This window comes from Stutzerimonas urumqiensis (genome assembly GCF_003640395.1).
In the GTDB taxonomy this organism is placed as follows: Bacteria; Pseudomonadota; Gammaproteobacteria; order Pseudomonadales; family Pseudomonadaceae; genus Stutzerimonas; species Stutzerimonas urumqiensis.
Window position 1 is genome coordinate 221,267 of the sequence record NZ_RBZQ01000001.1, and the last position, 55,610, is coordinate 276,876.

The following is a 55,610-nucleotide window of genomic DNA, read 5'->3' on the forward strand; positions in this document are numbered from 1 at the left end:
CGTCGTAACGCAGGATGCCGTCGGTGAACCAGACGAGGCGGGCGTGCTTCGGTGAATCGGCCAGCACCTCGGCGAGCGCGGCACGGCGAGGCAGCTCGACGAGTTCCGGCGGCGCCTCGTCGAACCAGCTGACCAGCCCTTCGTAGTAGCGCTCGCCATCGATCACCACGACCCGCCACAGCAAGCTGTTGAACGGCGTCGGCGTGGTGAACACCGTTTGCGCGTCGATGCCGCTCGCCTCCAGCGCCGCATCGACGCGCCGGTCGACCATCAGCTTGCCCGCCACGGTGAACGCCAGGTACGCGCCGGCCAGGCCGAGGGCGATCGCCGGCCAGCGCGCCACCCGGCCCTGCAGGCCGAACAGCAGCCCGGCGATCACCGCGATCAGCAGCGGGACGGTGAACCCCGGATCGATGATGAACACGCTCGACCAGGCGGTCGGCGTGACGGGCAAGGGCCAGAACAACTGGGTGCCGTAGCTGGTGAAGGCATCGAGCAGCGGATGTGTGATCAGCACCAGCCAGAGCGTCAGCAGCAGGCGCCCGCCGCCATAGCCGGCCTCGGGACGCCACCATCGGACAAGCCCCGTCAGCAGCAACGCGAGCCCCGACAGCACGAACAGCGAGTGGCTGAAGCCGCGGTGATAGGTCATGTCGGCGATGGCATCGCCGTAGTCGATGATCACGTCGAGGTCGGGCAGGGTGCCGAGCGCCGCGCCATAGACCAGCGCCTTGCGCCCCTGCCAGCGGCCGAGCAGCGCCGCCTGGACGCTGGCACCGAGTACGGCCTGGGTGATCGAATCCATGCAGCAGGCTCCCTTCGTGACGGTGGCAAACGATAGCCGGTCGACCCGCCGCCAGGCCAAGTCTCAATTGTGTGCAGGTATTCCCGCTGGCCGGCAGCGGGCTCGAGAGGCACCATAGACGTCATGTTGATCATCTCGAATGCCGTGCAGCTTCCCGAGGCGGAGCTGCAATGGACCGCCATTCGCGCGCAGGGCGCCGGTGGCCAGAACGTGAACAAGGTGTCCAGCGCGATCCACCTGCGCTTCGACATTGCCGCCTCGTCGTTGCCGCCGTTCTACAAGGAGCGGTTGCTCGCCCTGCGCGACGCGCGCATCACCGCCGAGGGCGTGGTGGTGATCAAGGCGCAGCGTTATCGCACCCAGGAGCAGAACCTGGCCGACGCGCAGGAGCGGCTGATCGAGCTGATCCGCTCGGCGGTGCGGGTGGAAAAGTCCCGTCGCCCGACGCGCCCGACCCGCGGCTCCCAGGAGCGCCGGCTGCAAGGCAAGACCAAGCGCGGCGCGATCAAGGCCGGCCGCGGGCGGGTCGACTTCTAGCTCGCCGCTACGATTGCCCCGAGCCGTACACCGGCTCGGCGGTGTGGTGCTCGGTTTCCGGGGTGTCCGGCATCAGTTCCAGCACGGTATGGCTGGTCCGCAGCATCGGCGTGAAATGGCCATGCGGCTCGCTGATCAGGTCGCTGACGCGGCGCGAGCGATACCAGGCATAGAGCGCCAGCAGGCCCAGACTTACCGCGAAGAAAAGCGGGAGTGCCTTCGGGCCCATCAGCGTCATCAGGCCGCCCGCCGTGACCGGACCGAAGGCGGCGCCAAAGCCGTTGGCCAGCAGCAGGCCGCTGGAGCCGGCGAGGATCTCGTCCGGATGAAGCTGATCGACCATCAGCGCCACCGAAATCGAGTAGATCGAGAAGGCCAGGCCGCCCCACAGGAACATCCCGGCCAGCAACAGCGGGCCGGCGGTGAGGAAGGTCAGCCCCGCGGAAAGCAGCGCCGCCAGCGCCACCACCCAGAGCAGGATCAGCCGCCGGTCATGGGTATCGGAAAAGCGCCCGATCGGCCATTGCAGCACCGCGCCGCCGAGAATGGTCACGCTCATCATCAGGCCCACGCCGGAGGCGTCGAAGCCGCTTTCGCTCGCGTAGACCGGCGCCAGCCCCCAGAAGCCGGCCAGCGCCAGGCCCGACAGCCCGGCCGCCATCAGCGGCAGAGGCGCCACGCGCGCCAGTTGCAGCAGATCGGTATGCGGCGTCTCCGGCTGTGCCGGCTGTGCCTGACGGGTGAGGGTGATCGGCATCAGCGCGCTGCAAATGAAGATGCCGGCCAGCCCGAAGAGCGTGAACACCATCGGGCTGTCGATCGCCAGCAGTTGCTGCGCCAGCGCCAGCGCGCCGAGGTTGACCACCATGTAGATGGCGAACACCTGACCGCGCTTGTCGCCCGAGACCTGCGCGTTCAGCCAGCTCTCGATGACCATGTACAGCGTGACCAGCGCGATGCCGTAGACCACCCGCAGCGCGATCCACACCCAGGGGTTCACGATCATCACGTGCAGCAGCACGGCGATGGCCGCCAGCGCGGCATAGAAGGCGAAGGTGCGGATGTGGCCGACGCGGCGGATCAGCGGCGGCGCCAGCCAGGTACCGATCAGGTAGCCGCCGAAGTAGCCGGACATCATGATGCCGATCAGCCCGGTCGAATACCCTTCGGCGACCCCGCGCAGCGTCAGCAGGGTCGTCAGCAGGCCATGACCGAGCAGCAGCAGGGCGACGCCGGCAAGCAGCGAGGCGATCGGGGCGATGAGTGAAGTCATGCGGTTATCCCTAAGCGAATGGCGTGTGGGCGACCGGCCCGGCGGGCATGGCGGTCAGCTTTGCGATGTTGGGCAGCGATCGGCGCCGAGGATTCCCCCACGAGGCGCAGGGGCGATCGGTCCGTGGTGCCGCAACGTTGCGTTCAGGCGCTCGATCGCCTGATCGATGACGTCCAGGTCGATCGCCTCGACGACCTGTCCATCGCGCGGAATCACCGCCTTGGCATGCCGCAGCAGCACGGCTTCGGCGTCGGCGTCCGGTCCGGTGAACAGCAGGTTCTTGCAGGCCTGCAAGAGGCTCAGCAGCACCGGCACGTCCGCATGACCATAACGGCGGATCGGTTCGAGCACCGCATGCAGCATGGCATCGAGGGTCATTTCGCGCAGGAACAGCCGCGGCCGGCCGGATTCATCGCAGGCGACGTCATGGTCGGGTAGGCGCAGGCGCTCGGCGAACAGCACGGTCAGCATGTCGATCGCCTTGATGGCCGTGCCCGGATCGTTGACCGCCGGGCTGAGCGCGCGGATCGCGATCTCGCTGATCTGCTTGAAGCCGAAGAAATGGTGCCGGTCGGCGTATTCCTCGACGTAGAAATCGAAGCAGTCCAGCAACGCATCCATCAGCCGCTCGTCCTGCGGGTCGCGATCCAGCCGAAACAGGGGGTGACCCGGCATCACGAAGAAGCCGTTATGGATCTGCACCGACATGCGCAGGTCGTTGCGCGCCAGGATGTCCAGCGCGGCAGCCTGATTGAGCGCCTTGAAGTAACCGGCCTTGCGCGAGCGGGCGACCGTCCAGTCGGTGTCGTCGGGCCAGCCGGGACGCGTGTCGAGCGCCTCCCAGCGCGCGCGCTGCTCCGCCAGCTGGGCCAGGGTCTGCTTGTAGAGGCGGTTGAGGTTGAAGTCGACCTGGATCGACAGCGAGATGGTGCGGATGAAATAGATGAACAGGCACAGGCAGACCACGCCGAGCACCAGCGCGAGGTAGATGCCAAGGCTCGGGACGTTGATCTGGTCGCCTTCCTGGATGGTCGCGACCAGCAACAGCGAATCGATGATGGTGCCGAGGTAGAAACCCAGCACCACCTGATGACTGCGCCGGCTGATCAGCCCCGGCAGCACGCGCGGCGAGAGTGCGTTGGCCGCGGTGCTGAGCACGACCATCACCATCGAGAAGCTGAAGACCATCAGCGAAATCACACCGCCGACCAGGGTGCCGAGGATCAGCCGTGCGTTCGCGGCGTTCTTGACGATGCCAAGCTCCAGATCCTGCTTGTATGGCTGCAGCCAGGTCATCTCCAGGACGATGGAAACGACGCACAACGCGACCAGGCCCAGCGCCACCAGCGTCGGGTACAGGGCGATGCTGTCGGTGGCCCGACGGTACAGGCGAAACAGGCGGTTGGTGAGCGTCGACATGCGTGATCCACGGGTGGGCCCGGCGGGCTGCCGTCCCTGCCCATTCGGCATTGTGCTCACGGGTTGGTTCGTTCGTGGGCGGTCGGGGCGAGGGTGGCGATCAGCGCCTTCACCGTGCCCGGCAAGGCGGCGAACTCGCGGACCAGGATGCTGCGCTCGCGCACGGCCCAGGGTTCGTCCAGCTCGACGATGGCCAGTCGCATGGTGCGCGAGTGGCGGCTTGCCGCCGATTCGGGAATCACCCCGATGCCGACGCCGGCCTCGATCATCCGGCACACCGCCTCGAAGCTCGAGACCTGGATGCGCAGCGAGAGCTGGCGCCCGAGCCGCTCGACCTGATCGCGCAGAAAGCTCAGCAGGGTGCTGCCTTCGTGCAGGCCGATGTGCTGGTAATCGAGCGTCTGGCTCAGCGTGACCTGCGCCTCGGCCGCCAGCGGGTGGCCGACCGGCAGCGCCAGCACTAGCCGGTCGGTGCTGAAGTGAAGGATTTCCATCCCCCGCGCTTCGACCGGCCCGGCGATGATGCCCAGGTCGGTCGACCCGTCGAGCACGCCGCGCACGATGTCGCGCGACAGGCGCTCCTGCAGATCGACCGTCACCCCCGGCCGTGCGGCGAGAAAGCCGGCGAGCTTTTCCGGCAGGAACTCGGTCACCGCCGTGGTGTTGGCGAAGATGCGGATGTGCCCGGCCGAGTCGGTGCCATAGGCGGCGAACTCGCTCTTGAGGTAGTCGACCTGCCGCATGATCAGCCGCGCATGCTGCAACAGGCGCTGGCCGGCGGGCGTCAGCTCGACGCCACGGCTGTCGCGGTACAGCAGGCGCGCGTCGAGCTGCGACTCGAGCGCCTTGATCCGCGCGCTGGCCGCCGCGGGCGACAGATGGCCGCGGCGCGCGCCCTGGGTCAGGCTCGGTGACTCGGCGATGTGGATGAAGAGGCGCAGGTCGGCGAGGTCGAAGTGCATGGCGGGTAGTCCTGAAACGGTCTGTGACACAGCTTGCCACGGGGCGTACGCGACATCGCTCATCAGCGTCCGGGGCGTTCGGCGTTAGGCAATGCCGAACGCCGGTGTCGAGAAAAGCAAATTCACAGAATGCGGCCGGGGTTGCAAGCTGCGTCGCAATGACACAGGGAGATGATTGCGAGATGACCGATACCGCCGCCTGGCTCGGACGCACCGAGGACACGCACGAAGAGTTGAGCCGCAACCTGATCAAGCGCATCGCGGCGACATTCGGCGAACCCGAGCCGGGCACCGGCCAGGCGCTGCCGCCGCTGTGGCAGTGGTGCTTCTTCCAGGACGCGGTCCCGGAAGCGGGCCTGGGTGGCGACGGGCACCCGGCGCGCGGTGGCTTCCTGCCGCCGGCGGACAACCGCAACCGCATGTGGGCCGGTGGCCGGCTGGAATTCATCGAACCGCTGCGGGTGGGCGAGGAAGCGACCCGCACCTCAACCATCCTGAAGATCGAGGAAAAGGCGGGCCGTACCGGCTCGCTGCTGTTCGTCACCGTCCGGCATGACTATGCGCAGAACGGGCGCCTGGCCATTCGCGAGGAGCAGGACATCGTCTACCGCGAGCCGAGCCCGCCGAAGACCAGCAGCGGCGAGCCGATGGTCGCCGGCGACTGGCGCGAGGCGGTGATGCCGACGCCGACGCTGCTGTTCCGCTATTCCGCGGTGACGTTCAACGGCCACCGCATTCACTACGACTGGCCCTACGTGACCGAGACCGAGGGCTACTCCGGGCTGGTCGTGCATGGCCCGCTGATCGCCACGCTGAGCCTGCGCGCCTTTTGCCGCGCCAATCCCGACGCGCGCCTGCGCCGCTTCGCCTACCGCGGCCTGCGTCCCTTGATCGCACCGCACCCGTTCGAAGTCGGCGGGCGCATCGTCGCGCCGGGCAAGGCCGAGGTCTGGGCCGGCGACCACAACGGCCTGGCCCAGAAGGGCGAGGTGGAGTTCGAGTAAGGCGGATGCCAGCCCCTCACCTCTGACTTCTTTCCGAGGTGCAGAGTGAGGGACAAACGGACATCCGTAGGAGCGAGCTTGCTCGCGAACCGAGTTCACGCTTCGCGAGCAAGCTCGCTCCTACCCTGAAATTTGAGGAACCCTGATGAATCCGTACCTGAACGACGAATACAACGCCATCCGTGAAGGTGTGCGAGCGCTCTGCGCCGAGTTTCCGGCCGAGTACTGGCGCAAGATCGACGAGGAAAAGGGCTTCCCGGAAGCCTTCGTCAGCGCCCTGACCGAAGCGGGCTGGCTGTCGGCGATGATCCCGGAAGCCTACGGCGGCTCGGGCCTGGGCCTGGCCGAGGCCTCGATCATCCTCGAAGAGGTCAACCACTGCGGCGGCAACTCCGGCACCGTGCACGGGCAGATGTACAACATGTTCACGCTGCTGCGAAACGGCAGCGAGGAACAGAAGCACTTCTACCTGCCCAAGCTCGCCAGCGGCGAACTGCGCCTGCAATCGATGGGCGTGACCGAGCCCACCACCGGCACCGATACCACCAAGATCAAAACCACCGCCGTGCGCCAGGGCGACAAGTACGTCATCAACGGGCAGAAGGTGTGGATCTCGCGCATCCAGCATTCGGACCTGATGATCCTGCTGGCGCGCACCACGCCGCTGGCCGAGGTGAAGCGTAAATCCGAGGGCATGTCGATCTTCCTGGTCGACCTGCGCGAAGCGATCGGCAACGGCCTGACCGTGCAGCCCATCGCCAACATGGTCAACCACGAGACCAACGAGCTGTTCTTCGACAACCTGGAAATCCCGGCCAGCAGCCTGATCGGCGAGGAGGGCAAGGGTTTCCGCTACATCCTCGACGGGCTCAATGCCGAGCGCACCCTGATCGCTGCCGAGTGCATCGGCGATGGTCGCTGGTTCATCGAGAAGGCCGCCGCCTATGCCCGCGACCGCGTGGTGTTCGGCCGGCCGATCGGGCAGAACCAGGGCGTGCAGTTCCCCATCGCCGAGGCGCACATCGAGATCGAGGCGGCCGACCTGATGCGCTGGCGCGCCTGCGAGGAATACGACGCCGGGCGCAACGCGGGCGCGGCGGCGAACATGGCCAAGTACCTCGCCGCCAAGGCCAGCTGGGAAGCGGCCAACGCCTGCCTGCAGACCCACGGCGGCTTCGGCTTCGCCAACGAATATGACGTCGAGCGCAAGTTCCGCGAGACCCGGCTGTACCAGGTCGCGCCCATCTCCACCAACCTGATCCTGTCGTACGTGGCCGAGCACCTGCTCGAGCTGCCGCGCAGCTTCTGATGGCGCCAGGAACCGGCGTATGGATGCCCCGTAGGAGCGAGCTTGCTCGCGAATGGCCCACAACGACGGCTTCGCGAGCAAGCTCGCTCCTACGGGCCGGTCGACAGACCGTAGGGTGGAAGACGACCGCAGGTCTCTTCCACGCGTGTCTCACGGGCGACGCCACCGGTGGGGAACGCCTGACCCGTCCACCGACGGGTGCCGCGATGCAGCGGAGCAGGCACGGACAATCGCGTGGAAAAGGCTTCGCCGTTTTCCACGCTACGAGTTTGGTGACGCCGGGATTCGGTGCGTGGATGTGTAGGAGCGAGCTTGCTCGCGATTGGCCTGCAACCACGGCTTCGCGGGCAAGCTCGCGCCTACGGGTCCATGACCAGAAGGAGATGAATGCCATGCAGATCGACCACCTGGATCACCTGGTCCTCACGGTCGCCGATATCGAGGCGACGATGGACTTCTACACCCGCGTGCTCGGCATGCAGGCGGTCAGCTTCGGCGAAGGGCGCAAGGCGCTCGGCTTCGGCAGCCAGAAGATCAACCTGCACCCGGCCGGTCGCGAGTTCGAGCCCAAGGCCCAACGCCCGACGCCGGGCTCGGCTGACCTGTGCTTCATCGTCGCCACGCCGCTGGTCGAGGTCGTCGCACACCTCGAGCGCCACGGCGTGGCCGTCGTCGACGGGCCGGTACAGCGCACCGGCGCCACCGGCCCGATCCGCTCGGTCTACGTCCGCGACCCCGATCTGAACCTCATCGAGTTATCGAATCCGCTGGAGATGCCTGCATGAGCCAACATACCCGCGCGCTTACCGAATTCCTCGCCGGGCTGCGTTACGAGCAGATTCCCGAGGCGGTACTGGCGCGCACCGAAGACCTGTTCCTCGACTGGCTCGGCTCGGCGCTGGCCAGTGCCGGCGCGCACCCGATCCCGTTGTTCGAGCGTTACGCGAAGGCGATGGGCCCGGCCGATGGCCCGGCCCGCATCCTGGTCAATCGGACGGGTAGCTCGGCCTACTTCGCCGCGCTGGTGAACGGCGCGAGCTCCCACCTCGTCGAGCAGGACGACCTGCACAACAGCTCGGTGCTGCACCCGGCGACGGTGGTGTTTCCCGCCGCGCTCGCCGCTGCGCAGGACCTGGGCAAATCCGGCCGCGAGCTGCTGCTGGCCTCGGTCGCCGGTTACGAGGCGGGGATTCGCATCGGCGAATTCCTCGGCCGGTCGCATTACCGCATCTTCCACACCACCGCGACCGTCGGCACCCTGGCCGCGGCGGTCGCGGTGGGCAAGCTGATGGACTTCGACCAGCAGCGGTTCACCCACCTGCTCGGCAGCGCCGGCACCCAGGCCGCCGGACTCTGGGAGTTCCTGCGCGACGCCGCCGACTCCAAGCAACTGCACACCGCCAAGGCGGCCGCCGATGGCCTGCTCGCCGCGTACCTGACCCGCGACGGCCTGACCGGCGCGCAGGACATCCTCGAAGGCGAGCAGGGCATGGCGGCCGGCATGTCGCGCGATGCCGATCCGAAGAAGCTCTCCGACCGGCTCGGCAGCCGCTGGGCGCTGGCGGAAACCTCGTTCAAGTACCACGCCTCCTGCCGTCACACGCACCCGGCCGCCGATGCCCTGCTCGAGCTGATGCAGCGCGAAGGGCTGAGCGCGGCGGATATCAGCGCCGTCAATGCACGGGTCCATCAGGGCGCGATCGACGTGCTCGGCCGGGTGAAGGTGCCGCAGACGGTGCACCAGGCGAAGTTCAGCATGGGCACGGTGCTGGGGCTGATCGCCGTACACGGCAAGGCAGGGCTGCCGGAGTTCCACTCGCTGGCGCTCACCGACCCGCAGGTGGCGGCCTTCCGCGACAAGGTCGGCATGGTGCTCGACCCGGAGGTCGACGGCGCTTATCCGGCTCGCTGGCTGGGGCGTGTCACGGTCGAGACCGTCGATGGCCGCACCCTGCATGCCGCCATCGACGACCCCAAGGGCGACCCCGGCAACACCCTCAGCCGCGCCGAACTGGAAGACAAGTTCCGCCGCCTGGTGCAGTTCTCCGGCGCCCGCAGCGACGACGAGGCCGGCGAGCTGATCGCCAAGGTCTGGCGGCTGAGGGAAACCGACGACCTGACTGGTTTGCAGTGACCTGTAGGGTGGGCTCGACGCCTTGGCCTGAACCGTAGGGTGGAAAACGACCACAGGTCTTTTCCACCGACCGGGCAGGGCGACACCGAAGCAGACGCGCGGAAAAGGCTTTGCCGTTTTCCACCGAGGGACCAGACACAACCCGTAGGAGCGAGCTTGCTCGCGAAAGGACGCCGAAGCATCCGCGACCAAGGTCGCTCCTACACGTAACGGCAGGAATGACATGACCGACACAGCAACCAACCCCCGCCCTCTCGACGGCATCACCGTGGTCAGCCTCGAGCACGCCATCGCCGCGCCGTTCTGCACGCGGCAACTGGCCGATCTCGGCGCGCGGGTGATCAAGATCGAGCGGCCGGGCGTCGGCGACTTCGCCCGCGGCTACGACGAGCGCGTCGACGGCCTGGCCTCCCACTTCGTCTGGACCAACCGTTCGAAGGAAAGCGTCGCGCTGGACCTCAAGGCGCCCGAGGCCGGCGAGGTGCTCGACGCGTTGCTGGCCCGCGCCGACGTGCTGGTGCAGAACCTCGCGCCCGGCGCCGCGGCGCGCATGGGGCTGTCGTTCGAGGCGCTGCACGCGCGCTTTTCGCGATTGATCGTCTGCGACATCTCCGGCTACGGCGAGGGCGGCCCGTACGAACAGAAGAAGGCCTACGACCTCCTGATCCAGAGCGAGGGCGGCTTCCTGTCCGTCACCGGCGGGCCGGGCGAGGACGAGATGGCCAAGGCCGGGTGCTCGATCGCCGACATCGCAGCCGGCATGTACGCCTACACCGGCGTGCTCTCGGCGCTGATGCTGCGCGACAAGACCGGCGAAGGCAGCCGGGTCGACGTGTCCATGCTCGAAAGCCTCGTCGAGTGGATGGGCTATCCCTTGTACTACGCTTACGAGGGCGCACCGCCGCCGCCGCGCGCCGGTGCCGCGCACGCCACCATCTACCCGTACGGGCCGTTCCCGACGGGCGATGGCGGGACCGTCATGCTGGGATTGCAGAACGAGCGGGAATGGGGGCTGTTTTGCGAAAAGGTGCTGTTGCAGCCGGAGCTGGCCACGGACGATCGGTTTTCCGCAAACTTCAAGCGCTCGGAGAACCGTGCCGAGCTGCGCGCGATCATCGTCGAGACCTTCGCCAACCTCACCGCCGACCAGGTGATCGAACGCCTGGAGCGGGCCTCGATCGCCAACGCACACGTCAACGACATGGCCGGCGTCTGGGCACACCCGCAACTGAAGGCGCGTCAGCGCTGGAGCGAGGTAGACAGCCCGTCCGGCAGGTTGCCGGCGCTGTTGCCGCCCGGCCGCAACGCCGCCTTCAGCCCGCGCATGGATCCGATCCCGGCCCTTGGCGAGCACACCGAGCGCGTGCTGGCCGAGCTCGGTTACGCGAGCGACGCCATCCAGCGCATCACCGGCCGTGCCGGCTGAACCGGACCAGGAGCCTTTCATGACCGACCCGATCGTCCGTTCCGCGCTGTTCGTACCGGCCAGCCGGCCCGAGCGCATCCCCAAGGCATTGGCCAGCGGCGCCGACGTCGTCATCGTCGACCTCGAGGACGCCGTGCAGGAAAGCCTCAAGGAGCAGGCCCGCGCCGACCTCGAGGCGTTTCTCCTGGCCAATCCCGACGCCCGCCTGCTCGTCCGGGTGAACGCCGCCGGCCACCCTGGCCACGCGGCCGACCTTGCGCTCTGCCAGCAGCACGCGGGTGTCGTCGGCGTGTTGCTGCCCAAGGTCGAAAGCGCCGGCCAGGTGAACCGCGCCGCCGCCTGCGGCAAGCCGATCTGGCCGATCGTCGAAAGCGCCAAGGGGCTCGTCGAGCTGGCGGGCATCGCCCGTGCCGAAGGGGTCGAGCGCCTGTCGTTCGGCGCGCTGGACCTGGGGCTCGACCTCGGTCTGGCCAGCGGTACCCCCGCGGCCGGGCGGATGCTCGATCAGGCCCGCTACGCCGTCCTGCTGCATTCGCGGATGGCTGAACTCGCGCCACCGCTCGACAGCGTGTTTCCCGACATCCAGGACCGCGAGGGCCTGGCCCGTACCGCCGCCGATGCCGCCGACATGGGCTTCGGCGGCCTGCTTTGCATCCACCCCAGCCAGGTGGCCATCGTGCACGAGGCCTTGCGCCCGGGCGCCGATGACCTGGCCTGGGCACACCGCGTCCTGACCGCGAGCGCTTCCGGAGACGGCGTGTTCGTGGTTGACGGACAGATGATCGACGCACCGGTAATCGGTCGCGCGCGGCGTCTGTTGCAACGGGCGGGGCAGGCGTTTTCCTGATCGACAGGCGCGCCCCGACCCTATTCCAACGTACCCACTGACAATAACAATCGAGGTACCAGCATGTTGAAGCACACCATCAAGGCGCTCGTCTGCGCCGTCTCCATCGGTCTTGCGGGCGTCGCCCAGGCCGCCGAGTCCGCGTCGACCGACCCCATCGTCATCAAGTTCTCGCACGTCGTGGCGGACAACACGCCCAAGGGGCAGGGCGCGCTGATGTTCAAGAAGCTCGTCGAGGAGCGCCTGCCGGGCAAGGTCAAGGTCGAGGTCTATCCCAACTCGTCGCTGTTCGGCGACGGCAAGGAGATGGAGGCGCTGCTGATCGGCGACGTACAGATGCTCGCGCCGTCGCTGGCGAAGTTCGAGCACTACGCCAAGCCGGTGCAGATCTTCGACCTGCCGTTCCTGTTCGACAACATCGAGGCGGTCGACCGCTTCCAGGCGAGCCCGGAAGGTCGCGCGCTGCTGACCAGCATGGAAGACAAGAACATCACCGGCCTGGCCTATTGGCACAACGGCATGAAGCAGCTCTCGGCCAACGAACCGCTGCGCGAACCGAGCGACGCGCGGGGGCTGAAGTTCCGCGTGCAGGCCTCCAACGTGCTGGAAGAGCAGTTCAAGGCGCTGCGTGCCAACCCGCGCAAGATGAGCTTCGCCGAGGTGTACCAGGGCTTGCAGACCGGCGTGGTCAACGGCACCGAGAACACCTGGTCGAACTACTACAGCCAGAAGGTGCATGAGGTTCAGCCGTACTTCACCCACTCCGATCACGGCGTGATCGACTACATGCTCATCACCAACACCGAGTTCTGGAAAGGCTTGCCGGATGACGTGCGCACCGAGCTGGAGAAAATCATCGACGAAGTGACCGTCGCGGTGAACAAGCAGGCCGACGACCTCAACCGCGAAGCCCGTGCCGCCATCGAAAAGGCGGGCACCAGCGAAATCATCGAGCTGACCCCCGAGCAGCGGCAGAAATGGCGCGAGGCGATGAAGCCGGTGTGGGACAAGTTCGAGGACGAGATCGGCGCCGACCTCATCAAGGCCGCCGAGGCCTCCAACACCCCGTAATACCGATGCCCCAACAGGCGCTGCCGGCCCCATGGCCCGCAGCGCCTTTTTTTTGCGCGCTTGGCCGTCACGGCGAAACCGGATAGGCGCGGGTGTCGCATCGTTGCGATGGCGTAGGGCGGGTCCGTCGTAGGGCGGGTTCAGGAACGAAGCGAACAACCCGCCAACCCATGCCGCGGCCATGCATGCGTCAGGTGGCGCATTGCTTCGCGAATGCACCCTTCGAGACTAAAAGCCAGCAAGCCGCACGCTAGTAAGACTGGCCGATACGTCGCGATGGGCTAGGCTTGACACGCTCCCTGCCGACGAGATCCCTCCCATGCCCAGCGCCGATTTTCTGCTCACTGCCCTCATCGTCGTGCTGATTCCAGGCACCGGGGTGCTCTACACGCTTTCGGTCGGGCTGTTGCTGGGCCAGCGGGCGAGTCTGGCCGCGGCGCTCGGGTGTACGGCCGGGATCGTGCCGGCGCTCGGTGCGAGCCTGCTGGGGCTGGCGCTGGTATTGCACATGAGTGCGCTGGCCTTTCAGGTCGTGAAGTTCGCCGGCGTGGCCTATCTGCTCTATCTGGCATGGTCGATGTGGCGTAGCCAGGGCACCCTGACGGGACCGCAGGCCGAGCAAGGCAGCCTCTGGCGCGTTGCCACGCGCGGCTTTCTGATCAATATCCTCAACCCCAAGCTGTCGATCTTCTTCCTGGCCTTTCTGCCGCAATTCATCGAGCCCGCCGGCGGGAGCGCCATTGGGCAGATGCTGTTGCTGGGCGCTGTGTTCATGGCCATGACGCTGGTCGTGTTCCTGCTCTATGGCCTGCTGGCAGGGAGCCTGCGCCAGCGCGTCGTTGAATCGCCTCGGATCATGGGCTGGCTGCAACGCAGCTTCGCCGTCGTCTTCGCCGCGCTCGGCGCACGGTTGGCATTGGCCGAACGTTGACGGAGGGGCGATGAAGCCGCGAATCAGCGTGATCACCCTGGCGGTCGATGACCTGCCGCGTGCGGTGCGCTTCTACCGCGACGGCCTTGGCCTGTCGTCGGAAGGCATCGTCGGCGAAGAATTCGAGCACGGGGCCGTGGCGTTCTTCGATCTGCAGGCCGGTTTGAAATTGGCGCTCTGGCCGCGTACCAGTCTGGCCCATGACACTGGCCTGGCGCTCGGCCCGTCGAGTGCTGCGACGCCGATGAGCCTTGGCCATAACGTGGCGAGCCGTGAGGAGGTCGACACCGTGATGCAGCAGGCGGTCAGCGCCGGGGTGCAACGGATCAAGGCCGCCGGCGATACCTTCTGGGGCGGTTATTCCGGCTACTTCCAGGACCCGGACGGCCATCTGTGGGAAATCGTCTGGAACCCAGCATTGCTGCCGCCGGACTAGGCCCGCGCCGACATTCCGCCGTCGCCCAGACGCATCCGCTCAGCGATGAGTCGGCAACGTGGCTGACCGGGTGCTCATGGCAGGCGAGTGGCCGCGCGATTCAGGCGGTGGCGTCCATCCACGCCGGCCGTGGATAGCGGCGAGCGGCCTTGCCTGCCTTGAGGATCGCCCCTGGAATCTCATGGCCGACGAGTTCAGGCAGGCTGGCGGCGCAGGCGAGCAGGCGATCCAGATCGACACCGGTGTCCAGGCCCATGCGCTGGAACATGTGCACCAGGTCCTCGGTGCAGATGTTGCCGCTGGCGCCCGGCGCGTAGGGGCAACCGCCGAGGCCGCCGAGCGAGGCATCGAAGCGGTCGATGCCGGCGTTCAGCGCGGCCAGTGCGTTGGCCAGCCCCATGCCGCGGGTGTTGTGGAAGTGCGCGGTGAACACCACCTGCGGATGGCGTTCGAGCACCTCGCGGCAGAGGCGCTCGACCTGCGCCGGGTCGGCCATGCCGGTGGTGTCGCAGAGCGTCACGCCCTGCACGCCGATGTCGAGCAGCCGCTGCACCAGTTCATGCACGCGCGGCTCCGGCACCTCGCCTTCGAAGGGGCAACCGAAAGCGGTCGACAGCGAGGCATTGACGAACACCTCGCTGCCGCGGGTGACTTCGAGGATCGCCTTGAACTGCTCGAGCGACTGTTCGGGCGTCATGCGCAGGTTGGCCAGGCCGTGGGTGTCGCTGGCCGACATCACCAGGTTGATCTCGTCGACCTCGCAGGCCAGCGCCCGCTCGCAGCCCTTCACGTTCGGCACCAGCACGGTGTAGTCGACCCCCGGTACGCGGTGGATGCCGCGCATCACCGCTTCGGCGTCGCGCAGGTTGGGGATGGCCTTGGGCGAGGTGAAGGAGGTGACCTCGATCTTCGCCAGCCCGGTCTCGGCGAGGCGGTCGATCAGGGCGATCTTGTCTTCGGTGGGGACGAAGGCCGGTTCGATCTGGAAGCCGTCGCGGGTGGCGACATCCTGGATGTAGAGGCGTTTGGTCATGATGTCTCCAGATTGGGCGCGGCAGGGCTTGGGCTATTCGCGAGCAAGCTCGCTCCTACGGCGTCGAGGTGTTGCTTTCGTAGGGTGGACGACGCCTCTCCCGTCCACCGAGCGGGCGCGCGCCAGTGAGCTGATTCAGACGATGCCGCGCTCGCGCAGCCCGCGGACTTGCTCGTCGGTCAGGCCAAGCCCGGCGAGCACGTCCTCGGTGTGCTGGCCGAGCTGCGGGCCGCCTTCGCCGAGACGTCCCGGCGTGCGGCTGAGCTTGGGCAACACGCCCGGTACCTTCAGCGGGCCGGCGGCGGTCTGTACCGTCTCGATCATCCGTCGCGCCAGGTAGTGCGGGTCCTGCACGATGTCGGCGGCGGTGTACGGATAGCCGGCCGGCACGCGCACCTCGTTGAGCGCGGCGAGCACCTCGGCGCGGCTGCGGCGCGACGACCATTCGGCGATCGCGGCGTCGATCAGCTCGGCGTGCTGGCTGCGCCCGTCGTTGTGGGCCAGGCGCGGGTCGTCGGCCAGGTCCTGACGGCCGATCAGCGTCATCAGGCGCTTGTAGATGCTGTCGCCATTGCCGGCGATGAGCACGTAGGTACCGTCGTTGCAGGGATAGGAATTGGACGGCGTGATGCCGGGCAGGGCGCTGCCGGCCGGCTCGCGGACGTAGCCGAAGGCGTCGTATTCGGGGATCAGGCTTTCCATCATGCCGAACACCGATTCGTAGAGCGCGACGTCGATCATCTGCCCCTGGCCGCTGCGTTGGCGCTCCTGCAAGGCGAGCAGGATGCCGATGACGCCGTACAGCGAGGAGAGCGAGTCGCCGATGCTGATGCCGACCCGCACCGGTGGCTGGCCCGGATGGCCGGAGAGGTGCCGCAGCCCGCCCATCGCCTCGCCGATCACGCCGAAGCCGGGGCGATCACGGTAGGGGCCGGTCTGCCCGTAGCCGGAGATGCGCAGCATGATGAGCCGGGGATTGAGCGCCGACAGGTCGTCCCAGCCCATGCCCCATTCCTCGAGCGTGCCGGGGCGGAAGTTCTCGATCAGGATGTCGGCCTCGGCGATCAGCCGCCGCGCCACGTCCTGGCCCTCGGCCTGCTTGAGGTCGAGCGTCAGCGAGCGCTTGTTGCGCGATTGCACGTGCCACCAGAGCGAGGTGCCGTCCTTGATCTTGCGCCACGTCCGCAACGGGTCGCCGGTCTTCGGTGGCTCGATCTTGATCACCTCCGCGCCGAATTCACCCAGCAGCTTGCTGGCGAACGGGCCGGCGATCAGTTGACCCATTTCCACGACTTTCAGCCCCTGCAGCGGCAGGTCGCGCTGTGCTGGCTCCGTCATCCTCGTCGACCCCCGGTCATCTCTAGTGCGGCGCAGGATGGCGCAGGGCGGGGCGGTGGACAATTGTCGGATGGCTAAGCTTGCCTTCGCATTACGCGAAGCCGAGACTGCGCGCATCGCCATTGTCGTCGGAGCCTGCCGTGCGCCGGGTCGATTTCGTCACGCTCAAACTCTTCATCGCGATCGCCGACGAGCGCAGCCTGACCCGCGCGGCCGATCGCGAGCACCTGGCGCTGGCCGCGGTGAGCAAGCGCATCAGCGACCTGGAAAGCCAGCTCGGCATCACCTTGCTCTACCGCCAGTCCAAGGGCGTCGAACTGACGCCGGCCGGTCATGCGCTGCTTCACCACGCCCGCAACCTGATGGATAACCTCGGCCGGATGCAGGCCGATCTGTCCGAATTCAGCGAGGGGGTGAAGGGCCATGTCCGCCTGCACGCCAATACCTCGGCGGTGATCGAGTTCCTGCCCGAGGACCTCAGCGCCTTTTGCCGTCAGCACCCGGAGGTGAAGATCGACCTGGAGGAGCGCGTCAGCACCGAGACCCTGCGGGCGGTGCGGGAGGGGTTGACCGATATCGGCGTGTTCGCCGGGCACGTGCCCGCCGAGGAGCTGACCGTCTACCCCTATCGCCAGGACCAGCTCTGCCTCGTCACGCCGCGCGCCCATCCGTTGGCCGGCCATGCGCGGATCGCGTTGAAGGAGGCGGTCGGCTACGACTTCATCGGCTTGCAGCAGGACGCCTCGCTGCACGCACTGCTGCAGCACACCGCCCACCAGCTGGGCGCGGTACTGCGGCTGCGTATCCAGGTCCGCAGCTTCGAGGCGGTATGCCGGATGATCCACACCGGCATGGGCGTCGGCATGTTGCCCGAGAGGGTGGTGCGCAATTACCTGCCGGCCCTCGACGTGGCGGTGATCCCGCTCACCGATGCCTGGGCGCGACGCGAACTGAAGGTCGCGGTCCGCAGCCTGGACGGGCTGTCGATCACCGCGCGGCAGATGCTCGAGCACCTGATTGGCGGGCGGGCCGAGTGAGGGATGCCTTCGCCGTTCGCGAACCCGGTCTTCCCCGAATGTCAATTTAGCCCCTGCCGGCCCTGCGCTAGATTCGGTTCGCCACATGGCCCGAACAACTACAAGACAGGAGCTACATCATGGCGCGTTTCCCCTTTCGCCGGGCAGTCCGCCTGCTCGCCGGCGGTGCTCTGCTCGGTCTGCTCTCGGCGCAGGCGTTCGCCGATCCGATCCTCATCAAGTTCTCCCACATCACCGCTGACAACACGCCCAAGGGGCAGGGCGCGCTGATGTTCAAGAAGCTGGTGGAGGAGCGCCTGCCGGGCCAGGTCGAGGTGCAGGTCTACGCCAACTCATCGCTCTATGGCGACGGCAAGGAGATGGAAGCACTGCTGCTCAACGAGGTGCAGATGCTGGCGCCGGCGCCGTCCAAGCTGGAGCAGTACACCAAGCAGTTGCAGCTGTTCGACATGATGTTCCTGTTCGACGACATGGCCGCTGCCCAGCGCTTCCAGCAATCCGAGCAGGGCAGGTCGATGCTGCGTTCGATGGAGGACAAGGGCATCACCGGACTGGCCTACTGGCTCAACGGCATGCGCCAGTTCACCGCCAACACGCCATTGCGCGAGCCGAGCGACGCGCGCGGGCTGAAGTTCCGCGTGCAGCCCTCGGATCTGCAGGCCGAGCAGTACAGTGCGCTGCGCGCCGTGCCTCGCAAGATGGCCTTCGCCGAGATCTACCAGGGCCTGCAGACCGGCGTGGTCAATGCGCAGGACAACCCCTGGTCGAACATCTACACGCAGAAGTTCTTCGAAGTGCAGCCGTATATGACCGAGTCGAACCACGCCATCGGCAACTATGTGCTCATCACCAATACGCAGTTCTGGAACAGCCTGCCAGGGGACGTGCGCGCCGAGCTCGAGACCATCATCGACGAGGTCACGACCGAGGTGAACCGCCAGGCCGACGCGCTGAACGAGAAGGCCAAGCAGGCCATCCTCGCCACCGGCAAGACCGAGCTCATCACCCTGACGCCCGCGCAGCGCGACGCCTGGCGCAAGGCCGTGGCGCCGGCCTGGAAGGCGTTCGAAGCCGACATAGGCCCGGAGCTGATCGAGGCCGCCCAGGCCGCCAACCAGCCGCAGTGAGTGGCGCATGACGAAGCGGGGCCCGGCGGATGCCGGGCCTTTCACATGCGTATCCGACAACCGCCTGCCAGCCCGTGGACTATGCTGAAAACTGGCCGAAGGACCCCGGCCACAGGCGCCGTCCGTTAGAACTATGGTCGTATGGTTCGTCCAACACGCGAGGCTAAAACTGGGGGTCAGAAACAATAATGATCGAGAGGTGAAGAGCCCATGACTGCTGCATCCCTGTATCCCGTACGTCCCGAAGTGGCCGCCCAGACGCTCACTGACGAAGCGACCTACAAAGCGATGTACCAGCAATCGGTGGTCAACCCGGATGGGTTCTGGCGCGAGCAGGCGCAACGGCTGGACTGGATCAAGCCCTTCACCAAGGTCAAGCAGACGTCCTTCGACGATCACCACGTCGACATCAAGTGGTTCGCCGACGGCACCCTCAACGTGTCTTACAACTGCCTGGACCGTCACCTCGAGGAGCGCGGCGACCAGGTGGCGATCATCTGGGAGGGCGACGACCCTTCCGAACACCGCCACATCACCTACCGCGAACTGCACGAGGAAGTCAGCAAGTTCGCTAACGCCTTGCGCGGCCAGGATGTGCACCGCGGCGATGTGGTCACCATCTACATGCCGATGATCCCGGAGGCGGCGGTCGCGATGCTGGCCTGCGCCCGGATCGGCGCGATCCATTCGGTGGTCTTCGGCGGCTTCTCGCCCGAGGCGCTGGCCGGTCGCATCATCGATGGCCGGTCGAAGGTCGTGATCACCGCCGACGAGGGCCTGCGCGGCGGCAAGCGGGTGCCGCTCAAGGCGAACGTCGACGACGCCCTGACCAACCCGGCGACCAACTGCGTGCAGAAGATCATCGTGGTCAAGCGCACCGGCGGTGACATCCGGTGGCATCCGCATCGCGACATCTGGTACGACGATCTGATGAAGGTGGCCGCCAGCGTCTGTGCGCCGAAGGAAATGGGCGCCGAGGAGCCGCTGTTCATCCTTTATACGTCCGGCTCCACGGGCAAACCCAAGGGCGTGCTGCATACCTGCGGCGGTTACCTGCTGTATGCGGCGCTGACGCATGAGCGCGTGTTCGACTACAAGCCGGGCGAAATCTACTGGTGCACGGCCGACGTCGGCTGGGTGACGGGCCACAGCTACATCGTCTACGGCCCGCTGGCCAACGGCGCGACCACGCTGATGTTCGAAGGCATCCCCAATTACCCGGACGTGACGCGTGTCGCCAAGGTCATCGACAAGCACAAGGTCAACATCCTCTACACCGCACCGACCGCCATCCGCGCCATGATGGCGCAGGGCAAGGCGGCGGTCGAAGGCGCCGACGGCTCCAGCCTGCGACTGCTCGGCTCGGTGGGCGAGCCGATCAACCCTGAGGCCTGGCACTGGTATTACGAGTGCGTCGGACAGAAGCGCTGCCCGATCGTCGACACCTGGTGGCAGACCGAGACCGGCGGCGTACTGATCAGTCCGCTGCCGGGCGCCACGGCGCTCAAGCCCGGCTCGGCGACGCGTCCGTTCTTCGGCGTGGTCCCGGCGCTTGTCGACAACCTGGGCAACCTGCTGGACGGGGCGACCGAGGGCAACCTCGTCATCCTCGATTCCTGGCCGGGCCAGATGCGCACCATCTACGGCGACCACGACCGCTTCGTCGACACCTACTTCAAGACGTTCAAGGGCATGTACTTCACCGGCGACGGCGCACGCCGCGACGAGGACGGCTACTACTGGATCACCGGCCGCGTCGACGACGTCCTGAACGTCTCCGGCCACCGGATGGGTACCGCCGAGATCGAAAGCGCGATGGTCGCCCACGCCAAGGTCGCCGAAGCGGCCGTGGTCGGCGTGCCGCATGACATCAAGGGCCAGGGCATCTACGTCTACGTGACGCTGGTCGCCGGGCACGAGCCCAGCGAACAGCTGCGTCAGGAACTCAAGCAGTGGGTGCGTCGCGAAATCGGCCCGATTGCGGTGCCGGACGTCATCCAGTGGGCGCCGGGGCTGCCGAAGACCCGTTCGGGCAAGATCATGCGGCGCATCCTGCGCAAGATCGCGACCGGCGAGTATGACGCCCTTGGCGATATCTCGACCCTCGCCGACCCAGGCGTGGTGCAGCAACTGGTCGAGACGCACAAGACCATGCAGGTGGCCTGACGCCAGAACGAAGAACCCCGGCTCGCAAGGCCGGGGTTCTTCGTTTTCGCCGCCGCGCTAGGCCAGCCGCGGGCTGTTGTCGTTGGCGGGCTGAGCGCTCGCGACCCCAGCGACCGTCACCTCCGGGAAGCGACCGCCCAGGAATTCGATGCTTTGCGTCGGGAAGGCGAAGTCCACCTCCATGTCCGCCATGCGCTGCAACAGCGCCAGGTTGATCTCCTGCTGGACGTCCATGTAGGTGTTGTAGTCCGACGTCAGCATGATGTAGACGACTTCGAAGGTGAGCTGGAAGTCGTCGAACGCGACGAAGTGCGCCCGGTCGAAGCGTGTCTGGTCCAGCCCCTCGATGATCTCCCGCACGACGCCACCGATCTGCCGCACCTTGTCCGGCGGTGTGTCTTTGGTTATCCCGAACTTGAACACGATGCGGCGAGTGTCCATGCGTTTGTAGTTGTGCAGGAACTGCCTGAGCATGTCGGTATTCGAGCAGACGATCTGCTCACCGCTGAGCGCGCGAATCCGCGTGGTCTTCAGGCCGATGTGTTCGATGTTGCCTGCCACGTCGCCGAAGACCACGAAATCGCCGATCTCGAACGGCTTGTCCACGCCGATCGACAGCGAGGCGAAGACGTCGCTCAGCAGGGTCTGCACGGCCAGCGCGATGGCGATACCGCCGACCCCGAGGCTCGCGACCATGGCGGTGATGTCAACCCCGAGGTTGGCGAGAATGGACAGCAGCATCATCGTCCAGATGACGATGCGCAGCATGATGCCGATGATGGTGGTCGTGACCGGGTTACGCGCCTTGCCGTCGCGCGTCAGGCTTTCCATCCACAGCCGCACGCCGCCGTCGAGCCACAGCGCGATCTGGATCGCCAGCGCGATGAACCAGCCGTGGGACAGCATGGCGGCCCAGCGATCCGGCAGCTCGGCGGCCTTCAGCCCGATCAGCAGCGAAAAGGCGAACAGCAGGAAGCGGCTGGTGCGGCGGAGCATCTCGGTGGCGAAGCCGAGGATGCGCGCATGCGAGCCCTCGGCCTTGGCAGCGACCTTGTCCAGGCGCCGGGCGATCAGGCTCAGCAGGGTGCGCAGCACCCAGTAACAGACGAAGGTGACCGCCAGGATCACGGCAATATCGATCCAGAGTTCCTGGTCCAGCAGGGTTTCCCAGTTCAGATCCCAATTCATCTAACAGCGTCTCCAGCGGCTCGCGGGTGGCTATTTTTCGTGGCCCGTCAGCCACAGAAGTTCCACAAGAGTTCCGCAGGCGGGAAACGCGGGGGCAGGGGTGGGGGCGAAGGATGGCCGGGTCAGCGATGATCGAGCAGGGGCGCGAGCTGCTCGTAGCCGCCGGCATTCACCACATTGCGGTAGCCGAGTTTCTGGAGCAGGTCCTGTGCGGTCGAGGACCGTCGACCGGTTCGGCAATAGAGCACGATCGGCGTCTGCTTGTCGGGCGCGAGCTGGCCGATTCGCTCGTCGAGCGCATCGGTCGCAATACGCACCGCACCCGGAAGCGCGCCGGCGGAGAATTCCTCGGCGGTCCGTACGTCGATCAGCACCGCCCCAGGCTGTTGCAGCGCTGCCAGCGCCGCGGGCTGATCGATGTCCCCGGCCTGCGCGTGCATCCACAGGAGCAGCAGGGGCAGCAGGATGAGTCTTCTCATGCGCATCGCCTCCGTTCGGGTCAGCTGAACAGGCGCGTGAGGTTCGGGAGAATCAGCACCACAGCCGTGGCGAGCAGGATGATGGTGGCCTGCCGGATTTTCTTCTGTCTGAACATGGAGATTGGCCTTTTCTTATTCTTGGCACGGCAGCGCGAAGGTGTATTCATCCGCGCACTGATGTAGTGACCGCTGGCGTCGGGACGGGCGCGTGGCACTCGTCGGATGTCGGTTACCGTCCGCCAGACGGTTGCTTACCGGTAATTCGCAGCAATCGTCGTACCACAACGGCAAGAAGCCACCGAGACAGTCGGACGAACGTGTGCAGTTCCTGCCCGGGACGCAGGTCTAACCGAGCATCCCACCTACGCGGAGGTGATCCATGAACATGAGCAGATGGGCGGCCGGGCTGATGGCCGCAGGCCTGGCCGGTTCGCTGGCCGCGCAGGAGGCCGCCACGCTTGAGCAGGCGCGCGAGCGAATCGGTAGCGAGATGGTCGAGAACAGAGAGCGGATCGGGCGCGAGATCAATGCGATACGGGATTCCGATACCACCGCCGGCAACCGGGGCGGCGGCGAATCCGCTCTCGGCGACCCGGTGCTCGCAGGCGACGGCTCTGGAACGGGCGTCGGCGTGCGCAATCCGCATTTCGATAACTCGCCAACCGGTATCACCGCGCCGAACGAGGTCAGCACGCCAGACGATCTGCCGCGACCGGTCACCACGCCCCGGCCCGTCCCGCCCGACGGAGCCGCTGAACGGCAGGCGCCAGTCGAAGGTGACCGGCGCGGGTCGCAAACGGGTGGAAATGGAACACCAGCAGGTAACGGCATTCGCGGTGCGATGCCATCCCCCGCCCGTTGATCTCGGATCGCCGAATCGCAGGCAATAAAAAACCCGGCCTTGGCCGGGTTTCATATCTGGCGGTGAGGGTGGGATTCGAACCCACGATACGGTTTCCCGTATACACACTTTCCAGGCGTGCTCCTTCAACCGCTCGGACACCTCACCGGAATCTCGACGGCTTGGCCGTTCGAGGCGCGCTAATGTAGCCGAAGCGAATGGCCAAGGCAAAACGTTTTTTCCAGCGATCATGGCGTTACCGTCGGTCGGCCGAAGTTAACGTTTTCTCCGTTTCGGTCGCTGGAACGTTTGGTATTAATCCCTGTCGTAACGTAATGTGGCTGGAAAGGAGGCCGGTGCGCTGCATGAAGTTCAAGAAGAAAGCTCCCAGGCCATCACCGACTACCCGCGTTCTGACACGGCGTCGCATCGACGTCGCGCAGTTGGAACTGGGCATGTACGTGTGCGAAGTCGACCGACCCTGGCGCGAAACCAGCTTTCTGTTCCAGGGCTTTCCGCTGCTGCGCCCGGAAGACGTTCAGGTCGTGCGCGAGCGCTGTGCGTTCGTCTATGTCGACGAGACCCGGCGCGTGCGCCTTGGCGATTCGATGGTGGCGGTGCCGGTTAACCTCGTCCGCCCGCAGCGGCGCGAACGTGTACCGCACGCCCTGTCGGTTGAGATCGAAGCGGCAGAGCAGGCCTTCGAGAGCACTGCGCTACTGATCGAGGACGTATTGACGGACGTCCAGCAGGGGCGCCCGATCGATACTCGCGCCTGTCGCGAAGCGGTCGAGCGCAACCTCGACAGCCTGCTGCACAACGAAAGCGCCTTGCTCTGGCTCACCCGGCTCAAGTCCCAGGATGTCTACACCAGCCTCCATTGCCTGTCCGTGTCGATCATGGCGATGGGCTTCGCGAACTACCTGGGCCTTTCCGATGCAGACATCGAGACGCTCGGTATGGCCGGTCTGCTGCACGACGTAGGCAAGATCAAGATCGACCCCGAGATCCTCAACAAGCCTGGCCGGCTGACGGCCGAAGAGTTCGAGCACATCAAACTTCATCCGGTGTTCGGCTATGAAGCGCTGCGCCGGCAGAGCGACATCCCTCGCGCCGCGGTCCAGGCGGCTCACAGCCACCATGAGCGGCTCGATGGCGGCGGCTACCCGCGAGGCCTGGCGGGCGACCAGATTCCGTTCATGACCCGTGTGATCACCATCGTCGATGCGTTCGATGCCATCACCAGCCATCGCAGCTATGACGAGGCACGGCCGGTGCAGGATGCCTTCGCCATCCTGCGCGAGGGCGGCGGCCAGTTCGACGAGAAGCTGGTGCTGCAATTCATCCGCTGGTTGGGCGTCTTCCCGGTCGGCACCCTGGTCGAGCTGCATACCGGTGAGGTCGGCCTGGTGATGGAGAAGCATCCGACCCTGCATCTGCGACCCAAGGTCCTCGTGCTTCGCGACGCCGACAAGCGGCCGTGCGCGCCGCGCTACCTCGATCTATCCCGAATCTGCACCGATGGTCTGGGCCAGGCGTATCGCATCGCCACCGGCCTGCCGGACGGCTCGCACGGGCTGTACATCGCCAGTGCCGAGATCCAGGCGCTGCTCCATCCTGAAGTGCTCGCGCTGCTCGATATCGAGGACGCCGAGACGTCGCAGCCCGCTCCCGAGGGGATGCCGCGCCTCGGCTGACCGGTCGGTCGGTCACGGCGCTTTACCTTGCCGCACGGCTGTGGGTAACGTTCGCGCACCTCAGAACAAGGAATGCGCCATGACCGATCTCGTTACCTACCGCTTCGACGACGGCGTCGCCACGCTCACGCTCTGCAACGGCAAGGTGAATGCCCTGTCCCCCGCTGTCATCGAGGCGTTGAATGCGGCGCTCGACCGCGCCGAACAGGATCGGGCGATCGTCGTGCTGACGGGCCAGCCTGGCATCCTTTCAGGCGGCTACGACCTCAAGGTGATGACCTCGAGTCCCGAGAACGCGATGGCGCTGGTCGCCTCCGGCTCCCGTCTCTCGCGCCGGATGCTGGCGCATCCCTTCCCGATCGTTGCGGCGTGCGGTGGGCATGCGGTGGCGAAGGGCGCCTTCCTGCTGCTGTCGTCCGATTACCGCATCGGCGTCGAAGGGCCGTTCAGCATCGGCCTCAACGAAGTGCAGATCGGCATGACGATGCACCACGCCGGTATCGAACTGGCCCGCGATCGGCTGACCAAGCCGGCCTTCCAGCGGTCGGTGATCAACGGCGAGATGTTCGCGCCGCAGGCGGCGTTGCAGGCGGGCTTTCTCGATCAGGTGGTCGCGCCCGAGCAGCTCGAGGCGACGGTGGCGGCGGTCGTCCAGCAGCTGAAGAAGCTGAACATGACGGCGCACCGCAACACCAAGCTCAAGGCGAGAAAGGCCCTGCTCGAGACGCTGGACCAGGCCATCGACCTGGACCTCAAGCACTTCGGCTGAGGCGCGACCGGACAGTCGGTTTTTTTTGCCGGGCGCGGTTCAATCGCGGTTCGTCGCGTTTACACTGCTCCGGCGACGCCCCGCCCCGGTGGGGCGTTTTCTTTCCTTCTTTCCGCTCGCAGGAGAGCCCATGCCAACGCCCCCTCTTCCGGTTAATCGCGCCGATTTCGACCAGGTCATCGTCCCCACTTTCGCCCCGGCGGCGTTCGTGCCGGTGCGAGGCGAGGGGTCGCGAGTGTGGGACCAGAGCGGGCGCGAGCTGATCGACCTGACGGGCGGCATCGCGGTCAACGTGCTCGGGCATGCGCATCCGGCGCTGGTCGCCGCGCTCACCGAGCAGGCCGGCCAGCTCTGGCACATCTCCAATGTCTTCACCAACGAGCCGGCCCTGCGCCTGGCGCGCAAGCTGGTCGAGGCGACCTTCGCCGAGCGCGCCTTCTTCTGCAACTCCGGCGCGGAAGCCAACGAGGCGGCGTTCAAGCTGGCTCGCCGGTTCGGTCATGAGACCGGCGGTGCGCAGAAGCATGAAATCGTTGCGGCGCTCAACAGCTTCCACGGTCGGACCCTGTTCACCGTCACGGTCGGCGGCCAGCCCAAGTACTCGGACGGCTTCGGGCCGAAGATCGAAGGCATCCGCCATGTGCCGTACAACGACCTTGAGGCGCTGAAGGCCGCGGTGTCGGATCGGACCTGCGCCGTGGTGCTGGAACCGATCCAGGGCGAGAGCGGCATCCTGCCGGCCGATCAGTCGTATCTGGAAGGTGCGCGCGAGTTGTGCGACGCGCACAGCGCCCTGCTGATATTCGACGAGGTGCAGACGGGCGTGGGTCGCACCGGCGACCTGTTCGCCTACATGCACACCGGCGTCATCCCCGACATTCTGACCACCGCCAAGAGCCTGGGCGGCGGCTTCCCGATCGGTGCGATGCTGACCACCGAGCGGATCGCCCGCCATTTCGGCGTCGGCACGCACGGCACCACCTTTGGCGGCAACCCGCTGGCCTGCGCCGTCGCCGGGGCGGTGATCGACATCGTCAACACGCCCGAGGTGCTGGACGGCGTACGCCAGCGGCATCAGTGGTTCCGCGAGCGGCTAGAACGCATCGGCGAGCGTTACGGCATCTTCAGCCTGATCCGCGGCCGCGGCCTGCTGATCGGCTGTGTGCTGTCCGACGCCTGGAAGGGCCGTGCCAAGGATGTGTTCGATGCGGCTGAGCGCGAGGCGCTGATGGTGCTGCAGGCTGGCCCGGACGTCGTCCGCCTAGCGCCGAGCCTGGTGATCGAGCGGGCCGATATCGACGAGGGGCTCGATCGGCTCGAGCGGGCCATCGCCACGCTGGTCGGTGCCTGAGGTCGGTCCTTTTCAACCGGGCCGGTCGCCGGCCCAACGCGGAGAACAGGTATGAGCGATAGCCTGCAATTGATTCTGGAAGACGTGGATGGCACCCAGCTGGAGACCTCCTGCACGCGCTTTGCCGTGGTCTGGCAGGGCAAGGAGGTCTGGATCCAGCAGGTTGGCAATAACCAGCTGATGATCGGCGTCGACGTGGAGGAAGGCGATACCGAATACGCCAACCTGCTGCTGCGCCCGCTGGCGACCAACCTCGTCAGCCTGGAACTCGAAATGGAACCGGTGGAAGCCGAAGACGGCCATGTGCATGGGCCGGATTGTTGTCACGATCACTGAAGAGTCGACAGGATGCTGGCACTGGGTAAATGGCTGGAGCTGACGCTTGCCGGCCGAGAACCGATGGAGAAAATCCAGCTCACCGCCAAGGGGGTGAAGCTGCACTGGCTGGCCGAGGGCGCGATGTTGATCACGCCGCCGGCCAAGCAGGACACGGGGGCCGACGTCGTGCTGTCGGCCGGCGTGCATGGCAACGAGGTCATCCCGATCCTGCTGCTCGACCGCCTGATCCGCCGGATCGCGCGCGGCGAGCTGATTCCGGGCGTGCGCGTGCTGTGCCTGCTGGGCAATCCCGGCGCGGTGCGCAAGGGCGTGCGGGCGCTGGAAACGGACCTGAATCGGCTGTTCCTCGGCGCGCATGCCGACGCTGGCGGTGACGAAGCCTTCCGGGCGGCGGAGCTGGAGCGGCTGGTCGAGACCTTCTACGCCGATGCGGCACGCACGCGCCGTCATTACGACCTGCATTCACCGATGCGCGCGTCGCGGCATGCGCAGTTCGCGGTGCGTCCCGCACAGGATGCGGCCGTGAGCGACGAAGCCCTGGCACGGCTTGCCGACACGGCCATCGAGGGGTTGGTGTTGCAGGAGCGACCGACCCGCACGTTCAGCGCTCACACCGCGATGCAATTCGAGGCCGACAGCTTCACCCTTGAACTGACCGATGCACCCTCGCTGGGGCGCGTCGAAGCAGGCCTTGCGCGGGTGATTGCCGGACAGGCCCCGGAAGCGGGCACCCGTCCCAAGCTCTATCGCGTCGTGCAGGAAATCCTGCGACGCAGCGAAGGCTTCTACCTGCGTCTGCCGGCGGATATCGAGAACTTCGCCCCGGTCGCACGCGGATCGCTGTTGGCCGAGGAGGCTGGCGGCGGTCGGCAGATCGTCGAGGAGGAGGGTGCGCACATCCTCTTCCCGATGGCGCAGGTCGCGATCGGCCAGCGTGCCGGCCTGATCCTCGTGGAGTGCGAATCGCAGCCGGCTTAAACGCCGGCCGGCGGTGTCCGTAGCGAGTCGTTGCCGGTAACCGTTGCGGTGCCGGTGGCGGCTTGCGCGTTGGCCTGCATGGCGGCGCGGTCCCGCTCGGAGGTTTCGAACGGCATGTGGCTGGATTTGTGTTCGGCCTGGCCGGCCTGCTCGTTCACTTCGGTCAGCACGCGCTTGGCTTCGCAGCGACCGGTCATGCCGCGCGCCAGCGCCATCCCGCCCAGGGCCAGTTGCATCACACCGCCAACACCGCCACGGCGCAGGCCTTTGCCGAGCAACATCAGGCCGCCCGCCACCGAGGCGGCGCGCTCCCAGCCGTGGACGTTCTGTGGCATGGACTTGTCAGGTGAAAAGGGATTCATGGCGGTAGCCTCGCACTGGGGATTCTCCATTGACTGACTACCGCCCGGTCGCGGCGTTCCGGCCGCAGGTCGGCTCGCCTCAGTCGGCCATGGCGAACACCTTGAGCAGGAAGGCGTACTCCAGCGCGGCATCCTTGAGCGCCTGGTAGCGACCGCTCATGCCGCCGTGTCCGGCGCCCAGTTCGGTCTTGAGCAGCAGCAGGTTGTCGTCGGTGCGGGTTGCGCGCAGGCGTGCGACCCACTTGGCCGCTTCCCAGTACTGCACGCGGCTGTCGTTGTAGCCAGCGACGGCGAGAATCGGCGGGTAGGCCTGCGCCGTCACGTTCTCGTACGGGGCGTAGCCGCGAATGCGCGCGTGCACCTGCGGATCGTTCGGGTCGCCCCATTCGTCGTACTCGGTCACCGTCAAGGGCAGGTCGGGGTTGAGCATGGTGTTCAGCGTGTCGACGAAGGGCACGTCGGCGATGGCCGCGCCGAACAGCTCGGGCCGCATGTTCAGCACCGCACCGATCAGCAGCCCGCCGGCGCTGCCGCCGCTGATGGCGAGGCGCTCTGGTCGGGTGTAGCCCTCGGCGACCAGGTGCTCGGCGCAGGCGATGAAGTCGGTGAAGGTGTTGCGCTTGTGCGCCAGCTTGCCGGCGCGGTACCAGGCTTCGCCGAGATCGCCGCCGCCGCGCACGTGGGCGATGGCGAACACGAAGCCGCGATCGAGCAGCGAGAGCCGGCCATGGGAGAACCAGGGGTCGAGGCTGTGGCCGTAGGCGCCGTAGCCGTACAGGTAGAGCGGCGCAGGCTGGCCGAGGGTTTCCCGCCGCGCCACCAGGCTGATCGGCACCCGGGTGCCGTCCGGTGCCGTCGCCCAGCGCCGTTCGCTCACGTAGGCGTCGGGGTCGAACGGCCCTTCGACGGGCGTCTCCTTGAGCACCTGCTGCGCGCCGCTAGCCAGTTCGAGCTGGCGAATCTGGGCCGGGCGATTGAGCGCCTCGTAGCGAACGCGAATGGTCGGGCTATCGAATTCCAGCGTGTCGCTGACGTGCAGGCTGTAGGCCGCATCGGGCAGCGCCAGGCGGTAGCGGTCCGCCTGCGCCGGGCGCACCTCGATCACCGGCAGACCGTTCTCGCGCAGGCTCAGTATCAGGGCGTCGCGGTTGAGGCTCGCGTCCTCGAGCGTGACCTGCGGATCGTGCGGCACCAGCGGTTGCCAGTGTTCGCGGGTCGGCTGTCGCTCGCTGGCGCGGTAGAGCGCGTAGTTGATGCCGTCCTGGTTGGTGCGGATGAACCAGCAGGGCTCGCCATTCCAGACGCCGTGATCGGGGAAGTATTCGTGGTCCTCCTGCCGCGGCGCGAGGCAGACCGGCGCTGCGGTCGGCACATCGGCCGGCAGCACCCAGGCTTCGCTGGTGGTCTTGCTGTGCGACAGGATGATCAGCTGTCGCTCGGAGCTGCTGCGGTAGCAGCTGACGAAATAACGGCCATCCGGGTCGTGATAGACCTCGCTGGCTCCGGCCTCGCCGAGGCGATGACGGAGGATGCGGTGCGGGCGGTGGGTATCGTCCAGCTCGCCGAAGAACAGCGTCTGGTGGTCGTTGGCCCAGGTCATGCTGCCGTCGCACTGCTCAAACGGCAGCTCGGTGACTTCGCCGGTGGCCAGCTCCTTGACGAACAGGCGGTAGATTTCGTCGCCCTCGGTGTCGAGGCTGTAGGCCAGCCGGGCATGGTCCTGGCTGATGCTCAGGGTGCCGATCGACAGGAAGCCGCCGCCGGCCAGCACGTTCGGGTCAAGCAGCAGTTGCTCGGCCTGTTCATCCAGCGTCAGCGAGCCGTCGGCCGGCCGTGGGCAGCGGTAATGCCGCGGGTATTCGTCGCCGGCGGTGGTGCGGCGGTAGTACAGCCAAGGCCCCCAGGGCGATGGCAGCGACAGGTCGGTTTCGCGGATGCGACCCTTGATCTCCTGGAACAGCCGCTCACGCAGTTCGGCCTGCGGCGTCATCTGCGCGTCGAGGAAGGCGTTTTCCGCCTTCAGGTAATCCAGCACCTCGTCGGTGTCGCGGTTTTCCAGCCAGCGGTAGGGATCGTCGCCATTGTCGATTCGGGCGATGGGAGCGTCTTGCATGCGGGACTCCTGGAAGATGAAGCGGCGCCGGCACAGAGGGCGTTCGGCGCGTCGCGTGCCGGCAGTGTAACCGCCGGCCTGTCGTTGCGGATTCGCTCAGCGCTCGTACTGGCGACTCTCGACGGCCAGCTCGAGCGCCTTGCGCATGTCCAGCCGCGCGGAGCGGCCGACGTCGCGGTCATCCAGCCGGTAATCGCGCTCGGACGGCAGGATCGGCGCGGTCAGGTCGTCGGCTTCGACGGGCTCGAAATCCGAATCCCGCCCGATGGTCATGGCGCTGCGCCGGAGCAGTTCGCGCATCTGCTCGGGTTCGAGCGCCGGGTTGATGGCGGTCATCGCCGCCACCACGCCAGCGACCATCGGCGTGGCGTAGGAGGTGCCGCAGTGCACCTCGCCGGGCTTGCCGTCCGGCGTCCAGGCGCGGGTGCAGGCGGCGGCGGTGATGTCCACACGCATGTCCAGGTTCGAGGAACGGCGTCGCTCGGCATAGTCGGGGTGCTCGACCGGCAGGTCGCGGCGCTCGCTGCGCTGATGGCCGCCGACCACCAGCAGCTGCTCGGTGACGAAGGAGGAGGGCAGGCGGTAGTCGTCGGCGCTGGAGAAGGTCGAGCCGTTGCCGGCCGAGTTCACCACCACGACGTCCGGGTGCTCGCGGCGCAGCCAGAGAAAGAACTCCTCCAGCAGCTCTTCGTAGCCGCTCATGGCGATGCCGGAGCGGATCAGCGAATCGACTTCCTCGCCTTGAACGTCACGCGTGCCGACGCGGTGGATGCCCCAGCTCCAGTTCAGGACCCGCACGCCATCCTCGACGAGGTTGACCGAGGCGGCGACGTTGGCGGTGATGCCGGCATCGGAGTTGCGGTCGACGATCACCTCGTAGCCGGCGCCGACCGGCTCCAGGGCGGCGAGAAAGCCGCTGACGCCACGCTCGTCGCGCTGGGCGGCGAGGATGCCGGCGACGATCGAGCCATGTCCGTCGGCCTCGCGCGAGTCGCGCGCATACAGGCACACGTGGCCGTCCTCGGTGGCGCAGGCGCCGCGGTAACGCTGGAAGTCGCGCAGGTCGACGTCGACGTTGCGCTCGATCACGCCGACCCGCACCGGTTCGGTCTCGACCGGATCGCCCTTCGCCGGGATGCGGTTGCGGAAAAAGGCCACCGCATCGACGAAACGGTTGGCTGCCCACTCGCTGGCACGCGGCTCGCGTGGCGACGACTCGGCTTCGCCTTCCGGCCCGGATTCTTCGATCACCACCGCATCGACCTGCAGCTCGTTGCCCAACCGCAGCACCAGCGCATCGCGCTCGATCAGGTCGTCGGCCGGCAGGCGCAGCTGATAGGTGTTGAGCGGGGGAATCGCGCCGACCACCTCGGCGCCGTATTTCTCGGCCAGGCGGCGGGCTTCGCGCAGGCCGTCGTAGCGCTCCTCGATCACCACGCTCACCAGGTCGAGGTAGCTGCTGATGCCTTCCTGATTCTTCACCACCTCGTCCGGCCTGGCGGCGACCACGTGGCTGCTGCCGGCGGTCAGCCAGACGGGGTTACTGTCCTCGTCGCCCTGTCGCAGCCAGAGCGGTGCGCCCCGCTCGCGCGCAGGCAACGTCAGGCGCAGCTGGCTGCCGTCGCGCCGGACGGCTTCGGCCGGTACGGGCTCCCCGTCGATCAACACCTGCAAGGGCGCCTCGGGCGCCTGGATGGTCAGGCAGAACTCGGTCGACTCGCCGGCCAGCAGATCGCCGCAGCGCAGCAGGTGCTCGATACGCAGCGGTGTCTGGGCATGGGTTGGAACGGCGAATGCCAGCAACAGCGGCAGGATGAACAGGTGGCCTAGGCGGACCATCAGCTATGCAGGGCTCCTTGAGGACGCAGCAACTGGACGCTGAACAGCCGGTCGGGGTCGGTCCAGCAGGCGACCGGTTCGAGGCCGGCCTCGTGGGCCAGGCGAGCGAAGCTGTCCAGGCTGTACTTGTAGGAATTCTCGGTGTGCAGGCTTTCGCCGGCCTCGAAGTGGAAGCGCCGGCCCTCGATCGTCACGTCCTGCGGCTCGCGGCTGACCAGGTGCATCTCGATGCGCGACTGGACGTCGTTGAAGAAGGCGCGATGGGCGAAGCGGGACGGGTCGATGTCGCTCGCCAGCTCCTCGCGGATGCGCTCGAGCAGGTTGAGGTTGAAGGCGGCCGTCACCTGGGCGCGATCGTTGTAGGCCGCCTCCAGGGTTTCGCGGTCCTTGATCAGGTCGACCCCGACCAGCAGGCTGCCGCCCGCCGGCATTAGCCCGTGCAGCTTGCGCAGCAGCCGGCAGGCCTGCGCCGGGGTGAAGTTGCCGATGCTCGAACCGGGAAAGAACATCAGGGGATGGCCCGTCTCGAACGCCGGCGGCAGTCGCATGCCATCGGTGAAGTCGGCGCAGGCGGCGCTGACATCGAGCCACGGGTAATCGGCGGCCAGCCGCTGCGTGCTGGCCAGCAGGAAGTCTTCGGAAATGTCCACGCCCAGGTAGCTGGTCGGATGCAGCGCTTCGAGCAACAGCCGCACCTTGCGGCTGGCGCCGCTGCCCAGCTCCACCAGGTCGGTGCTCGGCCCGACGCGCTCGGCGATCTCATCGGCGGCGCTGGCGAGAATGCCTTCCTCGGTACGGGTGAGGTAGTACTCCGGCTGTTGGCAGATGCGGTCGAACAGCTCCGAGCCGCGGCGATCGTAGAACAGCGCCGGGGAGGTGGACTTGGGCTGACGGGCGAAGCCGGCCAGCACTTCGTCGCGCAGGTAATTGCCGGGCGCCGGGCGGTAATCGTCGTAGAAGCGAACGGCCAGTGCCATGTCACACCTCGCGAGCCAGGCGCAGCCCGGCGAACTGCCAGCGTGCCGCCGGCGGGAAGAAATTGCGGTAAGTGGCGCGGATGTGGGTCTCCGGCGTGGCGCAACAGCCGCCGCGCAGCACCATCTGGCCTGACATGAACTTGCCGTTGTACTCGCCCAGGCTGCCTTCGAGCGCGCGAAAGCCGGGGTAGGGCCGATAGGCGCTGGCCGTCCATTCCCACAGGTCGCCGAACAGCTGCTGCGGGCCGTCGCCGTCGCCGCTGGCCGGTATCGGGTGCAGGTGATCGTCTTCGAGGAAGTTGCCGCGCCGCGGCTGGTCGGCCGCGGCGACCTCCCATTCCGCTTCGCTCGGCAGCCGCGCCCCAGCCCAGCGCGCATAGGCGTCGGCCTCGAAGAAGGACAGGTGGCAGACCGGCGTGTCGAGCGCCAGCGGACGCAGCCCGCCGAGCGTCATCTCGTGCCAGAAGCCCTCGTGCCGCTGCCAGTAGAGCGGGGCGTGCCAGTCGGCGCGCCGCACCAGATCCCAGCCATCGGACAGCCACAGCTCGGGCCGCGCATAGCCGCCGTCAGCCATGAACGACAGGTACTCGCCATTGGTGACCAGTCGGCTGGCCAGCTGGAAGTCCTCGATGAATTCCCGGTGACGCGGTCGTTCGCAATCAAAGGCGAAGCCTTCACCCTCGTGGCCGATCGAACGCACGCCGCCTTCGTAGTCGAGCCAGCGCAGCTTTTCATGGGCCGAGGCCGGCGCCGGATGCAGGTCGCTGCGGTAGACCGGATGCAGCGGGTTCTGCGCCAGGATGTGCTTGATGTCCATCAGCAGCAGCTCCTGATGCTGCTGCTCGTGCTGCAGGCCCAGCTCGACGCGCTCTGCGATCTGCGCGGCCTTGTCCGCCGGCGGCCGTGCGAGCAGGTCGGCCATCGCCTCGTCGACGTGCCGTCGGTAGGCATAGACCTCGGCGACGCCAGGGCGCGAGAGCAGGCCGCGGCGCGCGCGTTCGAACGGCGTGCCGTGGGTCTGGTAATAGGAGTTGAAGAGGTGGTCGTAGGCTTCGTCGAGCGGCCGGTAGCCGGCGAGAAAGGGCTTGAGCAGGAAGGCCTCGAAGAACCAGCTCATGTGCGCCAGGTGCCACTTGGGCGGGCTGACGTCCGGCATGCTCTGGATGACGTGGTCCTCGATCGTCAGCGGTGCGCAGAGCCCTTCGCTCAGCGCGCGAACGTGTCGGTAGCGCTCGAGCAAGGCGTCGAAGTGGGCGAGTGCGGGTTGTCCTGAACGGTATGCAAGGTTGCCCATCGGCGTTCCCCGTGCGGTGGTTGGGCGCGGCCGTGCCGCTCAGTAACCGACACGGCGCACGGGGCGAAGTTCGGGGCGGGACCGGTGGCGCCGTTCAGGAATCGGCGATGGGCGGGGTCGGACGAATGAGTAACTCGTTAACGTCGACATGCGGCGGCTGGGCCAGGGCATAGAGGACCGCACGGGCGATGTCGTCGGGCTCGAGCGCATAGGCGGGCGGCTGGTCGAACAGCGGCGTGTCGACCATGCCCGGCTCGATCAGCGTCACGCGCACGCCGCTGCCGCGCAGTTCCTCGCGCAGGCCATGGCCCATGCCGCTGACCGCCCACTTGGTGGCGCTGTACATCGAGCCGGGAATGACGAAGCGCCCGGCGGCCGAGCCGGTGAACAGCAGGTGGCCGCGCGAATCCTTCAGCGCCGCCAGGCAACAACGCGCCGTGAGCGCGGCGCCGAAGACGTTCGTCAGCACCAGATCGCGCCAGATGAGCGGGTCGGCCCCGCTGAAGCCGCCTTCGCCGCCGGGCATGCCGGCGTTGGCGAACACCGCGTCGATGCGTCCGAAGTGCGCCAGCGCCTGGGCGGCCATCGCCTGCTGCTCTTCGATCTCACGCACGTCACAGCGGATCGCCACGGCGCGATCCGGCCCGCCGAGCTGTTCGACCAGCGCCTTCAGCCGCGCCTCGGAGCGCGCCGCCAGCGCCAATCGGTAGCCCGCGTCGGCCGCCAGCCGCGCCGTGGCGGCGCCGATGCCGGACGACGCGCCGGTGATCAGCAGGACCTTGTCGTGTGTGGCGGCCATCGGTTCGCCTCAGTAGTTGGGGGTGATCTCGGGAACGCCGGTGTCATCCGCCAGGCCGGGCGTCCAGGGCTCCAGCCGGCAGCCCTTGTCTTCCAGCGATTCGCGGGCCTGGCTGATGACTTTCGACAGGCGCTCGCCATCGGCGTAGTCGGCGCGCTCGACCGACGGCACGTTCAGCAGCTCGCCGCCCTCGCTGTCGATAACGGTGAAGCCGAAGCTGTCTTCGTCCGGGTTGGCGCTGGCCACGCAGCCATAGGGAACGAACGCCTGCGAGACGTATTTGGTCGCGGTATCCAGGTTCAGCGGCGTAGTGCTCATCGTGGTTCTCCATCGGCGGATGCGGAGGGTGCAGGGCCCTGACTGTCGGACAGTTCGGCGAGCCGATCGATTCCGTCGTCGCGATCATCGGCGCGTGCCAGGCAGTCGAGGTTGGCGAGGTCGCGGCGGATGTCTTCGATCCGCGCGTCGAGGTGCTGGCGCTGGCGTTCGTCGGCGAGGGCGTAGAGATCGACGGCCAGGTCGATGCCGGCCTGTTCGGCCTGGGCGTGGCTGTCTCGGTAGGGCTCGGTCCAGAAGGCCTCGCGCCGTTGCAGCAGGCGCGCGATGCGCTCGGGGAAGTCCTCGGCTTGACGGTCGGCGATGGCGTCCTTGAAGGCCTGCTGCCAGCGCGCGCGGTTGGCCAGCCACCGGGCGTTGCGGTCGCCGAGCGCCTGGGACCAGGCCGACACGCGCTCACGCTGCGCCTCGTTCAGCCGGCCGAACCAGTCGTCCAGCCGGTCGCGCATGCGCTCGGCGCGCTCGCTTATCTGCTCGTCGAGCGTCGGCTCGAGGTACTTCTCGACGCGCTCGCGATGGTCCTTGTCGAGCTTGGCGTAGAGCTCGCGCACCTGATCGTCATCGAGCCGGCGCAGCAGGTCCACCGTGCTGGGGGTGATCTCCGCCGCGACCGCATCCATCGCTCGCTGCGCCTCGCGGTAGCGCGCCCGGAGGTTTTCGTGGGTCACGGGCTCCGCTTCGAGGCGGTCGAGCCAGGCGAGGTACTGGGGCAGCTGGGTGCTGCAATGCCAGCTCAGGTGCTCGGCCAGGTAATGGCGGAAGTCCTCTTCCTGCGCCGGGCTCATGTCGACGTAGTCGTCGACCTGCCAGGGAATCAGGTGGTCGAGGTTGCGATAGACCAGGCTGATCCGCGTGCAGCCGCCGATCAGCAGGGCGATCAGGATGACCAGCAGCAGCGGCCTGTACAGCCGGTTGGGCATCGGGTGCATGGCGGCCTCGTTCGTCGGTACCTGTGCATGAGAGCCCGTTCGGCCCGGACGGTTCGCGCCCGGTGCGCAAGCGGGACGACGAACGAGCGGCCGGATGGCGAGCAAACCGCTGCCCGCGTGGTCAGCTATTGCAGGGTGCCGGCGTTCGGCCGGCGTTCACCGACGCGGAGGATTGAGATGACACCTGAAGTGAAGGAACTCAGAGGCGATCAGATTCCAGATGCCTGGCGTCCGGCCTGGGCGGCCTGCTGGGTCGTAGAGTTGAACGGCGCGATCATGGCCGGGCCGTACGTGTCCGAAAGCGAGGCGCGCTCAGTGGCCGAAGGCAAGCGCGACCCGCAGGACTTCCAGACCCCGCTGCGCTGAACGACGGAACGCCGCGCCGCCGAGCAAGGCGGCAGGAGCGCCGCGGGCACGCCGCCTTGCCAGGCCACCCTTGGGCGGTCGGCTCGGTAGGGCGGCGCCCATCACCCCGGATCACTCGGCTGGCTTGGCCTGCGCTGCCGGCTCGGGCGTCTCTAGCGAGAACGCCGCCTCGCTGGGCCGTGGCGGCGGTTGTACCAGCAGGCTGACCAGTTCCAGCGCCTTGTCGAACGAGGGGTAGCCGCTTTGCGCCACGTCCAGTTCGCTGTAGGCGGCGCGGTAGCGGGCGGCCTTTTCGGAATCCGGCTGGTCGAGCAGGTAGGGCTCGTCATACATCTTGTAGAGAAGTGCGATGGCGTGCGGGTGCCCCTGCTCGGCGGCGCGTTCGAGCAGCTCGATCACCTCGCCGACCTGCGGGCCCTGGCGAATCAGCAGCACGGCGCGGTAGAACTCCGTCTCGCCTCGCTCGTCCAGCGGCGCCGCGCGATTGAGCAGGGCGTGCGCCAGCTCGTAGCCGTCCTCTTCGGCGGCGGAAATCAGGATCTTGGCCTGCATCAGGTCGTTCTGGTACAGCAGGCGCGCCTGGCGGCAGGTACTGTCGCTCCCGGGGCGATCGCAGGGCTGCATGGCGCAGCCGCCGAGCGTCAGCAGCAGGCCGATGGTGGTGGCGTATCTGATCACCCTTGTCCCTCTCATCCGTTCCGTATTGGCGTGCTTCGACCCGTGGGAACGCCTTCCGTTCGTCGAGGGTCCCAGCCTGAGCCGCTGGCGGTCGCCTTCGCCTGAGCGCGAAGGCGGTACCACTGGCTCCACTATAGTCGCCGGCCTCGGTCCACTGCTTCGTCGGTGCAGTCTGGTGCACTGCCAATGAGTGCCGACCGGCTTACATCGTGCCGTTCAGGAGACGCCTCATGCTCGCTCGACCTCTGCTCGCCGCCACCTTCGCCGGGGCGATCCTGTGGGGCGGTTTCGCCAGCGCCGCGCCGGACCAGCCCCTGGACAGCACGCTCGGCCCGCTGGAAGTCACCACCGTGGCCGACGGACTCGCCCGGCCCTGGAGCCTGGCGTTCCTGCCGGGTGGTGAGCGCATGCTGGTCACCGAACGGCCCGGCACGTTGCGCGTGGTGGGCCTGGATGGTCGCGTCTCCGAGCCGCTCGACGGCGTGCCCGAGGTGTATGCGACCGGGCAGGGCGGCCTTCTCGACGTGCGCCTGTCACCGGACTTCGCGAGCGATCGGCTCGTCTACCTCACCTACGCCGAGGCGGGCGAGGACGGCAAGGCGGGTACCGTCGTCGGTCGCGGGCGGCTGAGCGAGGACCTGTCGGCGATCGAGGATTTCGAGGTGCTTCTGCGCCAGCAGCCCAAGCTGTCGGTAGGGCTGCATTTCGGCTCACGGCTGGTATTCGACCGCGCGGGTGATCTGTTCGTGACGCTCGGCGAGAACAATCGGCGATCCACCGCCCAGGATCTGGACAAGCTGCAGGGCAAGGTGGTGCGCCTGAATCCCGATGGCAGCGTGCCGCCGGACAACCCCTTCGTCGACCGCCAGGGCGCGCGGCCGGAAATCTGGTCGTACGGCCATCGCAACCCGCAGGGCGCGGCACTCAACCCGTGGACGGGCGCGTTGTGGGTGAACGAGCACGGCCCCCGCGGCGGCGACGAGATCAACGTGCCGCAGGCGGGCAAGAACTATGGCTGGCCGCTGGCTACGCATGGCATTGACTACAGCGGCCAGCCCATCCCGGAAGCCGTCGGCGAGACGGCCGAAGGCACCGTTGCGCCGCACCATGTCTGGGAGGTTTCGCCCGGCCTCAGCGGCATGGCGTTCTACGATGCCGAGCGTTTTCCCGCCTGGCAGCACAGCCTGTTCATCGGTGCGCTGGCCCAGCCGTCGCTGATTCGCCTGACGCTCGACGGCGACGCGGTGGCAAAGGAGGAGCGCCTGCTCGAGTCGCTCGGCAAGCGCATCCGCGACGTTCGGGTCGGCCCGGACGGCTACCTCTACGTACTGACCGACGAGGCTGACGCCAGCCTGTTGCGCATCGGCCTGGCTGAATGATCGAAGCGCCGGACAGGCCGTGCGCAAGGCGTCGGCCTGCCGCGGCCACCGCGGTCCCGCAGGCCGATGACCGCGGCATGGGCCGGGCGCGCTAGAATCGCCCGCTTTCTCACCAGGACGCGATCATGGCCGATATCGGGCGCTACAACCGTCTTCAGATCACCAAGCACACCGGCTTCGGCCTGTACCTGGATGGCGGTTCGCAAGGGGAAATCCTGCTGCCGAACCGTTACATCCCGAAAGACCAGCCAACGGAGGTGGGCGACTGGCTGCGGGTGTTCCTGTACTTCGACAGCGAAGACAAGGTGATCGCCACCACGCTGCGTCCGCGGGTGCAGGTCGGCCAGTTCGCGGCGCTCAAGGTGGTGCAGATCAATCGGGTCGGTCTGTTTCTCGATTGGGGCCTGCCGAAGGACCTGCTGCTGCCGCATTCCGAGGAAAAACGACCGCTGCAGGTCGGCGATACCTGCGTGGTGCATGTCTACCTCGATCGGCACACGGGGCGCATCACCGCGACCGCTCGTCTGGATCGCTTTCTCGACCGCACGCCGGCGCGCTACGAGGCTGGGCAGCCCGTGGAGCTGCTGGTGGTCGAGCGCACCGATCTCGGTCTCAAGGCCATCGTCGAGGGGCAGCACTGGGGGCTGATCCACCGCAACGAAGCTTTCAAGCCGCTGAGGCCGGGGCAGCGTGAACAGGGGTTCATCCGTGAGGTACGGGCCGACGGCAAGATCAGCCTCACCCTCCAGGCCCCTGGCCGAGAGGGCGCCGATAGCCTGCAACGCCTGATCCTGGAGCGGTTGGCGGCGAGCGGCGGAACGCTCGAGGTCAGCGATAAAAGCGATCCCGAGCAGATCGCCAAGCTGTTTGGTGTGAGCAAAGGCAACTTCAAGAAGGCCCTCGGGGCGCTCTACAAGCAGGGGCGCATCCGGATCCTCGACGAGCGCATCGAAGCGGTGTGAGCCCCGGTCTCCGGCTGAGGAAAACTGCTGCGCTTTGACCGTGCCGCATCAACAACCGGCTCGTGCGCGAGCCGATCGGGTGGCTCGCTTGCCGCTAGTAGCCTCGCAGGCGAGTCCGATCCGCTTTTTCGCCTGTTCCCGCAGCGACGCTGGTCCCTGCCTGCCTGCCGCCCTCGATGCGTTTTCGCACGGCCTTTCTCGCGCTTTTCCTGCCCCGCCAGGCCGATCGTCACCTGATCGGCCGTTCCGATTGCCGTGGTTTGCTTCCACTTTGGTGGCGGATCTCTTGTTGAAAGCCATGACCGTTCGTCGGATTTAGCGATAGCACTAACCACAACTTCTGATCCGTTTTGCGGGAATTTTGACGCCCGAAAAATAACTATTTTTTCGTGAAACCCGCCATATAGAAGGGAGTTGCCGTTTCGCTCGAAATAGTGGCACTAAGCTAGTAACTAGTGGCGCGCTAATGGCACTTTGTTCGAACTGTGCTCAAGTTGGCAAAATATTGGCGCCAGCAAAATTTCACTTTTGCCGTTTCTCGATTTATAAAGCCGCCCAGCACAACGCGATGCCCGATTCGAATGACTCGATCGGCCACCTGCGAGGTGCTCATCGGAGTTGGCTGGCAATGCACGGCATAAGGAAACCGGCCAAGAGGCTCCTCCACTTTTTAAAAGGCCCAGCGCCTTTTGCAGTATTAAGTTCGGAGAGACACCTTTATGTCGTTCGCAGTTTTCGCTGGTGCCCGTAAGGCACTCGTCGTTTCGATCGCCCTCGCAGCAGTCGTCGGCACTTGCACCGTTTCGGCCGATGTCCAGGCCGCCACCACCACCGCCAGCGCTTCGGTTTCCACCAGCGCCGCGATCAATTCCTTCACCAACAGCGACTGGCTGAACGGTATCTGGCGCAAGTCGGCAGCGTTCTCCATCCCGGCCACCAGCGCCAACGTCGCTGCGTTCGTCAAGGGCCAGCAGGTTCGCTTCGCCGACGGGCAGGTCCGCACCATCGCGGCCATCTACAAGGTGGGCGCCAACCTGAGCGTGGCCGTCAGCGGCGCCAAGCTCGATGCCGCCAAGGTCGGTTACCCGAAGAGCGTTTCGATCGGCAGCGCCGCGCCGGCCGTGACCGCACCGACCGCTACCGCATCGACCGCCACCGCACCGGCAGCGATCGCGCCCAGCAGCACCGCGCTGATCGCGACCACGCCGATGAACAACTTCACCAACAGCGATTGGCTGAACGGCATCTGGCGCAAGTCTGCCGGTTTCTCGATCGCCGCGACGGCCGCCAACAAGGCTGCCTACACCGTCGGCAAGAGCGTGAAGCTGGCTGATGGCCAGGTGCGCAAGATCAAGGCTGTTTACGTTGTCGGCAGCAACATGAGCGCCATGCTCGATGGCGCCGCGCTCGATGGTTATCAACTCGGCTATCCGAAGACCGTTTCGGTCATCGGTGTAGCGCCGGCCACCACCGCGCCCTCGACGCCTGCGCCGTCCACCTCCGCACCTGTCGCCACGGCGCCCGTGCAGAACGTGCTGGCCACCAGCGTCTTCAACAAGTTCAACAGCGCCGACTGGGTCAACGGCGTCTGGAAGCAATCGACCGGCTTCTCCATTCCGGCGACCACTGCCAGCCAGGCTGCCTTCGTCAAGGGCGCGAAGGTCAAGTTCGCCGACGGCCAGGTCCGCCTCATCACGGCCGTCTATGTGTCCGGAACCAACATGACCGTGCTGACCGATGGCGCACTGCTGGACGGCAATGTCGTGGGTTATCCGCAGACCGTTGCGGTCGTGACGGCGGATACGGTGTCTGCACCGGTTGCCACGGCACCTGCCGTGACCGCTCCGGCGCCGGCTCCTGTCACTTCGACCCCCGCACCGACCCCGGTGGCCAAGGACAAGCAGATCAAGCTCGTCGGCATCAACCTGTCCGGTGCCGGCTTCGGCTCGGGCGCTCTGCCAGGCGTGCATGGCGTCAACTACATCTACCCGGCCGAGTCGTACTACAAGAAGTACGCCGAAAACGGGATGACCCTGGTTCGCCTGCCGTTCCTCTGGGAGCGCATCCAGCCGTCGCTGAACACCGAGCTGAACGCGACCGAACTGGCGCGCCTGATGCAGTCGCTGGACTTCGCGCACAAGTACGGCATGAAGGTCATCCTCGACATGCATAACTACTACCGCTACTACAAGAAGCTGATCGGCACGACCGAAGTACCGATCAACGCCTTCGCCAATGCCTGGCAGCGGATCGCGCAGAAAGTGCTGAATCACCCGGCGGTCTACGGCTACGGCCTGATGAACGAGCCTTACGGCACCAACGGCCTCTGGCCTCAGGCAGCCGCTGCGGCGTCGAAAGCCATCCGTACCGTGGACAAGGAGCGCTGGATCTTCGTCGCCGGCGACCGTTATTCGAGCGCCTACCACTGGCCGCAATACAACGGCACGCTGATCTCCGATCCGTTCATGCGCGAGCCGTCGAACAAGCTGGTCTACGAAGCGCATATGTATCTGGATGCCGACACCTCGGGCACCTACGCGAACCTCAAGGAAACCTTTGCACCGAACCTGGGTATCGATCGCGTCAAACCCTTCGTGACCTGGCTGAAGCAGAACAAACTGCGTGGCTACATCGGCGAGCATGGCGTGCCGGACTTCGCTCCGTCGGCGATGGTGGCGATGGACAACCTGCTGGGTTACCTGCGCGAGAACTGCATCCCGATGACCTATTGGGCGGGTGGTCCCTGGTGGGGCGAGTACTCCATGGCGCTGGACGTGAAGAGCAACAGCTACCGGCCGCAGCTCCCGGTTCTCAAGAAGCACGCTGCCGCTGAGAACGCCTGCTCCAGCATCGGACCGATGTAACGAGCGAGCGAAATGAAAAAAACGGACCTTCGGGTCCGTTTTTTTTGCATTTCGTAAAGTGCTGGGTCGTTAAGTGCCGTTCGTCGGAAGTTTGCAGGCGCACGCTTATTACAAAGTTTGTCAAATTCAAAAAAATGACGTCACCGGTGCATAAGAAAAGGCTCTAAAAGGCGGCCAAGTGATGGCGCTAAATGCTGGCAAGTTGCTATTTAGTGCTGGCTATATAGTGGCAGTCATCGTTTTACGACGTATATATGACGCCGGACATATGGCATTTGTCATTCCCCTGTAAGGCCGCCTCAATTAAAGTTCCTCACATCGCGTCGGGCGGCCCATCGAGCTAGTTGTCGCGGTGATTCACGTGCAGATCGGAATTGAGCACCAGGCCCCGTTTCGTTCGCACATGTCCTTTTAGTCTCGCCACTTTTTTGAGCGCCACGGGCGTTCTGAAGTATCAAGTTTGGAGAGAACCGAATGTCCCGCGTATTCAACGGCGCCCGAAAGGCCCTTGCCGTCTCCATCATCCTGGCTGCCAGCGCTGGCGGTCTCGTTTTCACCCCGGCCGCCGTCGCTGCGCAAGCCACCGCCAGCACGACCGCCGTTGCAACCGCGCCGCTGAACAACTTCACCAACAAGGACTGGCTCTACGGCATGTGGCGCAAGTCGGCCGGCTTCTCGATCCCCGCCACCAGCGCCAACAAGGCTGCGTTCAAAGTCGGCGCCTCGGTACGCTTCGCCGACGGTCAGGTCCGCACGATCACCAAGGTCTACGTAGCCGGCGCCAACATGAGCGCGTACGTCGACGGCAAGACGCTGGACGGCAGCAAGGTCGGCTACCCGCGCAGCATCAGCGTACTGGGCGCCGGCAGCGCAGCGGCCCCGGCGGCGTCGGCGCCGGCTGCGAGCACTCCTGCCAGCGCGGTCGTCCTGACCAGCACCATCAACGCCTTCACCAACGGCGACTGGCTCAACGGCGTGTGGCGCAAGGCGCCGGGCGTGTCGATTCCCGCGACCAGCGCCAACAAGGGCGCGTTCAAGGTCGGCGTATCGATCAAGCTCGCCGATGGCCAGGTACGCAAGATCAAGAGCGTCTACGTGGTCGGCGGCAACATGAGCGTCTTCCTCGAAGGCGCGGTCCTCAACGGCAGCACCGTCGGCCATCCGAAGACCCTTGCCGTGCTCGGTGCAGCGGGCGCCATCGGCTCGCCGGCACCCGCGCCGACCCAGCCGGCCGCCTCGATGCCCGCCGTCAGCGCACCGGTCAGCGCCGTTGTGCTGAACACCAGCATCAACGCCTTCACCAACGCCGACTGGCTCAATGGCGTGTGGCGCAAGGCGCCGGGCATGTCGATTCCCGCGACCAGCGCCAACAAGGGCGCGTTCAAGGTTGGCGTATCGGTCAAGCTCGCCGATGGCCAGGTGCGCAAGATCAAGAGCGTCTACGTGGTTGGCAGCAACATGAGCGTCTTCCTCGAGGGCGCGGTCCTCAACGGCAGCACGGTCGGCCATCCGAAGACCCTCGCCGTGCTCGGTGCGGCCGGCAACCCGGCGTTGGTCCAGCCTGCCGCGCCTGCTCCGGCACCGGTCCCGGCCGCTCCGGTGAACAAGCCCTCGGGCGCCGACATCATGCTGGTCGGGGTCAACCTGTCGGCAGCTGGCTTCGGCCCGTCGGTGGTGCCTGGCCTGCATGGCCGCAATTACTCCTACCCGGCCGAGTCGTACTACAAGAAGTACGCCGACCACGGCCTGAAGCTGGTTCGCCTGCCGTTCCTCTGGGAACGCATCCAGCCCAAGCTGAACACCGAGCTGAACGCGCAGGAGTTGGCGCGCCTGATGCAGTCGCTGGATTTCGCGCAGAAGCACGGCGTGAAGGTCATCCTCGATCTGCACAACTATTACCGCTACTACGGCAAGCTGATCGGCTCGAGCCAGGTGCCCATTTCTTCGTTCGTCGGTGTGTGGGAGCGGCTGGCGCAGAGGGTGCTCAACCACCCGGCGGTGTACGGCTACGGCCTGATGAACGAGCCGCACTCCACCAACGGTCAATGGCCGCAGGCGGCGGCCGCCGCTGCCAAGGCGATCCGCTCGATCGACAAGCAGCGCTGGATCTACGTGGCGGGCGATCGCTGGTCGAGTGCCTTCCACTGGCCGTACTACAACACCAAGTTGATCGAAGATCCGTTCATGCGCGATCCGAAGAACAATCTGGTGTATGAAGCGCACATGTATATCGACAAGGACTTCTCCGGCAACTACTTCGATCAAGGCGAGAAGTTCGATCCGCAAGTTGGCGTCGAGCGCGTCAAGCCCTTCGTCAATTGGCTGAAGCAGAACAAGTTGCGTGGTTATATCGGCGAACATGGCGTGCCTGATTATTCGGCGAGTGCGATGGTGGCGATGGACAACCTGCTCGGCTACCTGCGTCAGAACTGCGTGCCGATGACCTACTGGGCGGCCGGTCCGTGGTGGGGCGAGTACTCGCTGTCGCTGGACGTCAACAGTGGCAAGCACCGGCCCCAGCTGCCGATCCTCAAGAAGCACGCCGCGCAGCCGAACGGCTGTGGCTCCATCGGCCCGATGTAAGGGTAGGAAAGAACAAACGGAACGGGCCTTCGGGCCCGTTTTCGTTTTCCGCTATTTTTAAATTAGTTCCCTGCGGCCGGATATACGGTGCGCTTGTTCGAGTTGTCAGGACGAACGGTATGGCGCCCTGCAATACCTGTATCTGACGGTTGCGCTTATATCGGAAAAGGGGAACTCGTATATAGCTGCTCGGTCACCTTCTATGTGCGCACCAAGCTGCACGGGCGCGCCGCACAAGGGCGTGGGTCCGTGTGTTCTATGGACCTCGGTCTACTTGGCCAAGACCAACAGAAGGTGAATCAAAATGGCGACACCCGACGAAGAAATTACAGGTTACGGCGGTCAACCCCAGACCGGCTCCTACACCGGACATCAACAGACGGGAACCACTTCGACGGCCTCTTCCGGTTCGGGCCAGTCCAGCCACGCGACGCCGGCTACCGAAGACCTGAAGCTCAAGGCCCGCCAGGCCGGCGATCAGGTCAAAGCGCAGGGCAGGGCGCAGATCGATCGTTACCGCGGCACCGCCGCCGACGAGATCGAGAAGGTCGCGCAAAGCGCGCGCGCCGCGGCCACCGAGCTGGAAAACCAGGACCGTCCCGGTCTTTCGCAGTACGTCACCAGCGCTGCCGAATACATGGTCGAGTTCGCCGATGACCTGCGGCAGAAGAACGTCGACGAGCTCTTCAGCGACGTGAACCGCATGGCTCGCAACAATCCGGGCCTGTTCATCGCCGGGGCCGTGGCGCTCGGTTTCGGTGCGATGCGGTTCGCTCGCGCTTCGAGCCATCGCGCCCACGTCGATGATTACGGTACGCACCGGCACGACGGGCACGACCATGACGAGCATGCCCACCACTTCGGCGATTCCGGCCATCTGCCGAGCCAGCATGAGCTCGACCGCCACCTCGACAGCGGTGTGGGTGGACGGAACGTCGGCAGCGTGAGCAACGCCGGCGCGGCCGACCTGTCGCGCGGCATGGGTACCACGAGCACCTCCACCACCACGACATCAACCACCACCTCGACCACCGGCAGCCTGGGCGCGTCCAGCACCACGACCCGGCCGGTGACCGGTACCAGCGCGACGACATCCACGCGTCCCACCACCGGAACCGGTACCACGACCGGCCAGGGCGCCAAAGGCAATGACGGAGGGCTTCTGCCATGAATGAACAACAACGAAACGTCTCGAACACCACGAACCTGTCCGATCATCCGGAGTACGACAGCTCTGTCGGCGGCTTGCTGCGTCAACTGACGCGTGAAGTCCCGTCGCTCTTCACCAAGGAGCTGGCGCTGGCCAAGGCCGAACTGAGCGAGTCGCTCCGCGCGACCAAGGCCGGCGCCGCCAGCGTCGCGACCGGCGGTGCGGTGCTGATGGCCGGCTTCATCATCCTCCTGATGGCGGGCGTCTATGCGCTGAGCAATGTCATGGAGCCATGGCTCGCGGCGCTGATCGTCGGTGGCGTGGTCTGCATCGTCGGCGCGCTGATGGTCTCGGCGGGCAAGAAGAAGTTCCAGGCCTCGTCGTTCAAGCCTGACCGCACCATCAATTCGATCAACAAGGACAAAGAGGCGGTAAGGGGGCATCACGTATGAGCACCAATACTGATATCGACCGGGAAGCCCAGAAGGACCCGGAAACGCTCGAACGCGAGATCGACCAGCAGCGCGCGGAAATCACCGACATCGTGACCGCGCTGGAAAACAAGCTGTCGCCCGGACAGATGATCGACACGGCGCTGGGCTATGCGAAGGGTAACGGCGGCGAGTTCGTCACCAACCTGGGCAACACGCTCAAGGCCAATCCGGTGCCGACCCTGCTGACCGGCATCGGGCTGGTCTGGCTGATGGCCGGACAGAATCGCCAGCCCACCTCGACCTACAGCACCACCACCGGTCCGTCGATGCGCGATCGCATGTCGGAGAAGACCGCCGGGCTGAAGGAGCGGGGAGCGAGCGTCAAGGACCGCGCCACGCAGATGCGCAGCAGCGTCTCCAGCTCGCTCGGCAGCGCCCGCAGCCGGGTCAGCGACACGGGGCGGCATGCCTCCGAGAACCTGCGCCACCGTGCCGGGCAGGCGCGCGGCGGGTTCAACCGGATGCTCAACGAGCAACCGCTGGCGCTCGGTGCCATCGGCATCGCCCTGGGTGCGCTGGTGGCCGCCTGCGTCCCGCCGACTCGCCGTGAGGACGAGATGATGGGCGAAGCTCGGGACCAGATGAAGGAGCGCCTGCGCGAACAGGCTGAGGTCGGCTACCAGAAGGCCAGTGCCGTCGGCGAGCAGGTCGCCACTCACGTCAAGCAGGACATGAGCAACGGCGCGAGCCAACCCAGCGCGTCCCGTACGCACTGACCGATACCCGCCCGCCAGCGCGTCTGGCGGGCGGATGTCGCGTTTCGGGGCTTGAGTCGGAACGAACAAACTTCGATAATGCGCGCCCGTTGCCGGTGTAGCTCAGTTGGTAGAGCAGCGCATTCGTAATGCGAAGGTCGGGGGTTCGACTCCTCTCACCGGCACCATTTCCGCTTACTTCCCTTCCTTTTATTGCACTCAGCGATCCCCGGTCATGGCCTGGGCATCCTGCTGAATCGCCTCGTCTTCGGACGCCTCGTCCCGTTCTTCCAGCTTGCGCTGCAAATGCGCGACGGTCCGCTTGAGCCGCATGATCCGGTCTTCCAGCTGGAATATCCGGCGGTTGTTGCAGAACAGGCCGAGCACGAAACCCGCTGCCGTGAAGATCAGGCCGAACAGCAGCATCGTGTTGAACAGGCTATCGGAAAGCATGGTGGTTCCCTCTTCATGCCGAGCGTGTCATGCGCCGCCTCGTGTCCGTGACCGTCGCAGACGCGGCAGATGCCCGGCTGAGCCGAACGGTGCTGCACCCGGGACGAAGCTGGCGATGTCGCATCATTGCGACATCAAAATGAGACCTGCGTCGCGATTTACCGTTCAGTAGCCCAACGCCGCGGGCCAGAACTCTTCCAGCCGGCTGCCGTCCGACCTGTAAGGCCGCAGGGCAGAGGAGTATTCGATGGCAATCCTGGACACGCGAGGCTTGGGTCCGTTCACCCTGATCAAGCGCACCTTCAAGGAATTCAGCAACGACGACATGTCGACCTATGCGTCGGCGCTGGCTTACCGGGCGCTGTTCTCGCTGTTCCCGTTCGTGCTGTTCCTGATGTCACTGCTCGGCTTTCTGCACCTGCCCAATTTCTTCGACTGGCTGCGCCAGCAGGCCGCGCTGTTGCTGCCGCCAATGGCGATCGACCAGGTCAACACCGTGATCGACGAGTTGCAGCGCCAGGAGCAGGGTTTTCTGTCGCTCGGGATCCTGCTGGCGCTCTGGACGGCCTCGGCCGGCGTGCGCTCGTTGATGAACGCGATGAATGCCGCCTACGACGTGAAGGAGGAGCGGCCGATCTGGAAGCTCTACCTGCTGTCCTTCATCTATACCCTGGGCATCGCGATCATGCTGCTGGCGGCCGCGGGGCTGATGATCGTCGGGCCGCAAGTGATGGAATGGCTGGCCGCGCGAGTCGGGCTCGAGCAGGTGGTGGTCATCCTCTGGACCTGGCTGCGCTGGCCGGTGGTGGTGATCCTGCTGATGCTGGCCGTGGCGATGCTCTATTACTTCGCCCCCAACGTTCAGCAGCAGTTTCGCTTCATCACGCCCGGTTCGGTGTTGGCGGTGATCGTCTGGATCGCCGCCTCGCTGGGCTTCGGCCTCTACGTGCAGAACTTCTCCGACTACAACGCCACCTACGGCAGCATCGGCGCCATCATCGTCCTGCTCCTGTACTTCTACATCAGCTCCGCCGTGCTGCTGCTGGGCGCGGAGCTCAATGCCGTGATCGAGCATGCCTCGCCCGAGGGCAAGGATCCGGGCGACAAGCGTCTGGACGGCTGATTCGGGTCCGCACAGCCGCACGGCGGGCGCCTCGCTGAATGTCGAACAAGTCACGTTTGTGACGGTCCATTGATTCCATCGAAGAGCCACCGGCTGTCTGCGCTGCATCGCGCCAAGGCACAGGCCGGTGGCGGGCGTCGGCCGAGGAGAGGCTTCACCTTGCACATTGCGGACATGACCATGTTTTACGCGCCGGCCAGCGGCGGCGTGCGTACCTATCTGGAAGCCAAGCACCGCCGTCTGCGGCTGTATCCCGGCGTGCGCCACAGCATGCTGGTGCCGGGCAGCGGCTTTCGCCAGAACGGCGGCATCTACGAGATTCCCGCGCCCATGCTGCCATTCGGCCGCGGGCATCGCTTCCCCGTGCGACGCGGCCCCTGGCGCGAGACGCTGCGCGCCTTGCAACCGGACCTGATCGAAGTCGGAGATCCCTACATGACCGCCTGGGCCGCGCTCGACGCCGGCCGCCGGCTGGATATCCCAGTGATCGGCTTTTATCACTCCGATCTGCCCTTGCTGGCGAGCAAGCGCATGGGCACCTGGTTCGGCGCCAACATGAGCGGCTACGTGGCGCGGCTGTACCGCAGCTTCGACCGGGTCCTGGCGCCGAGCCAGGTGATGGCCGAGAAGCTCGAGACGCTCGGCGTGCCGAATGTTCACGTACAGCCGCTGGGTGTGGACTTGCGGGCATTCAGTCCGACCTTGCGCGATCCGGGCTTGCGAGACGAGCTGGGCTTGCCGGACGACACGCGCCTGCTGATCTTTGCCGGGCGCGGCTCGCGCGAGAAGAATCTCGACGTGCTGCTGCAAACCGCCTTCCTGCTTGGCAAGCCGTATCACCTGTTGCTGGTCGGCTCCGACATGCCTCGACGCGTGCCCGCCAACGTCACGGTCATCGACCGCTTTTGCGGGGTGGCCGAAGTGGCGCGCTACATGGCCAGCAGCGATGCGTTGCTGCACGCCGGCAACCAGGAAACCTTCGGCCTGGTTGCCCTGGAGGCGATGGCCAGCGGCATTCCCGTGGTGGCCGCGGCTGCCGGCGCGCTGCCTGAGATCGTCCCGGAGACGGCCGGGCGCCTCTGCCGGCCCCTGGATGCGCGAAACATGGCATTGACGGTGCGCGAGCTGTTCACCGGTGATATGAAGGCGCTCGGGCGTCGCGCCCGCGCCCATGTCGAGGCGCAACACGCCTGGGATGCAGTGGTGGCCGGGCTGCTGGCGCACTACCACGCCGTCTGCGGAAGTGTGGCCGCGCCGGTCGCCGTGCATGGCTGAACGGGCGCTGGCCTTCGTCCTGCATGACGTGGCGCCCGAGACCTGGCCTGATTACGAGCCGCTGGTCAGGCGGCTCGATGCGCAGCGACCGGTGCCCATCACCTGGCTGGTGGTCCCCGACTTCCACCATCGCAACCCGCTGGCACGCGATCCCACGTTCTGCCGGTTCCTCGAATCGCGCCTGCAACGCGGCGATGAGCTGGTGCTGCACGGGTATTCGCACACCGATTCGGGACCGACCCCGCTCACACCGCGCGATTGGTTCATGCGGCGGATCTTCACGCATGAGGGTGAGTTCTATGCGCTCGATGAAGGCGAGGCGTTGGCACGGATCGAAGCGGGCATTGCGTTGTTCCGACGGCTGGGATGGCCGCTGCACGGGTTCGTCGCGCCGGCATGGCTGATGAGCGCCGGGACGCGGGCGGCGCTTTCGCGCACCGGGTTGCGCTATACCAGCGATCCCGGCCACCTGTTCCGCTTGCCCGACTTCGAGCCGATCGATGCGCCCGGCCTGGTCTGGAGCGCCCGCAGCGCCTGGCGCCGTGAGCTGTCACGGCAGTATTGCGAGCGGCTGCTCGCACGTCACCGGCAGGCGCCTCTGTTACGACTCGGACTGCATCCCGTGGACATGCGCCATGAGCGATCGCGCGAATGGTGGTTCGATGCGCTCGGCCGTCTGCTCGCCGACGGTCGGCTAGCGCTCACCAAGCACGATTGGTTGCAGCGACAGGACCGGGCATGAGCCGAACCTTCTGGCTGCTGCTCGCGGGGCTGGTGGCGGCCCTGCTGGTGCCCCTGTTGCTGGGCGGTAGCGGCCTGTGGGCGCGGTTGCGGGTATTCCCGGCGCCCTTGCTCGCGACGATGCTGGCGATGGTCATGCTTGGCTGGTGGCTCAACGGCTGGCGGCTGCGGTTGTTGCTCGGGCAACCCCTCGGCGGCGCGCATGCGCTGGGGATCGTCGTGGCCACCGAGTTCGCGATCTGCGCGACGCCGGGCGGCACCGGCGGGCCCGTGACGCTGATGGGTCTGTTGGCGCGCCAGGGCGTACCGCCGGCCCGCGGCACGGCGATCTTCGCGGTCGAGCACCTGTGCGACCTGCTGTTCTTTCTCTGCGCGCTGGTCGGGGTACTGATCTTCGCCCTGACCCAGGCGGTCAATCCTTACCTGGGTAGCCTGCTCGGTATCAGCGCGGCGTTGTTGCTGGGCGGGCTGGCGTTGCTGGGCCTGCTGGGACGCTATCACCGCCAGGTGTTTCGCCTCAATGGACGGCTGATCACTCGGCTGGGCATGAGCCGTGGGCGCCAGTACCGCTGGGCGCGCAAGGTGCTGGACTTCCGCAATGCACTGATGGCGAGTTTTCGCCTGCCGCGCACCGTGTTGCTCGCCGTCTTCGCGCTGACCGTGGTGCACTGGTTGCTGCGTTACAGCGTGCTGTACCTGACGCTTCGCGGCCTGGGCAGCGAGATCGCCTGGGCCTGGACGTTCCTCGTGCAGATCCTGGCGTTGACGGCCGGCCAGCTTAGCCTGCTGCCCGGCGGTGCGGGGAGCGCCGAACTGGCCTCTGCCGCGTTGCTGACACCGCTGGTCGGCGCACCGGTATCGGCGGCGGCGATCGTCATCTGGCGCTTCGTGACCTACTACTTCTATCTGATCGTGGGTGCTCCGGTGTTCCTCATCCTGGCCGGACGGCCGTTCCTGAGGGCCTTGCTGCGTACCCGCCGAGCGTAAACGGTGAACGTCTGCCGGTTTGTCGGGGTCAACTGTTCGAACCCATTGCAGAGGTGACGGATATGTCCAGTTCCGACGACAAGCTCAAGGGCAATGCCAACGAGGCGGTAGGCAAGATCAAGCAGGGCGTAGGCGAGGCCACCAACAACCCGCGCATGAAAGGCGAGGGCCAGCGCCAGGAGACCAAGGGCGAAGGCCAGCAGCTCAAGGGTGAACTGAAGGATACGGTCAAGCGTGGGGTCGATCGCGCCTGATTGGCCTGCACGAAAAAGCCCGCCTGTGTTGCCAGGCGGGCTTTTTCGTTTCAGGTGTCGCTCAGCGTTCCAGCTGAGGCAGCTTGTCCTTGACGCCGTCCCAGTCTGCGGCATCCGGGAGCGGGTCTTTCTTCTCGGTGATGTTCGGCCAGACGTCGGCAAGCTCTGCATTGAGTTCGATGAACTGCTGCATGCCATCGGGCACTTCGTCTTCGGAGAAGATGGCCTGGGCCGGGCATTCCGGCTCGCACAGCGCGCAATCGATGCATTCGTCCGGATGGATCACGAGGAAGTTGGGGCCCTCGTAGAAGCAATCCACCGGGCAGACTTCCACGCAGTCGGTGTACTTGCACTTGATGCAGTTGTCGGTGACGACGAAGGTCATAACGCTATCTCCTCATGCGTGTCGGTGGGCGCTCAGGCAAGTCGCCCCCGTAATGGGCGGGTTCAGGCAGGCCCGCTCCATCGGAAAAATGCGCGCGATTCTAGCAGCTTTGAGGCCGCTCAGAGACGTGATTTGAGTCGGTATATCAGCTCTAGCGCGGCTTTGGGCGAGAGATCGTCCGGGTTGGTTCGGCTCAGCTCGTCGACCACCGGGTGCGGCAGACTGGCGAACAGGTCGCTCTGCATGGGCGGCGAGGGCATGCCGGGCTCCACGCGCGGCGCCTCGTGCGGCAGGCTGGTGGTTTCCAGGTGCGACAAATGGTCGCGGGCACGCTGGATGACCGCCTCTGGCACCCCGGCGAGCTGCGCCACGGCCAGCCCATAGCTCTGGCTGGCCGGCCCCGGTAGCACCTGGTGCAGGAAGACGATGCGCTCCCTGTGCTCGGTGGCCGTCAGGTGAACGTTGGCCACCACCGGCTCGCTCTCCGGCAGAACCGTCAGCTCGAAGTAATGCGTGGCGAACAACGTGAAGGCGCGCAGACCGGCCAGGTGCTCGGCGGCTGCCCAGGCCAGCGACAGGCCATCGAAGGTACTGGTGCCACGCCCGACCTCGTCCATCAGCACCAGGCTGCGATCGGTCGCGTTGTGCAGGATGTTCGCCGTTTCGCTCATCTCGACCATGAAGGTCGAACGCCCGCCGGCGAGGTCGTCCGACGAGCCGATGCGGGTGAAGATGCGATCCACCAGCGACAGCTCGCAGACCTTGGCCGGCACGAAGCTGCCGATCTGCGCCAGCAGCACGATGAGCGCGGTCTGTCGCATGTAGGTCGACTTGCCGCCCATGTTCGGGCCGGTGATCACCAGCATGCGGGTCTGGTCATCGAGCGTCAGATCGTTGGCCACGAAGGGCGTCTCGAGGACCTGCTCCACCACCGGATGGCGGCCCTGGTCGATCTTCAGGCAGGGTTCGTCGACGAAGCGAGGACGGTTCAGGTCGAGACTCAGCGCGCGTTCGGCGAGGCTGCTCAGCACGTCCAGTTCGGCCAGCGCCGCGGCGCTCTCCTGCAGCGGCGCCAGGTGGCCGATCAGCGTTTCGAGCAGTTCTTCGTACAGCGCTTTTTCACGTGCGAGGGCGCGGCTCTTGGCCGACAGCGCCTTGTCCTCGAATTGCTTGAGCTCCGGCGTGATGAAGCGCTCGGCGCCCTTGAGCGTCTGGCGGCGTATGTAGTCGGCCGGCGCCGACTCGGCCTGCTTGCTCGGCAGCTCGATGAAATAACCGTGCACGCGGTTGTAGCCGACCTTGAGGTTCGCCAGCCCGGTACGTTCGCGCTCGCGCGCTTCCAGATCCATGAGGTACTGGCCGGCGTTCTCGCTGATCGACAGCAGTTCGTCCAGCTCGGTGTCGTAGCCCACCTTCAGCACGCCGCCGTCGCGGATCACCGCGGGCGGGTTGTCGATGATGGCGCGCGCGAGCAACTCGGCCAGCTCCGGGTAGGTACGAACCGCGCGCGCCAGTTCGATCAGGTGCGGGGCGACCAGATCCTGCATGGCCTGTTGCAGCGCCGGCAGCGCCGCCAGGGCGTCGCGCAGGCGTGCCAGGTCGCGCGGGCGCGCGTTGCGCAGGCCGATGCGCGCGAGAATGCGCTCGACGTCGCCGATTTCCTTCAGCTGCGGCTGGATCTGTTCGAAGCGGTAATGTTCGAGCAGGCAGGTGATCGAATCCTGACGCGCCTCGAGCACGGCGCGATCGCGCAGCGGCCGGTTCAACCAGCGCGTAAGCAGCCGGCTGCCCATCGCCGTCTGGCAGCGATCCATCACCGACTGGAGCGTATTGTCGCGTCCGCCGGACAGGTTGGTGTCCAGCTCCAGGTTGCGCCGCGTTGCGCCGTCGAGCACGACCGTATCGTCCAGCCGCTCATGGCGCAGGCTGCGCAGGTGGGGCAGGGCGGTGCGCTGGGTTTCCTTGGCATAGACGAGCAGGCAGCCGGCGGCGCCGATGGCCAGCGTCAGCTTCTCGCAGCCGAAGCCTCTCAGGTCCTGAGTGCCGAACTGTTGGCAAAGGCCCTTGAGCGCCGA

Annotated in this window: 52 protein-coding genes and 2 tRNA genes (2 of these 54 running past the window's edge); 33 read left to right on the forward strand and 21 right to left on the reverse strand. The window is 66.3% G+C overall.

The genetic code is table 11. The features are described 5' to 3' along the window. On the reverse strand, positions 1–805 hold the 5' portion of the coding sequence (locus tag D7325_RS01165) for a metal-dependent hydrolase (RefSeq protein ID WP_120993271.1). The gene continues 236 nt to the left of window position 1, outside the view; 805 of the gene's 1,041 nt are visible here — the first part of the coding sequence; it begins with the start codon at positions 803–805; its stop codon lies beyond the left edge, outside the window. Positions 806–928: 123 nt separating this feature from the next. Here D7325_RS01165 and arfB point away from each other — a divergent pair, with 123 nt between their 5' ends. Then, entirely contained in the window at positions 929–1,342 is a 414-nt protein-coding gene (gene arfB / locus D7325_RS01170; RefSeq protein WP_120993273.1) for an alternative ribosome rescue aminoacyl-tRNA hydrolase ArfB, read from the forward strand. Between the two features lie 7 nt (positions 1,343–1,349). Here the strand turns inward: arfB and D7325_RS01175 are convergent, their stop codons facing one another. The 3 genes from D7325_RS01175 to D7325_RS01185 are packed head-to-tail and all read right to left on the reverse strand — an operon-like array spanning position 1,350 to position 4,996. Then, on the reverse strand, positions 1,350–2,615 hold the full coding sequence (locus tag D7325_RS01175) for an MFS transporter (protein WP_120993275.1): 1,266 nt from the start codon (positions 2,613–2,615) through the stop codon (positions 1,350–1,352). Between the two features lie 54 nt (positions 2,616–2,669). Then, positions 2,670–4,034 (reverse strand): DUF2254 domain-containing protein, encoded by a 1,365-nt coding sequence (locus D7325_RS01180; RefSeq protein ID WP_120993277.1) that lies wholly within the window; start codon positions 4,032–4,034, stop codon positions 2,670–2,672. A gap of 56 nt (positions 4,035–4,090) precedes the next feature. Next, complete coding sequence (locus D7325_RS01185) at positions 4,091–4,996, reverse strand: LysR family transcriptional regulator (RefSeq protein WP_120993279.1); 906 nt, start codon at positions 4,994–4,996, stop codon at positions 4,091–4,093. Positions 4,997–5,178: 182 nt separating this feature from the next. Between D7325_RS01185 and D7325_RS01190 the strand changes: the two genes are divergently transcribed. The 9 genes from D7325_RS01190 to D7325_RS01230 all read left to right on the forward strand — a co-directional run bounded on the left by D7325_RS01190 (position 5,179) and on the right by D7325_RS01230 (position 14,154). After that, positions 5,179–6,000 carry an HTD2 family dehydratase gene (locus D7325_RS01190; protein WP_120993281.1) on the forward strand — a complete coding sequence of 274 codons (822 nt, stop codon included), beginning with the start codon at positions 5,179–5,181 and terminating at the stop codon, positions 5,998–6,000. Positions 6,001–6,145: 145 nt separating this feature from the next. Continuing rightward, a complete protein-coding gene (locus D7325_RS01195; RefSeq protein WP_120993283.1) occupies positions 6,146–7,309 on the forward strand; it encodes an acyl-CoA dehydrogenase family protein in 1,164 nt (387 codons plus the stop codon). A 392-nt stretch (positions 7,310–7,701) separates the two neighbouring features. Further along, complete coding sequence (locus D7325_RS01200; RefSeq protein ID WP_120993286.1) at positions 7,702–8,094, forward strand: VOC family protein; 393 nt, start codon at positions 7,702–7,704, stop codon at positions 8,092–8,094. Continuing rightward, the gene (locus D7325_RS01205; protein WP_120993287.1) at positions 8,091–9,443 is read left to right on the forward strand and encodes an MmgE/PrpD family protein; all 1,353 of its coding nucleotides are present in this window, start codon (positions 8,091–8,093) and stop codon (positions 9,441–9,443) included. The genes D7325_RS01200 and D7325_RS01205 overlap by 4 nt, the downstream gene beginning before the upstream one ends. A gap of 223 nt (positions 9,444–9,666) precedes the next feature. Further along, complete coding sequence (locus D7325_RS01210) at positions 9,667–10,869, forward strand: CaiB/BaiF CoA transferase family protein (protein ID WP_120993289.1); 1,203 nt, start codon at positions 9,667–9,669, stop codon at positions 10,867–10,869. A 19-nt stretch (positions 10,870–10,888) separates the two neighbouring features. Then, positions 10,889–11,716 (forward strand): HpcH/HpaI aldolase/citrate lyase family protein, encoded by an 828-nt coding sequence (locus tag D7325_RS01215; RefSeq protein ID WP_120993291.1) that lies wholly within the window; start codon positions 10,889–10,891, stop codon positions 11,714–11,716. Positions 11,717–11,779: 63 nt separating this feature from the next. After that, positions 11,780–12,787: a TRAP transporter substrate-binding protein gene (locus tag D7325_RS01220; RefSeq protein WP_120993293.1), complete on the forward strand. Its 1,008-nt coding sequence runs from the start codon at positions 11,780–11,782 to the stop codon at positions 12,785–12,787. A gap of 319 nt (positions 12,788–13,106) precedes the next feature. Beyond that, entirely contained in the window at positions 13,107–13,718 is a 612-nt protein-coding gene (locus tag D7325_RS01225; RefSeq protein WP_120993295.1) for a LysE family translocator, read from the forward strand. Positions 13,719–13,728: 10 nt separating this feature from the next. Beyond that, complete coding sequence (locus tag D7325_RS01230; protein ID WP_120993296.1) at positions 13,729–14,154, forward strand: VOC family protein; 426 nt, start codon at positions 13,729–13,731, stop codon at positions 14,152–14,154. A gap of 100 nt (positions 14,155–14,254) precedes the next feature. On the opposite strand, the gene D7325_RS01235 is transcribed toward D7325_RS01230, so the two are convergent. Next, a complete protein-coding gene (locus D7325_RS01235) occupies positions 14,255–15,187 on the reverse strand; it encodes a hydroxymethylglutaryl-CoA lyase (protein WP_120993298.1) in 933 nt (310 codons plus the stop codon). Between the two features lie 135 nt (positions 15,188–15,322). Continuing rightward, positions 15,323–16,525: a CaiB/BaiF CoA transferase family protein gene (locus D7325_RS01240; RefSeq protein WP_120993300.1), complete on the reverse strand. Its 1,203-nt coding sequence runs from the start codon at positions 16,523–16,525 to the stop codon at positions 15,323–15,325. Positions 16,526–16,665: 140 nt separating this feature from the next. Here D7325_RS01240 and D7325_RS01245 point away from each other — a divergent pair, with 140 nt between their 5' ends. The 3 genes from D7325_RS01245 (at position 16,666) to acs (ending at position 20,855) form a co-directional block, all read left to right on the forward strand. Next, positions 16,666–17,562 carry a LysR family transcriptional regulator gene (locus D7325_RS01245; RefSeq protein WP_120993302.1) on the forward strand — a complete coding sequence of 299 codons (897 nt, stop codon included), beginning with the start codon at positions 16,666–16,668 and terminating at the stop codon, positions 17,560–17,562. Positions 17,563–17,681: 119 nt separating this feature from the next. Beyond that, positions 17,682–18,689 carry a TRAP transporter substrate-binding protein gene (locus D7325_RS01250; protein ID WP_120993304.1) on the forward strand — a complete coding sequence of 336 codons (1,008 nt, stop codon included), beginning with the start codon at positions 17,682–17,684 and terminating at the stop codon, positions 18,687–18,689. Between the two features lie 210 nt (positions 18,690–18,899). Continuing rightward, positions 18,900–20,855: an acetate--CoA ligase gene (gene acs / locus D7325_RS01255; RefSeq protein WP_120993306.1), complete on the forward strand. Its 1,956-nt coding sequence runs from the start codon at positions 18,900–18,902 to the stop codon at positions 20,853–20,855. A 57-nt stretch (positions 20,856–20,912) separates the two neighbouring features. On the opposite strand, the gene D7325_RS01260 is transcribed toward acs, so the two are convergent. Both D7325_RS01260 and D7325_RS01265 read right to left on the reverse strand, forming a co-directional pair. After that, positions 20,913–22,031: a mechanosensitive ion channel family protein gene (locus D7325_RS01260; RefSeq protein ID WP_120994097.1), complete on the reverse strand. Its 1,119-nt coding sequence runs from the start codon at positions 22,029–22,031 to the stop codon at positions 20,913–20,915. A 134-nt stretch (positions 22,032–22,165) separates the two neighbouring features. Continuing rightward, complete coding sequence (locus tag D7325_RS01265; RefSeq protein ID WP_120993308.1) at positions 22,166–22,522, reverse strand: rhodanese-like domain-containing protein; 357 nt, start codon at positions 22,520–22,522, stop codon at positions 22,166–22,168. 379 nt (positions 22,523–22,901) lie between these two features. Here D7325_RS01265 and D7325_RS01270 point away from each other — a divergent pair, with 379 nt between their 5' ends. Continuing rightward, positions 22,902–23,384: a hypothetical protein gene (locus D7325_RS01270; protein ID WP_120993310.1), complete on the forward strand. Its 483-nt coding sequence runs from the start codon at positions 22,902–22,904 to the stop codon at positions 23,382–23,384. Positions 23,385–23,441: 57 nt separating this feature from the next. Here D7325_RS01270 and D7325_RS01275 read toward each other — a convergent pair. Next, a tRNA-Ser gene (locus D7325_RS01275) sits at positions 23,442–23,531 on the reverse strand. A 197-nt stretch (positions 23,532–23,728) separates the two neighbouring features. Between D7325_RS01275 and D7325_RS01280 the strand changes: the two genes are divergently transcribed. From D7325_RS01280 to D7325_RS01300, 5 genes are all read left to right on the forward strand, one after another. Then, a complete protein-coding gene (locus D7325_RS01280) occupies positions 23,729–25,060 on the forward strand; it encodes an HD-GYP domain-containing protein (protein WP_120993312.1) in 1,332 nt (443 codons plus the stop codon). A gap of 79 nt (positions 25,061–25,139) precedes the next feature. Further along, positions 25,140–25,829 (forward strand): crotonase/enoyl-CoA hydratase family protein, encoded by a 690-nt coding sequence (locus tag D7325_RS01285; protein WP_120993314.1) that lies wholly within the window; start codon positions 25,140–25,142, stop codon positions 25,827–25,829. A 130-nt stretch (positions 25,830–25,959) separates the two neighbouring features. Beyond that, positions 25,960–27,180, forward strand: coding sequence for an aspartate aminotransferase family protein (locus D7325_RS01290; protein WP_120993316.1), 1,221 nt, complete (start codon positions 25,960–25,962; stop codon positions 27,178–27,180). A gap of 51 nt (positions 27,181–27,231) precedes the next feature. Next, entirely contained in the window at positions 27,232–27,516 is a 285-nt protein-coding gene (locus tag D7325_RS01295; protein WP_120993318.1) for a topoisomerase II, read from the forward strand. A gap of 12 nt (positions 27,517–27,528) precedes the next feature. Next, the gene (locus D7325_RS01300; RefSeq protein WP_120993320.1) at positions 27,529–28,497 is read left to right on the forward strand and encodes a succinylglutamate desuccinylase; all 969 of its coding nucleotides are present in this window, start codon (positions 27,529–27,531) and stop codon (positions 28,495–28,497) included. Here D7325_RS01300 and D7325_RS01305 read toward each other — a convergent pair. The 8 genes from D7325_RS01305 to D7325_RS01340 form a co-directional block, all read right to left on the reverse strand. After that, positions 28,494–28,859 (reverse strand): YgaP-like transmembrane domain, encoded by a 366-nt coding sequence (locus tag D7325_RS01305; RefSeq protein ID WP_120993322.1) that lies wholly within the window; start codon positions 28,857–28,859, stop codon positions 28,494–28,496. The genes D7325_RS01300 and D7325_RS01305 overlap by 4 nt on opposite strands. Before the next feature lie 79 nt (positions 28,860–28,938). Further along, complete coding sequence (locus D7325_RS01310) at positions 28,939–30,972, reverse strand: S9 family peptidase (protein WP_120993324.1); 2,034 nt, start codon at positions 30,970–30,972, stop codon at positions 28,939–28,941. A 96-nt stretch (positions 30,973–31,068) separates the two neighbouring features. Further along, the gene (locus D7325_RS01315) at positions 31,069–32,811 is read right to left on the reverse strand and encodes a S8/S53 family peptidase (protein WP_120993326.1); all 1,743 of its coding nucleotides are present in this window, start codon (positions 32,809–32,811) and stop codon (positions 31,069–31,071) included. Further along, complete coding sequence (egtD, locus tag D7325_RS01320) at positions 32,811–33,788, reverse strand: L-histidine N(alpha)-methyltransferase (RefSeq protein WP_120993328.1); 978 nt, start codon at positions 33,786–33,788, stop codon at positions 32,811–32,813. The genes D7325_RS01315 and egtD overlap by 1 nt, the downstream gene beginning before the upstream one ends. 1 nt (position 33,789) lies before the next feature. Next, positions 33,790–35,082 carry an ergothioneine biosynthesis protein EgtB gene (gene egtB / locus D7325_RS01325; protein ID WP_120993330.1) on the reverse strand — a complete coding sequence of 431 codons (1,293 nt, stop codon included), beginning with the start codon at positions 35,080–35,082 and terminating at the stop codon, positions 33,790–33,792. A gap of 94 nt (positions 35,083–35,176) precedes the next feature. After that, positions 35,177–35,881, reverse strand: coding sequence for an SDR family oxidoreductase (locus tag D7325_RS01330; RefSeq protein WP_120993332.1), 705 nt, complete (start codon positions 35,879–35,881; stop codon positions 35,177–35,179). 9 nt (positions 35,882–35,890) lie between these two features. Continuing rightward, positions 35,891–36,199, reverse strand: a complete 309-nt coding sequence (locus tag D7325_RS01335; RefSeq protein ID WP_120993334.1) for a hypothetical protein — start codon at positions 36,197–36,199, stop codon at positions 35,891–35,893. Continuing rightward, a complete protein-coding gene (locus D7325_RS01340) occupies positions 36,196–37,146 on the reverse strand; it encodes a DUF6279 family lipoprotein (protein ID WP_177431765.1) in 951 nt (316 codons plus the stop codon). Before D7325_RS01340 ends, D7325_RS01335 begins: the two co-directional genes overlap by 4 nt. A gap of 177 nt (positions 37,147–37,323) precedes the next feature. On the opposite strand from D7325_RS01340, the gene D7325_RS01345 reads away from it, so the two are divergent. Beyond that, the gene (locus D7325_RS01345) at positions 37,324–37,512 is read left to right on the forward strand and encodes a hypothetical protein (RefSeq protein WP_120993336.1); all 189 of its coding nucleotides are present in this window, start codon (positions 37,324–37,326) and stop codon (positions 37,510–37,512) included. Between the two features lie 111 nt (positions 37,513–37,623). Here D7325_RS01345 and D7325_RS01350 read toward each other — a convergent pair whose 3' ends face one another. Continuing rightward, positions 37,624–38,136: a hypothetical protein gene (locus D7325_RS01350; protein ID WP_245961997.1), complete on the reverse strand. Its 513-nt coding sequence runs from the start codon at positions 38,134–38,136 to the stop codon at positions 37,624–37,626. A gap of 284 nt (positions 38,137–38,420) precedes the next feature. Here D7325_RS01350 and D7325_RS01355 point away from each other — a divergent pair, with 284 nt between their 5' ends. The 8 genes from D7325_RS01355 to D7325_RS01390 all read left to right on the forward strand — a co-directional run bounded on the left by D7325_RS01355 (position 38,421) and on the right by D7325_RS01390 (position 48,505). Then, positions 38,421–39,569, forward strand: a complete 1,149-nt coding sequence (locus D7325_RS01355; protein ID WP_120993338.1) for a PQQ-dependent sugar dehydrogenase — start codon at positions 38,421–38,423, stop codon at positions 39,567–39,569. 125 nt (positions 39,570–39,694) lie between these two features. Further along, complete coding sequence (locus D7325_RS01360; RefSeq protein WP_120993340.1) at positions 39,695–40,531, forward strand: CvfB family protein; 837 nt, start codon at positions 39,695–39,697, stop codon at positions 40,529–40,531. 719 nt (positions 40,532–41,250) lie between these two features. Next, the gene (locus D7325_RS01365) at positions 41,251–43,395 is read left to right on the forward strand and encodes a glycoside hydrolase family 5 protein (RefSeq protein WP_120993342.1); all 2,145 of its coding nucleotides are present in this window, start codon (positions 41,251–41,253) and stop codon (positions 43,393–43,395) included. Between the two features lie 651 nt (positions 43,396–44,046). Then, positions 44,047–45,978, forward strand: a complete 1,932-nt coding sequence (locus D7325_RS01370) for a glycoside hydrolase family 5 protein (protein ID WP_425452241.1) — start codon at positions 44,047–44,049, stop codon at positions 45,976–45,978. A 304-nt stretch (positions 45,979–46,282) separates the two neighbouring features. Then, positions 46,283–47,149 carry a hypothetical protein gene (locus D7325_RS01375; RefSeq protein WP_120993346.1) on the forward strand — a complete coding sequence of 289 codons (867 nt, stop codon included), beginning with the start codon at positions 46,283–46,285 and terminating at the stop codon, positions 47,147–47,149. Beyond that, a complete protein-coding gene (locus D7325_RS01380) occupies positions 47,146–47,580 on the forward strand; it encodes a phage holin family protein (protein WP_120993348.1) in 435 nt (144 codons plus the stop codon). The genes D7325_RS01375 and D7325_RS01380 overlap by 4 nt, the downstream gene beginning before the upstream one ends. After that, positions 47,577–48,338, forward strand: coding sequence for a DUF3618 domain-containing protein (locus D7325_RS01385; protein WP_120993350.1), 762 nt, complete (start codon positions 47,577–47,579; stop codon positions 48,336–48,338). The genes D7325_RS01380 and D7325_RS01385 overlap by 4 nt, the downstream gene beginning before the upstream one ends. A 91-nt stretch (positions 48,339–48,429) precedes the next feature. Continuing rightward, a tRNA-Thr gene (locus D7325_RS01390) sits at positions 48,430–48,505 on the forward strand. A 31-nt stretch (positions 48,506–48,536) separates the two neighbouring features. Here the strand turns inward: D7325_RS01390 and D7325_RS01395 are convergent. Beyond that, a complete protein-coding gene (locus D7325_RS01395; protein WP_120993351.1) occupies positions 48,537–48,770 on the reverse strand; it encodes a hypothetical protein in 234 nt (77 codons plus the stop codon). 247 nt (positions 48,771–49,017) lie between these two features. Between D7325_RS01395 and D7325_RS01400 the strand changes: the two genes are divergently transcribed. The 5 genes from D7325_RS01400 (at position 49,018) to D7325_RS01420 (ending at position 53,150) form a co-directional block, all read left to right on the forward strand. Next, positions 49,018–49,893, forward strand: a complete 876-nt coding sequence (locus tag D7325_RS01400; RefSeq protein WP_120993352.1) for a YihY/virulence factor BrkB family protein — start codon at positions 49,018–49,020, stop codon at positions 49,891–49,893. Positions 49,894–50,052: 159 nt separating this feature from the next. Then, complete coding sequence (gene gpgS / locus D7325_RS01405) at positions 50,053–51,168, forward strand: N-acetylglucosaminyl phosphatidylglycerol synthase (RefSeq protein WP_120993353.1); 1,116 nt, start codon at positions 50,053–50,055, stop codon at positions 51,166–51,168. Continuing rightward, positions 51,161–51,910 (forward strand): N-acetylglucosaminyl phosphatidylglycerol deacetylase, encoded by a 750-nt coding sequence (gene gpgD / locus D7325_RS01410; protein ID WP_120993354.1) that lies wholly within the window; start codon positions 51,161–51,163, stop codon positions 51,908–51,910. The genes gpgS and gpgD overlap by 8 nt, the downstream gene beginning before the upstream one ends. After that, positions 51,907–52,896, forward strand: a complete 990-nt coding sequence (gene gpgF / locus D7325_RS01415; RefSeq protein ID WP_120993355.1) for a glucosaminyl phosphatidylglycerol flippase — start codon at positions 51,907–51,909, stop codon at positions 52,894–52,896. The genes gpgD and gpgF overlap by 4 nt, the downstream gene beginning before the upstream one ends. Before the next feature lie 62 nt (positions 52,897–52,958). Next, positions 52,959–53,150: a CsbD family protein gene (locus D7325_RS01420; protein ID WP_120993356.1), complete on the forward strand. Its 192-nt coding sequence runs from the start codon at positions 52,959–52,961 to the stop codon at positions 53,148–53,150. A 61-nt stretch (positions 53,151–53,211) separates the two neighbouring features. Here the strand turns inward: D7325_RS01420 and fdxA are convergent, their stop codons facing one another. Further along, positions 53,212–53,535 carry a ferredoxin FdxA gene (gene fdxA / locus D7325_RS01425; protein ID WP_120993357.1) on the reverse strand — a complete coding sequence of 108 codons (324 nt, stop codon included), beginning with the start codon at positions 53,533–53,535 and terminating at the stop codon, positions 53,212–53,214. Positions 53,536–53,654: 119 nt separating this feature from the next. Next, on the reverse strand, positions 53,655–55,610 hold the 3' portion of the coding sequence (gene mutS, locus D7325_RS01430; RefSeq protein ID WP_120993358.1) for a DNA mismatch repair protein MutS. Its footprint extends 612 nt past the window's final position; 1,956 of the gene's 2,568 nt are visible here — the last part of the coding sequence; the start codon falls outside the window, past its right edge; the stop codon is at positions 53,655–53,657.

Excerpts from the sequence above, each read along its gene's own strand:
- D7325_RS01210 (WP_120993289.1), top strand. The coding sequence starts at position 9,667 with ATGACCGACACAGCAACCAACCCCCGCCCTCTCGACGGCATCACCGTG.
- D7325_RS01420 (WP_120993356.1), top strand. The coding sequence starts at position 52,959 with ATGTCCAGTTCCGACGACAAGCTCAAGGGCAATGCCAACGAGGCGGTA.
- fdxA (WP_120993357.1), bottom strand. The coding sequence starts at position 53,535 with ATGACCTTCGTCGTCACCGACAACTGCATCAAGTGCAAGTACACCGAC.
- D7325_RS01270 (WP_120993310.1), top strand. The coding sequence starts at position 22,902 with ATGAACATGAGCAGATGGGCGGCCGGGCTGATGGCCGCAGGCCTGGCC.
- D7325_RS01380 (WP_120993348.1), top strand. The coding sequence starts at position 47,146 with ATGAATGAACAACAACGAAACGTCTCGAACACCACGAACCTGTCCGAT.
- gpgD (WP_120993354.1), top strand. The coding sequence starts at position 51,161 with ATGGCTGAACGGGCGCTGGCCTTCGTCCTGCATGACGTGGCGCCCGAG.
- D7325_RS01355 (WP_120993338.1), top strand. The coding sequence starts at position 38,421 with ATGCTCGCTCGACCTCTGCTCGCCGCCACCTTCGCCGGGGCGATCCTG.
- D7325_RS01215 (WP_120993291.1), top strand. The coding sequence starts at position 10,889 with ATGACCGACCCGATCGTCCGTTCCGCGCTGTTCGTACCGGCCAGCCGG.
- D7325_RS01235 (WP_120993298.1), bottom strand. The coding sequence starts at position 15,187 with ATGACCAAACGCCTCTACATCCAGGATGTCGCCACCCGCGACGGCTTC.
- D7325_RS01340 (WP_177431765.1), bottom strand. The coding sequence starts at position 37,146 with ATGCACCCGATGCCCAACCGGCTGTACAGGCCGCTGCTGCTGGTCATC.
- D7325_RS01290 (WP_120993316.1), top strand. The coding sequence starts at position 25,960 with ATGCCAACGCCCCCTCTTCCGGTTAATCGCGCCGATTTCGACCAGGTC.
- egtD (WP_120993328.1), bottom strand. The coding sequence starts at position 33,788 with ATGGCACTGGCCGTTCGCTTCTACGACGATTACCGCCCGGCGCCCGGC.
- D7325_RS01175 (WP_120993275.1), bottom strand. The coding sequence starts at position 2,615 with ATGACTTCACTCATCGCCCCGATCGCCTCGCTGCTTGCCGGCGTCGCC.
- D7325_RS01375 (WP_120993346.1), top strand. The coding sequence starts at position 46,283 with ATGGCGACACCCGACGAAGAAATTACAGGTTACGGCGGTCAACCCCAG.
- D7325_RS01310 (WP_120993324.1), bottom strand. The coding sequence starts at position 30,972 with ATGCAAGACGCTCCCATCGCCCGAATCGACAATGGCGACGATCCCTAC.
- D7325_RS01280 (WP_120993312.1), top strand. The coding sequence starts at position 23,729 with ATGAAGTTCAAGAAGAAAGCTCCCAGGCCATCACCGACTACCCGCGTT.
- acs (WP_120993306.1), top strand. The coding sequence starts at position 18,900 with ATGACTGCTGCATCCCTGTATCCCGTACGTCCCGAAGTGGCCGCCCAG.
- D7325_RS01345 (WP_120993336.1), top strand. The coding sequence starts at position 37,324 with ATGACACCTGAAGTGAAGGAACTCAGAGGCGATCAGATTCCAGATGCC.
- D7325_RS01205 (WP_120993287.1), top strand. The coding sequence starts at position 8,091 with ATGAGCCAACATACCCGCGCGCTTACCGAATTCCTCGCCGGGCTGCGT.
- D7325_RS01220 (WP_120993293.1), top strand. The coding sequence starts at position 11,780 with ATGTTGAAGCACACCATCAAGGCGCTCGTCTGCGCCGTCTCCATCGGT.
- D7325_RS01330 (WP_120993332.1), bottom strand. The coding sequence starts at position 35,881 with ATGGCCGCCACACACGACAAGGTCCTGCTGATCACCGGCGCGTCGTCC.
- D7325_RS01315 (WP_120993326.1), bottom strand. The coding sequence starts at position 32,811 with ATGGTCCGCCTAGGCCACCTGTTCATCCTGCCGCTGTTGCTGGCATTC.
- D7325_RS01285 (WP_120993314.1), top strand. The coding sequence starts at position 25,140 with ATGACCGATCTCGTTACCTACCGCTTCGACGACGGCGTCGCCACGCTC.
- D7325_RS01360 (WP_120993340.1), top strand. The coding sequence starts at position 39,695 with ATGGCCGATATCGGGCGCTACAACCGTCTTCAGATCACCAAGCACACC.
- D7325_RS01195 (WP_120993283.1), top strand. The coding sequence starts at position 6,146 with ATGAATCCGTACCTGAACGACGAATACAACGCCATCCGTGAAGGTGTG.
- D7325_RS01190 (WP_120993281.1), top strand. The coding sequence starts at position 5,179 with ATGACCGATACCGCCGCCTGGCTCGGACGCACCGAGGACACGCACGAA.
- egtB (WP_120993330.1), bottom strand. The coding sequence starts at position 35,082 with ATGGGCAACCTTGCATACCGTTCAGGACAACCCGCACTCGCCCACTTC.
- D7325_RS01370 (WP_425452241.1), top strand. The coding sequence starts at position 44,047 with ATGTGGCGCAAGTCGGCCGGCTTCTCGATCCCCGCCACCAGCGCCAAC.
- D7325_RS01185 (WP_120993279.1), bottom strand. The coding sequence starts at position 4,996 with ATGCACTTCGACCTCGCCGACCTGCGCCTCTTCATCCACATCGCCGAG.
- D7325_RS01385 (WP_120993350.1), top strand. The coding sequence starts at position 47,577 with ATGAGCACCAATACTGATATCGACCGGGAAGCCCAGAAGGACCCGGAA.
- D7325_RS01400 (WP_120993352.1), top strand. The coding sequence starts at position 49,018 with ATGGCAATCCTGGACACGCGAGGCTTGGGTCCGTTCACCCTGATCAAG.
- D7325_RS01305 (WP_120993322.1), bottom strand. The coding sequence starts at position 28,859 with ATGAATCCCTTTTCACCTGACAAGTCCATGCCACAGAACGTCCACGGC.
- D7325_RS01250 (WP_120993304.1), top strand. The coding sequence starts at position 17,682 with ATGGCGCGTTTCCCCTTTCGCCGGGCAGTCCGCCTGCTCGCCGGCGGT.
- D7325_RS01200 (WP_120993286.1), top strand. The coding sequence starts at position 7,702 with ATGCAGATCGACCACCTGGATCACCTGGTCCTCACGGTCGCCGATATC.
- D7325_RS01350 (WP_245961997.1), bottom strand. The coding sequence starts at position 38,136 with ATGCAGCCCTGCGATCGCCCCGGGAGCGACAGTACCTGCCGCCAGGCG.
- arfB (WP_120993273.1), top strand. The coding sequence starts at position 929 with ATGTTGATCATCTCGAATGCCGTGCAGCTTCCCGAGGCGGAGCTGCAA.
- D7325_RS01395 (WP_120993351.1), bottom strand. The coding sequence starts at position 48,770 with ATGCTTTCCGATAGCCTGTTCAACACGATGCTGCTGTTCGGCCTGATC.
- D7325_RS01265 (WP_120993308.1), bottom strand. The coding sequence starts at position 22,522 with ATGAGAAGACTCATCCTGCTGCCCCTGCTGCTCCTGTGGATGCACGCG.
- D7325_RS01295 (WP_120993318.1), top strand. The coding sequence starts at position 27,232 with ATGAGCGATAGCCTGCAATTGATTCTGGAAGACGTGGATGGCACCCAG.
- D7325_RS01300 (WP_120993320.1), top strand. The coding sequence starts at position 27,529 with ATGCTGGCACTGGGTAAATGGCTGGAGCTGACGCTTGCCGGCCGAGAA.
- D7325_RS01240 (WP_120993300.1), bottom strand. The coding sequence starts at position 16,525 with ATGACGGAGCCAGCACAGCGCGACCTGCCGCTGCAGGGGCTGAAAGTC.
- D7325_RS01335 (WP_120993334.1), bottom strand. The coding sequence starts at position 36,199 with ATGAGCACTACGCCGCTGAACCTGGATACCGCGACCAAATACGTCTCG.
- gpgF (WP_120993355.1), top strand. The coding sequence starts at position 51,907 with ATGAGCCGAACCTTCTGGCTGCTGCTCGCGGGGCTGGTGGCGGCCCTG.
- D7325_RS01230 (WP_120993296.1), top strand. The coding sequence starts at position 13,729 with ATGAAGCCGCGAATCAGCGTGATCACCCTGGCGGTCGATGACCTGCCG.
- D7325_RS01180 (WP_120993277.1), bottom strand. The coding sequence starts at position 4,034 with ATGTCGACGCTCACCAACCGCCTGTTTCGCCTGTACCGTCGGGCCACC.
- D7325_RS01225 (WP_120993295.1), top strand. The coding sequence starts at position 13,107 with ATGCCCAGCGCCGATTTTCTGCTCACTGCCCTCATCGTCGTGCTGATT.
- D7325_RS01365 (WP_120993342.1), top strand. The coding sequence starts at position 41,251 with ATGTCGTTCGCAGTTTTCGCTGGTGCCCGTAAGGCACTCGTCGTTTCG.